38 protein-coding genes and 1 pseudogene are annotated in these 42,872 nt (G+C 52.8%); 22 read left to right on the top strand and 17 right to left on the bottom strand.

Going from position 1 to position 42,872, the window contains the following annotated elements:
* Positions 1-186 precede the first annotated feature (186 nt).
* From citC to yldA, 10 genes are all read left to right on the top strand, one after another.
* Positions 187-1,245, top strand: coding sequence for a [citrate (pro-3S)-lyase] ligase (gene citC / locus QZF50_RS07470; RefSeq protein ID WP_000467687.1), 1,059 nt, complete (start codon positions 187-189; stop codon positions 1,243-1,245).
* Between the two features lie 14 nt (positions 1,246-1,259).
* Positions 1,260-1,556 carry a citrate lyase acyl carrier protein gene (gene citD, locus QZF50_RS07475; RefSeq protein ID WP_000700703.1) on the top strand — a complete coding sequence of 99 codons (297 nt, stop codon included), beginning with the start codon at positions 1,260-1,262 and terminating at the stop codon, positions 1,554-1,556.
* Positions 1,553-2,461 carry a citrate (pro-3S)-lyase subunit beta gene (citE, locus tag QZF50_RS07480; protein WP_000622357.1) on the top strand — a complete coding sequence of 303 codons (909 nt, stop codon included), beginning with the start codon at positions 1,553-1,555 and terminating at the stop codon, positions 2,459-2,461. Before citD ends, citE begins: the two co-directional genes overlap by 4 nt.
* A gap of 10 nt (positions 2,462-2,471) precedes the next feature.
* A complete protein-coding gene (citF, locus tag QZF50_RS07485) occupies positions 2,472-4,004 on the top strand; it encodes a citrate lyase subunit alpha (RefSeq protein ID WP_000192245.1) in 1,533 nt (510 codons plus the stop codon).
* Between the two features lie 3 nt (positions 4,005-4,007).
* Entirely contained in the window at positions 4,008-4,559 is a 552-nt protein-coding gene (gene citX / locus QZF50_RS07490; protein WP_000550424.1) for a citrate lyase holo-[acyl-carrier protein] synthase, read from the top strand.
* Positions 4,534-5,412, top strand: a complete 879-nt coding sequence (citG, locus tag QZF50_RS07495) for a triphosphoribosyl-dephospho-CoA synthase CitG (RefSeq protein WP_000062457.1) — start codon at positions 4,534-4,536, stop codon at positions 5,410-5,412. The genes citX and citG overlap by 26 nt, the downstream gene beginning before the upstream one ends.
* 50 nt (positions 5,413-5,462) lie before the next feature.
* Complete coding sequence (gene citT, locus QZF50_RS07500) at positions 5,463-6,926, top strand: citrate/succinate antiporter CitT (protein ID WP_000050323.1); 1,464 nt, start codon at positions 5,463-5,465, stop codon at positions 6,924-6,926.
* A gap of 113 nt (positions 6,927-7,039) precedes the next feature.
* On the top strand, positions 7,040-7,846 hold the full coding sequence (gene rna, locus QZF50_RS07505) for a ribonuclease I (RefSeq protein ID WP_001331449.1): 807 nt from the start codon (positions 7,040-7,042) through the stop codon (positions 7,844-7,846).
* A gap of 229 nt (positions 7,847-8,075) precedes the next feature.
* A complete protein-coding gene (gene rnk / locus QZF50_RS07510; protein WP_000089731.1) occupies positions 8,076-8,486 on the top strand; it encodes a nucleoside diphosphate kinase regulator in 411 nt (136 codons plus the stop codon).
* 137 nt (positions 8,487-8,623) lie between these two features.
* A complete protein-coding gene (gene yldA, locus QZF50_RS07515; RefSeq protein WP_000796528.1) occupies positions 8,624-8,713 on the top strand; it encodes a small membrane protein YldA in 90 nt (29 codons plus the stop codon).
* 3 nt (positions 8,714-8,716) lie between these two features.
* Here the strand turns inward: yldA and QZF50_RS07520 are convergent, their stop codons facing one another.
* Positions 8,717-9,955, bottom strand: coding sequence for a zinc-dependent alcohol dehydrogenase (locus QZF50_RS07520; protein WP_000646150.1), 1,239 nt, complete (start codon positions 9,953-9,955; stop codon positions 8,717-8,719).
* A 220-nt stretch (positions 9,956-10,175) separates the two neighbouring features.
* Here QZF50_RS07520 and uspG point away from each other — a divergent pair.
* Positions 10,176-10,517: pseudogene (gene uspG, locus QZF50_RS07525) on the top strand (universal stress protein UspG); the annotation flags it as partial.
* Between the two features lie 99 nt (positions 10,518-10,616).
* Here uspG and ahpF read toward each other — a convergent pair.
* Both ahpF and ahpC read right to left on the bottom strand, forming a co-directional pair.
* Positions 10,617-12,182: an alkyl hydroperoxide reductase subunit F gene (gene ahpF / locus QZF50_RS07530; RefSeq protein ID WP_061892180.1), complete on the bottom strand. Its 1,566-nt coding sequence runs from the start codon at positions 12,180-12,182 to the stop codon at positions 10,617-10,619.
* 170 nt (positions 12,183-12,352) lie between these two features.
* A complete protein-coding gene (gene ahpC, locus QZF50_RS07535; protein ID WP_000052796.1) occupies positions 12,353-12,916 on the bottom strand; it encodes an alkyl hydroperoxide reductase subunit C in 564 nt (187 codons plus the stop codon).
* Between the two features lie 371 nt (positions 12,917-13,287).
* On the opposite strand from ahpC, the gene dsbG reads away from it, so the two are divergent.
* From dsbG to QZF50_RS07555, 4 genes are all read left to right on the top strand, one after another.
* Complete coding sequence (gene dsbG, locus QZF50_RS07540) at positions 13,288-14,034, top strand: thiol:disulfide interchange protein DsbG (RefSeq protein ID WP_001342038.1); 747 nt, start codon at positions 13,288-13,290, stop codon at positions 14,032-14,034.
* Positions 14,035-14,242: 208 nt separating this feature from the next.
* A complete protein-coding gene (locus tag QZF50_RS07545) occupies positions 14,243-15,145 on the top strand; it encodes a LysR family transcriptional regulator (RefSeq protein ID WP_000002452.1) in 903 nt (300 codons plus the stop codon).
* Positions 15,146-15,291: 146 nt separating this feature from the next.
* Positions 15,292-16,512: a phosphoadenosine phosphosulfate reductase gene (locus tag QZF50_RS07550; protein ID WP_061892179.1), complete on the top strand. Its 1,221-nt coding sequence runs from the start codon at positions 15,292-15,294 to the stop codon at positions 16,510-16,512.
* Positions 16,485-17,114 carry a ParB/RepB/Spo0J family partition protein gene (locus tag QZF50_RS07555; protein WP_000502941.1) on the top strand — a complete coding sequence of 210 codons (630 nt, stop codon included), beginning with the start codon at positions 16,485-16,487 and terminating at the stop codon, positions 17,112-17,114. Before QZF50_RS07550 ends, QZF50_RS07555 begins: the two co-directional genes overlap by 28 nt.
* Here QZF50_RS07555 and ybdL read toward each other — a convergent pair whose 3' ends face one another.
* Complete coding sequence (ybdL, locus tag QZF50_RS07560; protein ID WP_001748422.1) at positions 17,115-18,275, bottom strand: methionine-oxo-acid transaminase; 1,161 nt, start codon at positions 18,273-18,275, stop codon at positions 17,115-17,117.
* 108 nt (positions 18,276-18,383) lie between these two features.
* Between ybdL and hcxA the strand changes: the two genes are divergently transcribed.
* Positions 18,384-19,472: a hydroxycarboxylate dehydrogenase HcxA gene (gene hcxA, locus QZF50_RS07565; RefSeq protein WP_290388843.1), complete on the top strand. Its 1,089-nt coding sequence runs from the start codon at positions 18,384-18,386 to the stop codon at positions 19,470-19,472.
* Positions 19,473-19,481: 9 nt separating this feature from the next.
* Here the strand turns inward: hcxA and QZF50_RS07570 are convergent, their stop codons facing one another.
* The 7 genes from QZF50_RS07570 to entC form a co-directional block, all read right to left on the bottom strand.
* Positions 19,482-19,679: a YbdD/YjiX family protein gene (locus QZF50_RS07570; protein ID WP_000460431.1), complete on the bottom strand. Its 198-nt coding sequence runs from the start codon at positions 19,677-19,679 to the stop codon at positions 19,482-19,484.
* A gap of 181 nt (positions 19,680-19,860) precedes the next feature.
* A complete protein-coding gene (gene cstA, locus QZF50_RS07575) occupies positions 19,861-21,966 on the bottom strand; it encodes a pyruvate/proton symporter CstA (protein ID WP_001043157.1) in 2,106 nt (701 codons plus the stop codon).
* Between the two features lie 180 nt (positions 21,967-22,146).
* Positions 22,147-22,560 carry a proofreading thioesterase EntH gene (entH, locus tag QZF50_RS07580; RefSeq protein WP_000637953.1) on the bottom strand — a complete coding sequence of 138 codons (414 nt, stop codon included), beginning with the start codon at positions 22,558-22,560 and terminating at the stop codon, positions 22,147-22,149.
* 2 nt (positions 22,561-22,562) lie between these two features.
* The gene (gene entA, locus QZF50_RS07585; protein WP_000347652.1) at positions 22,563-23,309 is read right to left on the bottom strand and encodes a 2,3-dihydro-2,3-dihydroxybenzoate dehydrogenase EntA; all 747 of its coding nucleotides are present in this window, start codon (positions 23,307-23,309) and stop codon (positions 22,563-22,565) included.
* Positions 23,309-24,166, bottom strand: a complete 858-nt coding sequence (gene entB / locus QZF50_RS07590) for an enterobactin biosynthesis bifunctional isochorismatase/aryl carrier protein EntB (protein WP_001007122.1) — start codon at positions 24,164-24,166, stop codon at positions 23,309-23,311. Before entB ends, entA begins: the two co-directional genes overlap by 1 nt.
* Before the next feature lie 13 nt (positions 24,167-24,179).
* The gene (entE, locus tag QZF50_RS07595; RefSeq protein WP_000026809.1) at positions 24,180-25,790 is read right to left on the bottom strand and encodes a (2,3-dihydroxybenzoyl)adenylate synthase EntE; all 1,611 of its coding nucleotides are present in this window, start codon (positions 25,788-25,790) and stop codon (positions 24,180-24,182) included.
* Between the two features lie 9 nt (positions 25,791-25,799).
* Positions 25,800-26,975 carry an isochorismate synthase EntC gene (gene entC / locus QZF50_RS07600; protein WP_290388844.1) on the bottom strand — a complete coding sequence of 392 codons (1,176 nt, stop codon included), beginning with the start codon at positions 26,973-26,975 and terminating at the stop codon, positions 25,800-25,802.
* A gap of 188 nt (positions 26,976-27,163) precedes the next feature.
* On the opposite strand from entC, the gene fepB reads away from it, so the two are divergent.
* Positions 27,164-28,120 (top strand): Fe2+-enterobactin ABC transporter substrate-binding protein, encoded by a 957-nt coding sequence (gene fepB, locus QZF50_RS07605; protein WP_001234312.1) that lies wholly within the window; start codon positions 27,164-27,166, stop codon positions 28,118-28,120.
* A gap of 3 nt (positions 28,121-28,123) precedes the next feature.
* Here the strand turns inward: fepB and entS are convergent, their stop codons facing one another.
* Positions 28,124-29,374, bottom strand: coding sequence for an enterobactin transporter EntS (gene entS / locus QZF50_RS07610; protein WP_001041789.1), 1,251 nt, complete (start codon positions 29,372-29,374; stop codon positions 28,124-28,126).
* A 110-nt stretch (positions 29,375-29,484) separates the two neighbouring features.
* Here entS and fepD point away from each other — a divergent pair, with 110 nt between their 5' ends.
* Genes fepD through fepC form a run of 3 tightly spaced genes read left to right on the top strand, consistent with a single transcriptional unit; the run spans position 29,485 to position 32,290 of the window.
* On the top strand, positions 29,485-30,489 hold the full coding sequence (fepD, locus tag QZF50_RS07615; RefSeq protein WP_001295314.1) for a Fe(3+)-siderophore ABC transporter permease: 1,005 nt from the start codon (positions 29,485-29,487) through the stop codon (positions 30,487-30,489).
* A complete protein-coding gene (gene fepG / locus QZF50_RS07620) occupies positions 30,486-31,478 on the top strand; it encodes an iron-enterobactin ABC transporter permease (protein WP_000640978.1) in 993 nt (330 codons plus the stop codon). The genes fepD and fepG overlap by 4 nt, the downstream gene beginning before the upstream one ends.
* Entirely contained in the window at positions 31,475-32,290 is an 816-nt protein-coding gene (fepC, locus tag QZF50_RS07625) for an iron-enterobactin ABC transporter ATP-binding protein (RefSeq protein WP_000140647.1), read from the top strand. The genes fepG and fepC overlap by 4 nt, the downstream gene beginning before the upstream one ends.
* Here fepC and wzz(fepE) read toward each other — a convergent pair.
* The 4 genes from wzz(fepE) to fes all read right to left on the bottom strand — a co-directional run bounded on the left by wzz(fepE) (position 32,287) and on the right by fes (position 38,938).
* Complete coding sequence (gene wzz(fepE) / locus QZF50_RS07630; RefSeq protein ID WP_000096738.1) at positions 32,287-33,420, bottom strand: LPS O-antigen length regulator Wzz(fepE); 1,134 nt, start codon at positions 33,418-33,420, stop codon at positions 32,287-32,289. The two genes, fepC and wzz(fepE), sit on opposite strands and share 4 nt — an antisense overlap.
* 216 nt (positions 33,421-33,636) lie before the next feature.
* The gene (entF, locus tag QZF50_RS07635) at positions 33,637-37,518 is read right to left on the bottom strand and encodes an enterobactin non-ribosomal peptide synthetase EntF (protein ID WP_001471195.1); all 3,882 of its coding nucleotides are present in this window, start codon (positions 37,516-37,518) and stop codon (positions 33,637-33,639) included.
* Positions 37,515-37,733, bottom strand: a complete 219-nt coding sequence (gene ybdZ, locus QZF50_RS07640; protein WP_000885781.1) for an enterobactin biosynthesis protein YbdZ — start codon at positions 37,731-37,733, stop codon at positions 37,515-37,517. The genes entF and ybdZ overlap by 4 nt, the downstream gene beginning before the upstream one ends.
* A gap of 2 nt (positions 37,734-37,735) precedes the next feature.
* Positions 37,736-38,938, bottom strand: coding sequence for an enterochelin esterase (gene fes, locus QZF50_RS07645; protein WP_000125839.1), 1,203 nt, complete (start codon positions 38,936-38,938; stop codon positions 37,736-37,738).
* A 242-nt stretch (positions 38,939-39,180) separates the two neighbouring features.
* On the opposite strand from fes, the gene fepA reads away from it, so the two are divergent.
* Both fepA and entD read left to right on the top strand, forming a co-directional pair.
* Positions 39,181-41,421, top strand: a complete 2,241-nt coding sequence (gene fepA, locus QZF50_RS07650) for a siderophore enterobactin receptor FepA (RefSeq protein WP_061892178.1) — start codon at positions 39,181-39,183, stop codon at positions 41,419-41,421.
* A 174-nt stretch (positions 41,422-41,595) separates the two neighbouring features.
* The gene (gene entD / locus QZF50_RS07655) at positions 41,596-42,216 is read left to right on the top strand and encodes an enterobactin synthase subunit EntD (RefSeq protein ID WP_077249546.1); all 621 of its coding nucleotides are present in this window, start codon (positions 41,596-41,598) and stop codon (positions 42,214-42,216) included.
* Between the two features lie 121 nt (positions 42,217-42,337).
* Here the strand turns inward: entD and hokE are convergent, their stop codons facing one another.
* A complete protein-coding gene (hokE, locus tag QZF50_RS07660) occupies positions 42,338-42,490 on the bottom strand; it encodes a type I toxin-antitoxin system toxin HokE (protein WP_000956465.1) in 153 nt (50 codons plus the stop codon).
* Positions 42,491-42,872 lie beyond the last annotated feature (382 nt).

Here is a 42,872-nt window from a genome sequence, read left to right on the forward strand (position 1 = left end):
CTCTATGTGAAATAAATCAAAATTTCACGCCGAAATACTCCTTAGGATGTATAGCGAAAGGAGAAAAAGATATACCTCGATCACCCCCCTTTCTCCCAAGTGAAAATAAAAGGTTATCAGTTTGCAACATTGAACAACATTCGTTGCAAATCGATAACAACATGCACCTTCAGGATACTATTTATTATGTTCGGCAATGATATTTTCACCCGCGTAAAACGTTCAGAAAATAAAAAAATGGCGGAAATCGCCCAATTCCTGCATGAAAATGATTTGAGCGTTGACACCACAGTCGAAGTATTTATTACCGTAACCCGCGATGAAAAGCTTATCGCGTGCGGTGGAATTGCCGGAAATATTATTAAATGCGTTGCTATCAGTGAATCCGTTCGCGGTGAAGGACTGGCGCTGACATTAGCCACTGAACTGATAAACCTCGCCTATGAGCGGCACAGCACGCATCTGTTTATTTATACCAAAACCGAATACGAGGCGCTGTTCCGCCAGTGCGGTTTTTCCACGCTGACCTGCGTACCCGGCGTGATGGTGCTGATGGAAAACAGCGCCACGCGACTGAAACGCTATGCCGAATCGCTGAAAAAATTTCGTCATCCAGGGAACAAGATTGGCTGCATTGTGATGAACGCCAATCCCTTCACGAATGGTCACCGTTATCTGATTCAACAAGCTGCGGCACAGTGCGACTGGTTGCATCTGTTTTTAGTCAAAGAAGATTCTTCACGCTTCCCCTATGAAGACCGGTTGGATCTGGTGTTAAAAGGCACCGCCGATATTCCACGCCTGACTGTGCATCGCGGCTCCGAATACATCATCTCCCGCGCTACGTTCCCTTGCTACTTCATTAAAGAACAGAGCGTCATTAACCATTGTTACACCGAAATTGATCTGAAGATTTTCCGTCAGTACCTCGCTCCCGCGCTGGGTGTAACTCACCGCTTTGTCGGTACTGAACCCTTTTGTCGCGTTACCGCCCAGTACAACCAGGATATGCGCTACTGGCTGGAAACGCCGACTATCTCCGCACCGCCCATCGAACTGGTTGAAATTGAGCGGCTGCGTTACCAGGAGATGCCGATATCCGCTTCCCGGGTACGTCAACTGCTGGCGAAAAACGATCTCACGGCTATCGCGCCGCTGGTCCCTGCAGTCACGCTGCATTATTTGCAGAACCTGCTTGAGCACTCCCGCCAGGACGCGGCAGCTCGTCAAAAGACCCCCGCATGAGAAACAGGTGAAAAATGAAAATAAACCAGCCCGCCGTTGCAGGCACCCTTGAGTCTGGGGATGTGATGATACGCATCGCCCCACTCGATACGCAGGATATCGACCTGCAAATCAATAGCAGCGTTGAGAAACAGTTTGGCGATGCAATTCGCACCACCATTCTGGACGTTCTCGCCCGCTACAACGTGCGCGGCGTACAGCTGAATGTCGATGACAAAGGCGCACTGGACTGCATTTTACGTGCACGACTGGAAGCCCTGCTGGCACGCGCCAGCGGTATCCCGGCTCTGCCATGGGAGGATTGCCAATGATTTCCGCTTCGCTGCAACAACGTAAAACTCGCACCCGCCGCAGCATGTTGTTTGTGCCTGGTGCCAATGCCGCGATGGTCAGCAACTCCTTCATCTACCCGGCTGATGCCCTGATGTTTGACCTCGAAGACTCCGTAGCATTGCGTGAAAAAGACACCGCCCGCCGCATGGTTTACCACGCGCTGCAACATCCGCTGTATCGCGATATTGAAACCATTGTGCGTGTCAACGCGCTGGATTCCGAATGGGGTGTCAACGACCTGGAAGCCGTCGTTCGCGGTGGTGCGGACGTTGTGCGTCTGCCGAAAACCGATACCGCTCAGGATGTTCTGGATATCGAAAAAGAGATCCTGCGTATCGAAAAAGCCTGTGGTCGTGAACCCGGCAGCACCGGCCTGCTGGCGGCGATTGAATCTCCGCTGGGCATTACCCGCGCAGTGGAAATCGCTCACGCTTCCGAGCGTTTGATCGGTATCGCCCTCGGTGCAGAAGACTATGTGCGCAACCTGCGTACAGAACGCTCCCCGGAAGGAACTGAACTGCTGTTCGCACGCTGTTCCATTTTGCAGGCCGCGCGCTCTGCGGGTATTCAGGCGTTCGATACCGTCTATTCCGACGCTAACAACGAAGCCGGATTCCTGCAAGAAGCCGCCCACATCAAACAGCTGGGCTTTGACGGCAAATCGCTGATCAACCCGCGTCAGATTGATCTGTTGCACAACCTCTACGCACCAACCCAGAAAGAAGTGGATCACGCCCGCCGCGTCGTAGAAGCCGCTGAAGCCGCCGCTCGCGAAGGCCTCGGCGTGGTTTCCCTGAACGGCAAGATGGTGGACGGTCCGGTTATCGATCGCGCCCGTCTGGTGCTCTCTCGTGCAGAACTTTCCGGCATCCGCGAAGAATAAGGCAATCAAAATGACGCAGAAAATTGAACAATCTCAACGACAAGAACGGGTAGCGGCCTGGAATCGTCGCGCTGAATGCGATCTTGCCGCTTTCCAGAACTCGCCAAAGCAAACCTACCAGGCTGAAAAAGCGCGCGATCGCAAACTGTGCGCCAACCTGGAAGAAGCGATTCGTCGCTCTGGTTTACAGGACGGCATGACGGTTTCCTTCCATCACGCTTTCCGTGGCGGTGACCTGACCGTCAATATGGTGATGGACGTCATCGCGAAGATGGGCTTTAAAAACCTGACCCTGGCGTCCAGCTCCCTGAGTGATTGCCATGCGCCGTTGGTAGAACACATTCGCCAGGGCGTGGTTACCCGCATTTATACCTCCGGCCTGCGCGGTCCACTGGCGGAAGAGATCTCCCGTGGTCTGCTGGCAGAACCGGTGCAAATCCACTCTCACGGCGGTCGCGTGCATCTGGTACAGAGCGGCGAACTGAATATCGACGTGGCTTTCCTCGGCGTCCCGTCCTGTGATGAATTCGGTAATGCCAACGGCTACACCGGTAAAGCCTGCTGCGGCTCCCTCGGCTATGCAATGGTTGATGCCGACAACGCAAAACAGGTTGTGATGCTTACCGAAGAACTGCTGCCTTATCCGCATAATCCGGCAAGCATTGAGCAAGATCAGGTTGATTTAATCGTCAAAGTTGATCGCGTTGGCGATGCTGCAAAAATCGGCGCTGGTGCTACCCGTATGACCACTAACCCGCGCGAACTGCTTATTGCCCGTAGCGCTGCGGATGTGATTGTCAACTCAGGCTACTTCAAAGAAGGTTTCTCCATGCAAACCGGCACCGGCGGCGCATCGCTGGCGGTAACCCGTTTCCTGGAAGACAAAATGCGTAGCCGCGATATTCGCGCCGACTTCGCCCTCGGTGGTATTACCGCGACGATGGTTGATCTGCACGAAAAAGGTCTGATCCGCAAACTGCTGGATGTACAGAGCTTTGACAGCCATGCTGCGCAATCGCTGGCCCGTAACCCCAATCACATCGAAATCAGCGCCAACCAGTACGCTAACTGGGGTTCGAAAGGCGCATCGGTTGATCGTCTCGACGTGGTGGTACTGAGCGCGCTGGAAATTGACACCCAGTTCAACGTTAACGTGCTGACCGGCTCTGACGGCGTACTGCGTGGTGCTTCCGGTGGTCACTGCGATACCGCGATTGCCTCTGCGCTTTCCATCATCGTCGCGCCGCTGGTACGCGGTCGTATTCCGACTCTGGTGGATAACGTGCTGACCTGCATCACCCCGGGCTCCAGTGTCGATATTCTGGTCACAGACCACGGTATCGCAGTTAACCCGGCACGTCCGGAACTGGCAGAACGTCTGCAGGAAGCGGGCATTAAAGTGGTTTCCATTGAGTGGCTGCGCGAACGTGCGCGTCTGCTGACCGGTGAACCACAGCCGATTGAATTCACCGACCGCGTCGTTGCCGTTGTGCGTTACCGCGATGGCTCGGTGATCGATGTTGTGCATCAGGTGAAGGAATAAGCCATGCACCTGCTTCCTGAACTCGCCAGCCACCATGCGGTGTCAATTCCCGAGCTGCTCGTCAGCCGGGATGAAAGGCAAGCACGGCAACACGTCTGGCTCAAGCGCCATCCTGTTCCACTGGTCTCCTTTACCGTGGTTGCGCCTGGGCCGATTAAAGACAGTGAGGTCACACGCCGAATTTTTAATCATGGCGTGACAGCCTTGCGTGCCTTAGCCGCAAAACAGGGCTGGCAAATTCAGGAGCAGGCTGCACTGGTTTCCGCCAGCGGGCCGGAGGGTATGTTGAGCATTGCCGCCCCGGCTCGCGACCTCAAGCTCGCCACCATTGAGCTTGAACATAGTCATCCTCTCGGGCGGTTATGGGATATCGATGTCCTGACGCCCGAAGGCGAAATTCTCTCCCGCCGCGACTATTCACTGCCGCCTCGCAGCTGCCTGTTGTGCGAGCAAAGCGCAGCCGTCTGCGCGCGTGGAAAAACCCATCAACTGACCGATTTACTCAACCGCATGGAGGCACTGCTGAACGATGTCGATGCCTGCAACGTCAACTAAAACCACAAAGCTTGCGACGTCATTAATCGATGAGTACGCCCTGCTGGGCTGGCGCGCCATGCTGACTGAAGTCAATCTGTCACCGAAACCAGGCCTCGTGGATCGCATTAACTGCGGTGCGCACAAAGATATGGCGCTGGAAGATTTCCACCGCAGCGCGCTGGCGATTCAGGGCTGGTTACCCCGTTTCATTGAATTTGGTGCCTGTAGTGCAGAAATGGCACCGGAAGCGGTACTTCACGGATTACGCCCAATTGGTATGGCTTGCGAAGGTGATATGTTCCGCGCCACTGCGGGCGTAAACACGCATAAAGGCAGCATTTTTTCTTTAGGGCTGCTATGTGCGGCAATTGGCCGTTTGCTTCAGCTCAACCAGCCGGTAACGCCAACAACCGTTTGTTCTACGGCGGCAAGTTTCTGCCGTGGTCTGACCGATCGCGAACTGCGTACCAATAATTCACAACTGACGGCAGGTCAACGGTTGTACCAGCAGCTTGGCCTTACCGGCGCACGCGGTGAAGCCGAAGCGGGTTATCCACTGGTGATCAACCACGCCTTGCCGCATTACCTCACTCTGCTGGATCAGGGGTTAGATCCTGAACTGGCATTGCTCGATACCTTGCTCCTACTGATGGCGATCAACGGCGATACCAACGTTGCTTCGCGCGGTGGCGAGGGGGGCCTGCGCTGGCTACAGCGCGAGGCGCAAACATTATTGCAAAAAGGGGGCATTCGAACCCCCGCCGATCTCGATTATCTCCGGCAGTTCGACAGGGAGTGTATCGAACGAAATCTCAGTCCAGGCGGCAGTGCCGACCTGCTGATCCTTACCTGGTTTTTAGCACAGATTTAATTATTTAAGCACTTGATAAATTTGAAAATATTAATTTTCGGAGAACCCGTATGTCTTTAGCAAAAGATAATATATGGAAACTATTGGCCCCACTGGTGGTGATGGGTGTCATGTTTCTTATCCCTGTCCCCGACGGTATGCCACCACAGGCATGGCATTACTTCGCTGTGTTTGTGGCAATGATTGTCGGCATGATCCTCGAGCCAATTCCGGCAACAGCGATCAGTTTTATTGCGGTTACTATTTGCGTTATTGGCAGTAATTACCTGCTCTTTGATGCCAAAGAATTAGCTGACCCAGCGTTTAATGCGCAAAAACAGGCGCTGAAATGGGGTCTGGCTGGTTTTTCCAGCACCACGGTATGGCTGGTATTTGGCGCATTTATTTTTGCATTAGGGTATGAAGTTTCCGGGTTAGGTCGTCGCATTGCCCTTTTCCTGGTGAAATTCATGGGCAAACGCACGCTGACGTTGGGTTATGCGATTGTCATTATCGACATTCTGCTGGCACCGTTTACACCGTCCAACACCGCGCGTACCGGGGGTACGGTTTTTCCGGTCATTAAAAACCTGCCGCCGTTGTTTAAATCATTCCCCAACGATCCGTCCGCGCGTCGTATTGGCGGCTATTTGATGTGGATGATGGTCATTAGTACCAGTCTGAGTTCGTCCATGTTTGTCACCGGTGCGGCACCAAACGTGCTGGGTCTGGAGTTCGTCAGCAAAATTGCCGGTATCCAGATTAGCTGGTTGCAGTGGTTCCTCTGCTTCCTGCCGGTTGGGGTTATCTTGCTTATCATTGCGCCGTGGCTTTCCTACGTGCTGTACAAACCGGAAATCACACACAGTGAAGAAGTGGCAACCTGGGCGGGTGATGAACTGAAAACCATGGGTGCGCTGACACGCAGAGAGTGGACACTGATTGGCCTTGTATTGCTCAGCTTAGGTTTGTGGGTTTTTGGCAGTGAAGTCATTAATGCTACTGCAGTTGGTCTGCTGGCAGTTTCGCTAATGCTGGCCCTGCACGTTGTGCCTTGGAAAGATATTACCCGCTATAACAGCGCATGGAACACGCTGGTCAACCTGGCAACTCTGGTTGTGATGGCTAACGGCCTGACTCGTTCTGGCTTTATTGACTGGTTCGCCGGTACCATGAGTACGCACCTGGAAGGATTCTCACCAAACGCAACGGTGATTGTACTGGTTCTGGTGTTCTACTTTGCACACTACCTGTTTGCCAGCCTGTCTGCGCACACCGCAACCATGCTGCCGGTTATTCTGGCCGTCGGTAAAGGTATTCCGGGCGTACCAATGGAACAACTGTGTATCCTGCTGGTGCTGTCTATCGGTATCATGGGCTGTCTGACGCCGTATGCAACCGGTCCTGGGGTGATTATTTACGGCTGTGGCTATGTGAAATCAAAAGATTACTGGCGTCTTGGCGCAATCTTCGGGGTGATTTACATCTCTATGTTGCTGTTGGTTGGCTGGCCGATTCTCGCCATGTGGAACTAATACGTTCGCCAAACGCTGAATAAATCATCACGCCCGCCAGGTTAGCCCACCTGGCGGGCTTTTTTATGATTTAATAGATAGTATTCAGTGTATGTATGAGTTCCACACCCATTATGAAAGCATTCTGGCGTAACGCCGCGTTGCTCGCGGTTTCTCTGCTTCCCTTCTCTTCTGCCAACGCCGTAGCGTTGCAGGCAAAACAGTATGGCGATTTTGATCGCTATGTCCTGGCCCTCTCCTGGCAAACCGGATTTTGCCAGAGTCAACACGATCGAAATCGTAACGAACGAGATGAATGTCGCCTGCAAACCGAAACGACCAACAAAGCTGATTTTCTGACCGTACATGGTCTGTGGCCAGGATTGCCTAAATCGGTTGCTGCCCGTGGTGTTGATGAACGCCGCTGGATGCGCTTCGGTTGCGCTACTCGCCCAATCCCGAATCTACCAGAAGCACGCGCCAGCCGAATGTGTTCATCGCCGGAAACCGGGTTATCACTGGAAACGGCCGCTAAACTAAGTGAAGTCATGCCAGGAGCTGGCGGACGTTCCTGCCTGGAACGCTACGAATATGCCAAACACGGTGCCTGCTTTGGTTTTGATCCGGACGCATACTTCGGTACGATGGTACGCCTGAATCAAGAAATTAAAGAGAGCGAAGCCGGAAAATTCCTTGCGGATAATTACGGTAAAACAGTGAGCCGCCGTGACTTTGACGCCGCCTTTGCCAAAAGCTGGGGAAAAGAGAACGTGAAAGCAGTTAAGCTAACGTGCCAGGGTAACCCTGCGTATTTGACTGAAATTCAGATCTCGATCAAAGCTGACGCCATCAACGCTCCGCTTTCTGCAAACTCATTCTTGCCACAACCACACCCAGGCAACTGTGGCAAAACCTTTGTGATTGATAAAGTGGGTTATTAATCATCTGATTTACAAAACACGCTAATTCGTCTTCCATAAACCGTGACGATTAAGAATTATACATAATGCGCTGCATTGAGGAATTCCCTGAATGTGACGCAAATCACTTCAAAGAGTGAGCAACAGTCAGTATCATCATGTGAGTTAAACCCTCGCCGCCTGACGGTGAGGGTTTTCTTTTGGGTATGTTTATCTGCGACACTCGCAGTACCGACGACATGGAGTAAAAATGTCCAGACCAACTATCATCATTAACGACCTGGATGCCGAACGCATCGATATTCTGCTGGAGCAACCCGCCTATGCTGGTTTGCCAATCGCCGACGCGTTAAACGCAGAGTTGGATCGCGCCCAAATGTGTTCGCCAGAAGAGATGCCACACGACGTGGTGACAATGAACAGCCGGGTTAAATTCCGCAATCTTAGCGATGGCGAAGTGCGTGTGCGCACGCTGGTGTATCCGGCAAAAATGACCGATAGCAATACTCAGCTTTCCGTTATGGCTCCGGTAGGTGCCGCACTGCTGGGGCTGCGCGTTGGCGATTCCATTCACTGGGAACTTCCGGGCGGCGTTGCAACCCACCTTGAAGTGCTGGAACTCGAATACCAGCCAGAAGCTGCTGGCGACTACCTGCTTTAATCCCATCTGCACAAGCGATAACTCGCTTTGCCCAGAGGATGCACGCGCATCCTCTTTACGCAAAATCAGCAATTTTTCCTGGTTCTCACTGTTCACTTTTGCTGCAAAATTATTCCGTTTCGTTTGTGGGAATAACCATGGCAGAAGCATTTTACATCCTGATAGGATTTCTGATTATGGCGGCGATTATCGTCATGGCTGTCCTTTACCTCGAAAACCACTCCTGACGATCATATTGTTCCCCCCGGCATCGCATTCACCAGACCTGAAACCGCCTTCTGCGCCGCCTCTGCGCTTTGTGCACCGGGTACCAGAATCACCTTACGGCACTCCTCTTCACGTTTTTCGAAAATCTCATATCCCCGGGCGGCCTCTTCAAACGGCATATAGTGGGTAACAATTTCTTCTGGTTTCAGTAATCCTTTCTCAATTAACGGTAATAATTCTCCCAGCCATGCGTGAACGTGGGTCTGTCCCATTTTAAACGTCAACCCTTTATCAAAGGCGTCGCCAAACAGGAAACCGTGAATAAATCCAGCGTAGACGCCCGGTACGCTAACAATGCCGCCACGCCTGACCGCCGCAATACACTGGCGCAACGCTTTACCGCTGCTGCCCTCCAGTTTCAGGTTAGTCAGCACCGTTTCCGTGGTGCTGCCTTTCGCTTCAAAACCGACGGCGTCTATTACTGCATCCACGCCCCGGTGACCTGCCGTTTGTTCAATAATTGACTGTGCCGGATCGCTATCTTCATCGAAATTAATCGGGATCGCGCCGTAGCGGTCAGCGGCGAAACGCAAGCGGTAGGGATGATGATCAACAACAAAAATCTGTTCCGCACCGAGCAACCGTGCACAGGCGATTGTCAACAATCCCACTGGACCGGCACCATAGACTGCAACGCTTGAACCTTGTTGGATCTGCGCATTTTTTGCTGCCTGCCATGCCGTTGGCAGAATATCAGAAAGGAAAAGGGCTTTATCATCTGAAAGCAAAGGCGGTACTTTAAACGGCCCCACATTCCCTTTAGGGACGCGGACATATTCCGCCTGTCCACCAGGAACGCCACCATACAGGTGACTATAACCAAACAATGCCGCGGGAGCTGGTATCTGTTTTTTATTGAGCGCAGCGCCTTTACCCGCATTGGTATTTTCGCAGGCGGCATATTGCTGCATTCGACAGAAAAAACAGTCGCCACAAGCAATGACAAACGGAATTACCACCCGGTCGCCTTTTTGCAAATTTTTTACGTCCTTTCCGGTTTCAACGACTTCCCCCATAAATTCATGACCAAAAATATCGCCATGTTTAACCTGGGGTATTTTGCCTCGATAAAGATGGAGGTCAGAGCCACAGATCGCCGTTGCCGTAATACGCAGAATAATATCATCTGCCTGTTCAATGCCCGGATCGGGAACATTTTCTACCTGAACGTGATGTGGGCCGTGATAAGTCAATGCTTTCATGCAACCTCCAGAGACAGTTCAAAAAAGAGTCAGTCTTTAAGGGTAGCTATCACAGCGGGAAAACGGGCGGTACCGCAGGTTTTGGGAGAATTCCTGGTGTTCAGTGAGAATATATTAATCACAGAAACCGTTCGTAAGGAAAAAGAACCAGACAAATATCAGGGATAAATATTATAATCATGGCGAATGATTTGTTCATGATTAACAGGGAGAAAGGGTTATGTATAAGACAATCATTATGCCAGTTGATGTATTTGAAATGGAATTGAGCGACAAAGCTGTTCGCCACGCTGAATTCCTCGCCCAGGATGACGGAGTTATTCATCTACTTCACGTACTACCCGGGTCAGCCAGCCTGAGCCTGCACCGTTTTGCCGCTGATGTGCGTCGTTTTGAAGAGCATCTGCAACATGAAGCAGAAGAACGTCTGCAAACGATGGTCAGCCACTTCACCATCGATCCTTCCCGCATTAAACAACATGTCCGTTTTGGTAGCGTGCGGGATGAAGTCAATGAGTTGGCAGAAGAACTGGGGGCTGATGTTGTAGTTATTGGTTCTCGCCCTGCCCGGAGCCATCCCGGCAGGGCTTTTTAATGCCATAAAAAAGCCGCCAGGTTTGACCCCGGCGGCTAAGCAATTGCAGGTGAATCTTACTTCTTCTTATGCAGTTTTGGTGCGAATCAGGTAGTCAAAAGCACTCAGAGAGGCTTTGGCACCTTCGCCAGTGGCGATGATGATCTGCTTGTACGGAACCGTCGTACAGTCACCCGCTGCGAATACGCCTTTGACGTTGGTTTCGCATTTCGCATCAATGATAATCTCACCCATGCGGTTACGTTCGACTGCGCCTTCCAGCCAGTTGGTGTTCGGCAGCAGACCAATCTGGACGAAAATACCGGCCAGTTCGATGTTGTGAATATCGCCGCTGACACGATCTCGATATTCCAGACCAACGACTTTGCTGCCGTCGCCTTTCACTTCCGTGGTTTGCGCATTCAGAATAATGTCGACGTTTTTCAGGCTGCGCAGTTTGTCCTGCAGCACCTGGTCGGCTTTCATTTCTGGCGCAAATTCCAGCAGAGTTACGTGCTCAACGATACCCGCCAGGTCGATTGCCGCTTCCACGCCGGAGTTACCGCCGCCGATAACCGCTACGCGTTTGCCTTTAAACAGCGGGCCGTCGCAGTGCGGGCAGTAGGTCACGCCTTTGGTGCGATACTGATCTTCGCCCGGAACGTTCATGTTGCGCCATTTTGCACCGGTCGCCACGATAATGCTGCGTGCTTTCAGTACCGCGCCAGAAGCTGTTTCAATCTGGTGTAGACCACCTTCAACCGCTGCCGGGATCAGTTTGCTGGCGCTCTGGCTGTCGATCACATCAACGTCGTATTCATCAACGTGAACTTTCAGTGCGCCTGCCAGCTTCTGCCCTTCAGTCTTCGGTACAGAAATGTAGTTTTCGATATCAACGGTATCGAGGATCTGACCACCAAAACGTTCGCCCATCAGACCGGTACGGATGCCTTTACGTGCGGAGTAAATTGCTGCCGCTGCACCCGCCGGGCCGGAACCGACGATTAATACGTCATAAGCATCACGCTTGTTCAGCTCTTCTGCCGCACGTTTTTCCGCGCCAGTATCAATTTTGGCAACGATTTCAGTCAACGTCATGCGGCCCTGACCAAACTCTTTCCCGTTTACGAACACTGCCGGAACGCCCATCACGTTGCGATCGGTGATTTCGTTCTGGAAGGTGCCGCCGTCAATTGCAGTGTGCTTGATGCGCGGGTTCAGTACGCTCATCAGGTTCAGCGCCTGCACCACGTCCGGGCAGTTGTGGCAAGAGAGCGAGTAATAGGTTTCGAATTCAAAATCACCGTCAATATGGCGAATCTGCTCCAGCAGAGACTGCGCTTCTTTCGACGGATGACCACCGGTCCACAGCAACGCCAGTACCAGCGAGGTGAACTCGTGGCCCAGCGGGGAGCCTGCAAAACGTGGCCCCTGGTTGGAACCTGGGTTGGTGATCAGGAAAGACGGCTTACGCACCGGCAAGCTGTTATCTTTTTTAAAGGTGACTTTGTCTGACAGTTCTGCGATTTCAGCCAACAGTTCCTTGATTTCTGCCGATTTAGCGCTGTCATCCAGCGTGGCAATTAACTCAACAGGCTTGGTCAATTTCTCAAGGTAAGCCTTGAGTTGAGTTTTCATATTTGTGTCGAGCATGTTTATCTCCTGGGCTTTAAACATCATCATGCAAGCGGCCTCTGCGGCTACCTGGATGCAGCTTGCATCATGGTGCGGGGAAGAAAATCGGGTGCCGCAGCACCCGAAGAATTAGGTGAATTTCCGAAGTATTTCGCGCCGGAGTTGGTAGCGCGAAAGACGAAGGAAATTTAGATTTTACCAACCAGGTCCAGAGACGGAGCCAGAGTTGCTTCACCTTCTTTCCATTTAGCCGGGCAAACTTCACCTGGGTGAGAAGCTACGTACTGTGCTGCTTTGATTTTACGCAGCAGGTCAGACGCGTCACGGCCAATGCCTTCAGCGGTAACTTCGATTGCCTGGATGATACCCTGCGGGTCAACAACGAAGGTCGCACGGTCAGCCAGACCTTCATCTTCACGCATGTTGTCGAAGTTACGGGTCAGGGCGCCAGTCGGGTCGCCGATCATCGCATATTTGATTTTAGCGATGGTTTCAGAGCTGCTGTGCCATGCTTTGTGGGTGAAGTGAGTATCGGTAGATACTGCGTATACGTCTACGCCCAGTTTCTGCAGTTCTTCGTAGTGGTCAGCAACGTCACCCAGTTCGGTCGGGCATACGAAAGTAAAGTCAGCCGGGTAGAAGAAGAAGACGCTCCAGCGGCCTTCGGTATCTTTTTCGGTGATTTCGATGAATTCGCCGTTTTTGAATGCCTGGTTTTTAAAAGGTTTAATTTTGGTGTTAATCAAGGACATCTATACTTCCTCCGTGTTTTCGATGAGATGTAAGGTAACCAATTTTTGCCGATTCGGCTAATGCGTTTCCATTATCAAATCGATAAGTTTTACCTTACAACCTTCGTAAGACAACTTTGTGAACTTTGCACCGCCAGCGGCGATAAAAAGTAAAATGGCCCCCTTTCCAGGTGACCGTGTAATCTGAACTACCCTTTGGTATCTTCAGTGCCTGCCTGCAGGCTGAGGTGTTGCCCTTACAAATGCAACAACGACATGGATTACAACACCCTCATAAACAAAGGGCAATCACCTGATCTAAGCTCTTACCTATGACAGTGATAGGTTATGCCTTTTACTCGACTTTTGCACTGACTGAAAAGGACAAATTAATGTTAAAAAAGATACTTTTACTGGCTCTGCTTCCTGCAATCGCCTTCGCAGAGGAACTTCCTGCTCCAGTAAAAGCGATTGAAAAACAGGGCATTACAATCATCAAAACATTCGATGCCCCCGGAGGAATGAAAGGTTATCTCGGAAAGTATCAGGATATGGGCGTCACCATCTACCTGACTCCAGATGGTAAGCACGCTATCTCTGGTTACATGTACAACGAGAAAGGTGAAAACCTGAGTAACACACTTATCGAAAAAGAAATTTACGCACCAGCCGGACGCGAAATGTGGCAACGGATGGAACAATCCCACTGGCTCCTCGACGGTAAAAAAGATGCGCCGGTCATTGTCTACGTGTTCGCCGATCCGTTCTGCCCATATTGTAAACAGTTCTGGCAGCAGGCGCGCCCGTGGGTAGATTCTGGCAAAGTGCAATTAAGAACATTGTTGGTTGGGGTTATCAAGCCAGAAAGCCCGGCGACAGCAGCGGCAATTCTTGCCTCCAAAGATCCCGCAAAAACCTGGCAAGAATATGAATCCTCTGGTGGCAAGCTTAAGCTAAACGTGCCTGCAAACGTAAGTACAGAACAAATGAAAGTGTTAAGCGCCAACGAGAAACTCATGGACGATCTGGGGGCAAATGTCACACCAGCGATCTATTACATGAGTAAGGAAAATACGCTGCAACAGGCCGTGGGGTTGCCCGATCAGAAAACGCTTAATATCATTATGGGGAATAAATAAAAGATAATTCATGGATGGTTGAAATACATCCCTGCTTTTCAACCATCCTAAAAAAGCATGAATTGCTCGCTCTGCCCTAAGTGGCTATGCTATTTTAGAAAAACTTAATCCTGAGTTAAGCAAAAAAATATAATCAATAAAAATATATACGCAAAAAACATTGATTAAGTGAATATACCATGGAAGAAAAATATAACCGGAGTAGTGTATGGCCAATCTCTACGACTTGAAAAAGTTCGACTTAAACCTTCTTGTCATATTTGAGTGTATTTACCAGCATTTAAGCATTAGCAAAGCTGCTGAATCACTATATATCACCCCATCAGCCGTGAGCCAGTCGTTACAACGCTTACGTGCGCAATTTAATGACCCTTTATTCATTCGCTCAGGAAAAGGTATCGCGCCGACGACAACAGGGTTGAATCTGCATCACCATCTTGAGAAAAACCTCAAAGGCCTTGAACAAACAATTAATATAGTCAATAAGTCCGAACTAAAGAAAAACTTTATTATTTACGGCCCTCAGCTCATTTCTTGCTCTAATAATAGTATGCTGATCCGCTGCCTACGGCAAGATGCCTCTGTCGAGATTGAGTGCCATGATATCCTCATGTCAGCAGAGAATGCTGAAGAACTGTTGGTTCACCGCAAAGCCGATCTGGTGATCACCCAAATGCCAGTGATCAGCCGTTCCGTCATTTGCATGCCATTGCATACGATTCGCAATACTCTAATTTGTAGTAATAGGCATCCACGAATTACTGACAATAGCACTTATGAACAAATTATGGCAGAAGAGTTCACCCAATTAATATCTAAATCAGCAGGGGTTGATGATATTCAAATGGAAATAGACGAGAGATTTATGAATCGCAAAATCTCATTTCGTGGTTCCTCTTTGCTGACAATCATTAATAGCATTGCAGTTACAGATTTACTGGGAATAGTCCCCTATGAACTTTATAATTCCTACCGTGACTTTCTTAATTTAAAAGAGATAAAACTAGAACATCCGTTACCTTCAATAAAGCTTTACATTTCCTATAATAAATCTTCTTTAAATAATTTGGTGTTCTCCCGATTTATTGACCGTCTAAATGAGAGTTTTTGATATATAACTACAGACAGCTACTATAACTTTCATCTATTTATTCACAGCGCGAATGAAAAATAAAACACTCTGCTTTACAGTGTTTACTTTATAATTAACAGACTTATCTCACTGATCACCCTGTAACGTTCAGAGAGCGTCTTCAGATGTCTATTTATAAAATTCCTCTTCCGCTCAATATTCTGGAAGCTGCACGAGAGCGTATTACCTGGACACTCAACACCCTACCCCGCGTTTGTGTCTCATTTTCTGGCGGCAAAGACTCTGGTTTAATGCTGCATCTGACAGCCGAACTTGCCCGACAAATGGGCAAAAAAATCTGCGTTTTGTTTATCGACTGGGAGGCGCAATTCTCTTGCACCATTAACTATGTTCAGTCCCTGCGCGAGTTGTACACCGATGTCATCGAAGAGTTTTACTGGGTTGCGCTCCCGCTTACGACGCAAAATTCCCTTTCACAATACCAACCCGAATGGCAGTGCTGGGAACCTGATGTCGAATGGGTACGTCAACCTCCCCAAGATGCGATAACCGACCCTGACTTTTTCTCCTTTTACCAGCCAGGCATGACCTTCGAACAATTTGTACGTGAGTTTGCCGAATGGTTTTCACAAAAACGTCCGGCGGCGATGATGATCGGCATCCGTGCGGATGAGTCCTACAACCGTTTTGTCGCCATCGCCAGTTTAAATAAACAACGTTTTGCCGACGATAAACCCTGGACTACGGCCGCACCAGGCGGTCATAGCTGGTACATTTACCCCATTTACGACTGGAAAGTGGCTGATATCTGGACCTGGTATGCAAATCATCAAAGTCTCTGCAACCCACTGTATAACCTAATGTATCAGGCAGGCGTTCCTCTGCGTCATATGCGAATTTGCGAACCTTTTGGCCCGGAGCAACGACAAGGATTATGGCTCTATCACGTTATCGAACCGGATCGCTGGGCTGCTATGTGCGCACGAGTCAGCGGGGTAAAAAGTGGCGGCATTTACGCCGGACATGATAATCATTTCTATGGGCATCGGAAAATCCTCAAGCCAGAACATTTAGACTGGCAAAAATATGCATTATTGCTGCTCAATAGCATGCCGGAAAAAACAGCTGAGCATTACCGCAATAAAATCGCCATTTATTTGCACTGGTATCAGAAAAAAGGCATCGAGGTTCCACAAACCCAGCAAGGGGACATTGGCGCGAAAGATATCCCCTCCTGGCGGCGGATATGCAAAGTTTTACTCAATAACGATTACTGGTGTCGGGCATTATCATTTAGTCCTACGAAAGCGAAGAACTATCAGCGTTATAACGAACGGATAAAAGGAAAACGTCAGGAATGGGGGATACTATGCAACAACGATTAACGCAGGATTTAACGCAATTTCTCGCCAGCTTGCCGGAAGATGATCGCATCAAAGCGATTAATGAAATCCGCATGGCGATCCATCAGGTTAGCCCCTTTCGTGAAGAGCCAGTGGATTGCGTTCTGTGGGTTAAAAACAGCCAACTTATGCCTAATGATTACAACCCAAACAACGTGGCACCACCCGAAAAAAAACTGCTGAAAAAATCCATTGAAATAGATGGTTTTACCCAACCCATTGTGGTCACGCATACGGATAAAAATGCCCTGGAAATCGTGGATGGTTTTCACCGCCATGAAATTGGTAAAGGCTCATCATCATTAAAATTACGCTTAAAAGGTTATTTGCCGGTGACCTGTCTGGAAGGTACGCGTAATCAACGCATCGCCGCGACTATTCGTCATAATCGCGCTCGTGGACGCCATCAAATCACCGCCATGTCGGAAATCGTCCGTGAACTTAGCCAGTTGGGATGGGACGATAATAAAATTGGCAAAGAGCTAGGAATGGACAGCGACGAAGTGCTGCGCCTGAAGCAAATTAACGGCCTGCAAGAGCTGTTTGCCGACCGTCAATATTCCCGCGCCTGGACGGTTAAATAACTAAAGCTGGCGCAGGCGTTCAGCTGCTGCCAGCAACGTCGATTCCTTCTTGGCAAAACAGAGACGAATCAGTTTATGTGGGAAGGGATCGGCGCAAAACACCGACAGCGGAATCGCCGCTACGCCGTGCTCCTGCGTCAGCCACTGGCAAAACTCAACATCATCCAGGGTAGAAACCTCGCTGTAATCCACCAGCAAAAAGTATGTACCTTCACACGGTAAAATCTCCAGCCGGCTTTCATTTAAAGCATTCACCAGAATATCGCACTTCTGGCGATAAAAGTCCGGTAACGCAAGATAATGCTCAGGTTCTGCACGTAGCATATCAGCAAGCGCCAGCTGTGCCGGGGTATTCACCGAAAAGGTCAGATACTGATGTACCTTGCGAATTTCGGCGCTGATGGGCGCTGGCGCAACACAATAACCCACTTTCCAGCCGGTCATATGATAGGTCTTGCCAAATGAAGAAACCGCCACTGCCCGCTCACGCAGCTGCGGATGCGCCAGCACACTGGCATGGCCCTGTTGTGAAAAGTTGATGTGCTCGTAGACTTCATCGCTAATGACAAAAATCTCGTGCCCGGCGATCGCCTGCCACAAAGCGGCGAAATCAGCCTGCTGCCAGACAGTTGCACTGGGGTTATGCGGAGTGTTGAGGATCACCAGTCTGGTGCGCTCGCTTAATAATGCGGCAAATTCCTGCCAGTCAACGCGAAAATGCGGTGGTTGCAGTGCCATACGCTTCACTATTCCCCCAGAAAGCGCGATGGCGGGGGAGTAACTGTCATAGCTGGGATCAAAACAAATCACTTCATCGCCATTGCGCACCAGTGCGGTAATCGCCGCGTATAACGCTTCCGTCGCCCCTGCCGTTACGGTGATATCGCTATCGGCATCTGGTTGATAGCCATACAAACGTTCCGTTTTCTGAGCAATCGCCTCGCGCAAGGCCTGCACGCCGGTCATGGGCGCGTATTGGTTTGCCCCCTGGGCAACGTGGTACGCCAGCCGCTCCTGTAAATAGCGCGGACCATCAAAATCAGGAAAGCCTTGCGACAGGTTAATCGCCTGGTGTTGCTGCGCCAGCGCGCTCATCTGGGTGAAAATAGTGGTGCCAAGTTGTGGAAGTTTGCTTTGTGGAATCAGAGGGTTATTTGTCATTTTTATTGTACCTGACGAAGTTGCGTGTTGAAGGCACTATAACACGATGCTAGTATTTGGCAATCAAGACGTTTAGATGTCTAAATAAAACAATAAGGACAACACAACATGCCTCACAATCCTATCCGCGTGGTCGTCGGCCCGGCTAACTACTTTTCACATCCAGGAAGTTTCAATCACCTGCACGATTTTTTCACTGATGAACAACTTTCTCGCGCGGTGTGGATCTACGGCAAACGCGCCATTGCTGCGGCGCAAACCAAACTTCCGCCAGCGTTTGGACTTCCAGGGGCAAAGCATATTTTGTTTCGTGGTCATTGCAGCGAAAGCGATGTACAGCAACTGGCGGCTGAGTCCGGTGACGATCGCAGCGTGGTGATTGGCGTCGGCGGCGGCGCACTGCTCGACACCGCGAAAGCCCTCGCCCGCCGTCTCGGTCTGCCATTTGTTGCCGCTCCGACGATCGCCGCCACCTGCGCAGCCTGGACACCGCTCTCCGTCTGGTATAACGATGCCGGACAGGCGCTGCATTATGAGATTTTCGACGACGCCAATTTTATGGTGCTGGTGGAACCGGAGATTATCCTCAATGCACCGCAACAATATCTGCTGGCGGGGATCGGTGACACGCTGGCGAAATGGTATGAAGCGGTGGTGCTGGCTCCGCAACCAGAAACGTTGCCGCTAACCGTGCGACTGGGGATCAATAATGCGCAGGCCATTCGCGACGTATTGTTAAACAGTAGCGAACAGGCACTTGCCGATCAGCAAAATCAGCAGTTAACGCAATCATTTTGCGATGTGGTGGATGCGATTATCGCCGGGGGTGGAATGGTCGGTGGTCTGGGCGATCGTTTTACGCGTGTGGCTGCGGCCCATGCCGTGCATAACGGTCTGCCTGTCCTGCCGCAAACCGAGAAATTTCTCCACGGCACCAAAGTCGCTTACGGAATTCTGGTGCAAAGCGCCTTGCTGGGTCAGGATGATGTGCTGGCGCAATTAACCGGGGCGTATCAGCGTTTTCATCTGCCGACTACGCTGGCGGAGCTGGAAGTGGATATCAATAATCAGGCGGAGATCGACAAAGTGATTGCCCACACCTTGCGCCCGGTGGAGTCCATTCATTACCTGCCAGTCACGCTGACACCAGATACGTTGCGTGCAGCGTTCGAAAAAGTGGAATCGTTTAAAGCCTGACGTGCAAATTTAGCAGCAGCGCGCGCCGCCTTTTCCACCGTAGCGCGCGTCCTGCCGCTCACGGAAAAACTCCTCGTAGGTCATCGGCGTTTGATCGGGATGGTTAACCCGCATATGTTCGACATAGTTGTCGTAATCAGGCATACCAATCATCAGCTTCGCCGCCTGACCTAAATATTTTCCGGCTTTTGCCAGTGAATCAAACATCTTGGCCTCCGCTAACCATGTTGCTGAAAGAGTGCCGGATGCGGCGTGAACGCTTTATCCGGCCTACAAATGCTATCAACGCACTCGGTCAGTCCCCTCGCCCCATCGGGGAGAGGGTTAGGGTGAGGGGGAACCCTCGGCACTATGCCAACATTCGCCAACATCCCCCCTCACTCTGACTTTAGTGCGCACCTTTCGCCTGCGCTACGATCTCCTCAACATTTTCCGGCATTGGCTCATACGGCGTTTCTTTCGCCGTTGGCTTCGGCTCTTTCAATGCCGCAAGTGCCGTCTTAATCGAGAACAGTGCCAGAACCACCACGACCACCATAAAGAAGATGGTTAACCCGGCATCCAGACGGTTGTTGAACACCAGTTGCGCCAGCTGTGACTCAGTATACTGCGACGGAATATTGCCGCTGTCGATCATTGCCTGGAACTTGTTAGCAATGGCCAGGAAGCCGACTTTCGCATCCGGGCTAAACGCTTTCTGCCAGCCTGCGGTCAGGGTACAAATCAGTAGCCAGGCCGTTGGTACCAGCGCCACCCAGGCGTAACGTTGACGTTTCATCTTGAACAACACCACGGCACAGAGCATCAGCGCCATCCCTGCCAGCATCTGGTTGGCAATACCAAACAGCGGCCACAGAGTGTTAATACCGCCCAGCGGATCGACCACGCCCTGATGGAGGAAGTAGCCCCACGCCAGTACGCACAGCGCCGTTGCCAGCAGGTTAGCAGGCAGTGAATCGGTCCGCTTCAGGCCAGGAGACACCACGCCCAGCAGATCCTGCAACATAAAGCGCGCAGCACGCGTACCCGCATCTACCGCCGTCAGAATAAACAGAGCTTCAAACAGAATGGCGAAGTGATACCAGAACGCCACATCCATCATACCACCCAGCGCACCGTGCAGGATGTAAGCCATCCCCACCGCCAACGTCGGCGCACCGCCCGCACGGGAAATGATCGACTGTTCACCCACTTCGCTGGCAATCTGGTTGAGCGTATCTGGTGTAATGCTAAAGCCCCAGCTACTCACCACCTGCGCGGCAGAAGCGACCACATCCGCCGTCCCTGCCGGAGCCAGCACCGCCATTGGGCTGTTCATGGCAAAGTAAACGCCCGGATCGATGATACAGGCGGAAACCAGCGCCATAATCGCCACGAAGGATTCCATCAACATTCCACCGTAGCCGATAAAACAAGCCTGCCCTTCGTTCGCCAGCATCTTCGGCGTGGTGCCGGAAGAGATCAGCGCATGGAAGCCAGACACCGCGCCACAGGCGATGGTGATAAACAGGAACGGGAACAGGTTACCGGTCCATACCGGGCCAGTGCCATCGACAAATTTGGTCAGCGCAGGCATGGTCAGCGTCGGGCGCATAATCAAAATGCCTACCGCCAGACCGACGATCGTCCCGATTTTCAGGAAGGTAGAGAGGTAGTCACGCGGGGCCAGCAGCAACCACACCGGCAGCACCGCCGCCACAAAACCGTAACCCACCAGCATCCAGGTCAGCTGCACGCCGGTAAAGTCAAAGTACGGTGCCCAGGTCGGACTTTCTGCCACCCAGCCGCCAGAGATAATGGCGAAAATCAGGAATACCAGACCGATGACCGACACTTCACCAATACGCCCCGGACGCAGATAGCGCAGGTAGATCCCCATAAACAGCGCCAGCGGAATGGTGAACGCAACGGTATACGTTCCCCACGGGCTATGAGTCAGGGCTTTCACCACGATCATCGCCAGTACTGCAAGGATAATGACCATGATCATAAAGCAGGCCACCAGCGCTATCACCCCGGCGGTTGGCCCCATCTCTTCTTTGACCAGCTCACCCAGCGATCGACCGTCACGGCGCGTAGAAACAAACAGCACCATGAAATCCTGCACCGCACCGGCGAGAACCACCCCGGCGAGCAGCCAGATCATCCCTGGCAGGTAACCCATTTGCGCCGCCAGTACCGGCCCAACCAACGGACCTGCTCCGGCAATGGCCGCAAAATGGTGACCGAACAGCACTTTCTTGTCCGTCGGCACATAGTCCAGCCCGTCGTTATGGCGCACCGCTGGCGTCATACGCGTCGGGTCAACCGCCAGCACATTTTTGGCGATATACAGCCCATAAAAACGGTAAGCGATCAGATAGATACAGACCGACGCCACCACAATCCACAGCGCGTTGATCTGTTCCCCACGATTTAAAGCAATGTATCCCAGAGCAAATGCTCCCATTACAGAGAGCACTGTCCAGACGAGGTATTTCCCTGATTTGTTCATAGTTGTTATCCGTGTGCGTGTCCATAGATATGTTACATTTTGTTTCTATAACATCTTTGTACGATTTAACAACACGGTAACCATGTAAATCGGAGTTGAAACCAATATTTAACTTAACAATGTTAACTCGATCACTCCGTTAACCGAGTTTTCCTGCAATCTCATTTAATTCTGTCGGGCTCATCCCAAAACTGCCGTACCCAGCCGACAAGTGCAGCAACGCCGCCCCTGTTCATCGAAAACGACGATTTCCCAGCTCTGATTTTGCCGCCCAAGATGCAGCGGCTGGCAGACGCCGCGTACCTTGCCTTCAGACACCGGGCGATGATGGGTGGCGTTAAGTTCCGTACCCACCACACACTGCCCGTCACGGGTCATCATAAATCCGGCCATCGATCCCAGCGTTTCAGCCAGCGCCGCTGACGCGCCGCCATGCAGCAGGCCAAACGGCTGATGAGTACGGGTATCAACCGGCATTTCGGCTTCCAGCACATCATCTCCCAGACGGGTATACACAATTCCCAGATGCGCCACCATTGTGTTATCGCTGGTGGCGTTCAGTTCGTCGAGCGTTAAATGGCGTTTCCAGATCATGCTTATGCCCCCAGCGTTGAGCCGCCATCGACCACAATATCCTGTAGGGTGATATGGCTGGCGAGGTCAGAGGCGAGGAACAAAATCGTGTTGGCGATCTCTTGTGGACGGGCGATTTTCCCCAGCGGAATGCCGAGTTTAAACTGCTCGCCAAAGCCGCGAATACGCTGTTCTTCGGCGTCATCGCTCACCCACAGCGTGCGTTGCATATCGGTGTCGGTGGAGCCAGGCGAAACCACATTACAGCGCACGCCGCTAACCGCCAGTTCCAGCCCGACGCTCAACGCCAGGCTTTTCAGCGCCGCTTTCGATGCGCCATAAGCACTCATACCAATACGCGGCGTGTGTGCGGCGTCGGACGCCACAGTGACAATCGCCCCGCCCCGCTGACGGCGAAACTGGTTCATGGTTTGCTGAAACAGGTTAAACGCACCGCCGACGTTAACCGCAAAAGTCTGCTGCCAGTCCTCTTTGCTCAGTTGGTCTGTCGCGCCCATGCGTAAAATTCCCGCCGCATTGACCAGCGCGTCCAGTCGCTCCGTTTCAGCTAACAGTCGCTGACACACTTGCGCCACCTGCGCAGCGTCGGCAACATCCATCACTTCGGTCGCAAAGGGATATTGCTCCTGAGTGAACGCTTGATCAAAACCTGTAACTTTCGCTCCCGCCTCAACAAACGCCAGCGCCGTGGCGTAGCCGATACCTTTACCTGCGCCGGTTACCCAGACATTTTTACCGCTGAAATCCATTATTTCACCTCGCGGGAGAGTAGCTTCCACCAGGCGTCGATGGTCGGGTTTTTCGCCAGCATGACAAAATCGATATCACCATGCACTTTGCGCCAGCGCGCCGCCAGCGCCATCATGCGCACCGAATCCAGACCGTAGTCGATCAGGTTGTCGTCATCGAACGGTTCATCGGACTCGTCCAGCAACGGCAGGATCACCTCACGCAGCGCCGCTTTGCTGGCGGGGACAGGTGCTGGCAGCAATTCTTCGGTCATCACCACCCGGCCAGAACGTCCGGCCACATATTTCAGCGACATCAAATGCTCGTCACGGCTGAAATCGGCCAGCGCATCCGCCACCATAAACGGTTTAATATCGCGCATAAATGCGTCGGTTGCGGTAGTCATACAGCCAATGTGGGCATATACCCCGGTAATAATCAGCTGGTTACGTCCACTCTCTTTGAGCATTTGCTCCAGCGGAGAACGATGAAACGCGCTGTAGCGCCACTTCACCAGCACCGTGTCGTCGGCATCTGGCGTCAGGCGATCCACCACCTTTTGCTGTTCCGGCGAACGGGTCAGGCCCGGCCCCCACATATCATTCAACAGCGCCCGATCTTCATCGCTCTGCTCTTTCGGCTGGGCGGTGTAATAAACCGGAATATTGTGCTGTTTGCAGTAGTCGCGCAGCGCAGCAATATTCGCGATCACCTGCTCCATCATCGGGCAGTTCTCGCCCCAGAAGCTGACAAAATAGTCCTGCATATCATGGATTAACAACGCGGCACGTTGCGGTTCAAAGGCCCAGTCAACTTTATTCTTAGGGATATCGTGAGACTCCGGCAGTGCGTAAGCCTGTAATTTTGGAATAGCCATCGTGTTCTCTCCTTCAGGCTGATGCGCGTGACGCCAGCCACTGACGTAATTGTTTTTTATCGACTTTCCCGACCGCCGTCAGCGGAAGTGAATCTACACACTCCACGCGATCCGGTAATTTAAATTCGGCAATACCCTGTTCACGCAGGAAACGACGCACCTGCACCGCGCGCAGCGGCTCTTTTACCACCAGATAAGCGCAGCTTTTTTCGCCCATCAGCTCATCTTCCATGCTCACCAGTGCGGCGTAGATCACCGCCGGGTGGCGCAGCAGCAGGTTTTCGATCTCTTCGGCAGCGATCTTCTCACCGCCACGGTTGATCTGATCTTTCTCGCGCCCCTGCACGGTGATGTACCCCTCTGGATCAATAGAGATCAGATCGCCGGAACAGTAAAAACCGTTGGCATCAAAGGCGCTGGCATTGTGCTGCGGGCTTTTGTAATAGCCACGGAAGGTGTATGGACCGCGGGTCATCAGGCGTCCAACTTCCCCTTGCGGCAGTGGATTTCCTTCAGCATCAGCAACCCATACTTCATCGTCCGGACACATTGGGTAACCCTGGGTATGGATAATTTTCTCCGCGCTATCATCAAGACGGGTGTAGTTCACCAGCCCTTCCGCCATGCCAAACACCTGCTGCAACTGGCAGCCAATCTCAGCGGGAATACGCGCCGCAAGGGTGGCAGAAAGACGTGCGCCGCCGACCTGTAACAGTTTCAGCGAGGCAAGCTGCGCCCGGCTTTCACCTTCGGTCAGCGCCTGCAACCACAGGCTGACTGCCGGTGGCACCAGCGCGGTGACGTTCACCTGATGTTTTTCAATCAATGGGAAGCAAAGCGTGGCGCTGGGATCGGCCGCCAGAACAACCGTTCCTCCGGCAAGAAAGACGCCCAGCGATCCCGGCGAACTCATGGCGTAGTTATGAGCCGCCGGGATCGCGCACAGGTAGCGTGTCTGTCGTGTGAACTGACAAATCTCGACGCTACGACGCACGCTGTAGTAGTAGTCGTTATGAGTGCGCGGGATCAGTTTCGGTGTGCCGGTGGTGCCGCCGGAAAGCTGGAAATAGGCCACTTCATCAGCAGGTGATGGCGTGGCAGTAAAATCCTCAGCCGGATGGTTAATCGCATCCTGCAAGTTATGCTCACCGCTGTCGTTGTGCAGTTGCACCACGCGAATGGAGGAATGTTCTGTGACGAAAGTATTGAGGAAATCATCCCCGCTAAACAGCGCATGTTGGCGATCGGCAATCAGCAATGCGGGTTCAATCTGGCTGGCATAGGCGTTCAGTTCACTACGCTGATGGCTGAACAGCGCCAGCACCGGCGCAACGCCCAGTTTCAGCAGCGCGAAAAAGGTAATATACAATTCAGCGACGTTACCCAGTTGTACCAGCGCGGTTTCACCAGGTTTAATGCCCTGACGGCGTAAACTACACGCGAGGTTATCCGCCGCCTGATTCAGCTCCCGGTAACTCAACTGTCGCTCGCCGTCGATAACCGCGATGCTGTCACTCGCAGCGTGGCGAGTCAGAATGTCGGTCAGCGGCAAATCCTGCCAGTAGCCTTTTTCCCGATAGCGACGGGCAAACTCTTCCGGCCAGCGGGTGAATGGAATGCTCATCCTCGCTCCTTAATGCAATCCAAAAACGTTCAACATGGTAGAAAGTTTGACGCCTGTTTCGCGCCACTCACCCAACGGTGACGACGCAGGCACAATCCCCGCTCCGGCAAACAGACGCACCTGATTTTCCCGCAGCTTCGCGCAGCGGATGGTCACCACCCATTCGCCGTTACCTTCGCTGTCACACCAACCCACAATGCCGCCAAACAGTTCGCGGTCGAATGGCTCCAGTTCAGCAATAACCTGGGTCGCGGCCTGATGCGGGAAACCGCTCAGCGCGGGGGTTGGATGCAGCAGACAGGCCAGAGTCAGTGCGTTTTCTTGCGAATTCGCTTTACCTTCAAAGGGAGTTGCGAGATGCCACAGCGTCGGCGTGGTAATCAATTGTGGAGAGGAGGGAACGTGTAACTCACTACTGCGTTCGCGCAGTACCTCTTTCATCGCCTGAGTCACCAGTTCATGTTCATGGCGATCTTTTTCTGACGCCAGCAGACGATTACCCGCTTCGCGATCGAGCACTTCATCCGGCTGACGACGCGCGGAACCGGCTAACGGAATGGAGCTAAAACGCTCGCCGTCTTTACGTAGCAGCAGTTCCGGGCTGGCCCCCAGCAGGACGCCGCCATCAGCCAGCGGGACATGGAAGTTGTAACTAACCGGGTTTTGCGCAATCAACCGTTCCAGCAATACGCCACTATCAATGGCGGCGTCAGTGGTGATATCAATCAACCGTGACAACACCACTTTGTCGACCTGCGGCGTGGCGGTAAGTGCGGCAGCGCGAGCAACCATCTGTTCAAACGTGGTTTGTTGCGGAATTGCCTGGCGTTCTACCACGTTCAGCGACTCGCTGCGGGTGAAACGGCGGGCGGAAGCTTGTTTTTCCTGACGGGAGAACGACTGCCAGGATTCGGGAATATACAGCGACGAAGGCTGACGTGGATCGAAGGGAATCGCCCCGACCATCACCGGATTTTTGATGCCCTGCGCTTTGGCATCGGCAAACAGCGCGGCGAGTTTTTGCTGGAAGGGACTGTCGGGCGAATCCCCGTTCACAGCCGGTTCATCGAAACGGGCGAAACATCCTGACGTCGTAAAACTGCGGTACGGCGACATAAAGAAAAAGCGATTGGGCGCAAGTGTTGCCATGGTCTGCTGTACTTCCTCAGCCAGTGACGTATCCATATCATCCTCCACAAAATGATAAAGGCTTTAATAATGATTATCATTTATATTTTCGGTCGCTAACCTAAAAGCAAACGCGCACTATGTCAACTCTTGAGGTAACGCAATCTGCAACTCGGGGTTGCATCTGGTTGTGGTTACAATGAAAATGAGAAGCATTAACTTCATTAATAACAGGAAGCTGATTTGTGAGACTCGCCCCGCTCTACCGCAACGCCCTTCTATTAACAGGACTTTTACTTTCAGGAATAGCCGCAGTTCAGGCCGCTGACTGGCCGCGTCAGATTACTGACAGCCGTGGCACACATACACTGGAAAGCCAGCCGCAGCGTATTGTTTCCACCAGCGTCACCCTGACCGGCTCACTGCTGGCGATTGATGCTCCGGTGATCGCCAGCGGCGCGACCACGCCGAATAACCGCGTCGCGGATGACCAGGGCTTTTTACGCCAGTGGAGCAAGGTGGCGAAAGAACGCAAACTGCAACGGCTCTATATCGGCGAACCGAGCGCCGAAGCCGTTGCCGCGCAAATGCCGGATCTGATTTTAATTAGCGCAACCGGCGGGGATTCGGCGCTGGCACTGTATGATCAGCTTTCCACCATCGCCCCGACATTAATCATCAATTACGACGACAAAAGCTGGCAGTCGCTGTTAACGCAGCTTGGCGAAATTACCGGGCATGAGAAACAAGCGGCAGAGCGGATTGCACAGTTTGATAAGCAACTGGCAGCGGCGAAAGAGCAAATCAAATTACCGCCGCAGCCGGTCACTGCCATTGTCTATACCGCCGCTGCACACAGTGCCAATCTCTGGACGCCGGAATCAGCACAAGGGCAGATGCTGGAACAACTCGGCTTTACGCTGGCGAAGTTGCCCGCAGGGTTAAACGCCAGCCAAAGCCAGGGCAAACGCCATGACATCATTCAGCTTGGTGGGGAAAATCTGGCTGCTGGGTTAAATGGCGAGTCACTATTCCTGTTCGCCGGTGATCAGAAAGATGCCGATGCGATTTATGCCAATCCACTGCTCGCGCACCTGCCCGCAGTACAAAACAAGCAGGTTTATGCGCTGGGAACCGAGACGTTCCGCCTGGATTACTACAGCGCCATGCAAGTGCTGGAACGACTTAAGGCGCTGTTTTAAGCATTAACTGTCAGACGCTGTCACCTGCGGCGGCGTCTGGCGAAAACGTCGCAACTCCACCAGCACCAGCAATAACAACACGCCGATAATCAACAAACCAAAACCGCTCGCGCTTGCGGAAGCAACCGGTGTCATCATCGCGCCCAAACCACCCAGCAGCGCCGCGCCTATGGCATCGCCCGTCACGTTCTGCGCCGTCCACAAACCGTTAATCCGCCCTAACATCGCTTCCGGGGTTTGCGTTTGCAGCATTGTATATTGCAGCAACGAACTAACCGCGCTCAGCCAGCCGAACAGCGCCAGACAAACCACGCCTAAAATCCACATCGGCATCAGGCCAAACAGACCAATGGCGAGGAACGATCCCAGCGTGGAGAGCAGCATCAATAACCCTGGTCGCGCACTATGTGCCAGCTTCCCGCTGGTTAACGCACCAATAGCCGCGCCGAGCGGGATCGCCGCGTAGAGAAAACCAATCTGTGCCGCTGACATCTGCCAGTTGTCAGCCAGCGCCGGATACAGTACCCGCACCGCGCTCGCCATCGTCAATAAACCACCCAGCAGCGCAATCCCGCCCACCAGCGGGCTGGCAAGCAGAAAACGAAATCCTGCCAGTAATGATTTCAACGGATGCTCACGCGGCTGCGGTGGCGGTGGCAACGCCGGAAGGCTTAACAACGGTAGCAAGGTAATAAACGTGCCCGCCGCCGCCAGCCCGTAGTTCCAGGCTACGCCACCGGTCGCTAGCAATAAACCGCCAATCATGGGCGAAATCACCGACCCCAGACGCACGGTCAACATGGTGATCGCCCCGGCCTGCATTAAGTTTTCACGCCCTACCAGTGCTGGTGTCGCCGCCAATAGCGCCGTAACGCCAAGCGATGCGAAAAAACCATCCCATAAACCAAGTAAATAGATTGCCAGCAATGACGGCTCCGGCAGCAGTGCATTAAGGCACAGTCCAATGAAGCCAATGCCACAGGTGCCGCGCGCCAGCAAAATCACTTTTTTGCGCTCATAGCGATCCGCCAGCACACCGCCAACCATCAGGCCAACAAACATCGCGCCGCCGGTCAGCGTCACCGAAAGCCCCACCTGCCAGGTAGAATGCGTCATCATCTGGATCTGCACCGGCACCGCGACGCCGAGCAAACCCAGAGACACAATTGAGATAAAACGAGCGAGGAATACTGCGCGAAACGCCGGGTGCGTTTTCAACAGGCTGAGGTTAAGCAGCCAGGATTGTTTATTCATTACAATGCCTTGCCATCAAATATTTTAAATACCTATTCTTAGGCTGCACATGCTAACATATCCAAATAAGATCGATAACGATAATTAATTTCATTATCATGGAAGTTCGTATGTCTGGTTCTGTTGCCGTGACACGCGCCATTGCCGTGCCCGGATTGCTGTTATTACTGATTATCGCGACGGCATTAAGCCTGCTCATTGGGGCAAAATCACTCCCCGCTTCCGTAGTGCTGGAGGCCCTCTCCGGCACCTGCCAGAGCGCCGACTGCACCATCGTGCTCGACGCGCGACTGCCGCGCACCCTTGCCGGTTTACTTGCAGGCGGCGCGCTTGGCCTTGCCGGGGCGTTGATGCAAACCCTCACCCGAAATCCACTTGCCGACCCCGGCTTGCTTGGCGTGAATGCCGGAGCCAGCTTTGCCATTGTGCTGGGTGCGGCGCTGTTTGGTTACTCATCCGCGCAGGAACAACTGGCGATGGCCTTCGCCGGGGCGCTGGTGGCCTCATTGATTGTTGCCTTTACCGGCAGTCAGGGCGGCGGGCAGTTAAGTCCGGTGCGTTTAACCCTGGCGGGCGTGGCGCTGGCGGCGGTGCTGGAAGGACTGACCAGCGGCATCGCCCTGCTTAATCCTGACGTCTACGATCAACTGCGTTTCTGGCAAGCCGGTTCGCTGGATATTCGCAATCTACATACCTTAAAAGTGGTGCTGATCCCGGTGCTGATCGCCGGAGCAACTGCGCTATTACTGAGTCGCGCGCTGAACAGTTTGAGCCTCGGCAGTGACACCGCGACGGCGCTGGGCAGTCGCGTGGCGCGCACACAGTTAATTGGTCTGCTGGCGATTACCGTGCTTTGTGGTAGTGCGACAGCGGTAGTTGGCCCGATTGCCTTTATTGGCCTGATGATGCCGCATATGGCGCGTTGGCTGGTGGGTGCCGATCATCGCTGGTCGCTGCCCGTCACGCTACTCGCCACCCCTGCCCTGCTGCTGTTTGCCGATATCATCGGGCGGGTGATTGTGCCCGGCGAGTTGCGCGTTTCTGTGGTCAGTGCGTTTATTGGTGCACCGGTGCTGATCTTCCTCGTGCGACGTAAAACGCGAGGTGGTGCATGATTTACGTCTCTCGCCGATTACTCATCACCTGTTTGCTGCTTATTTCCGCCTGTGTGGTTGCAGGTATCTGGGGATTACGCAGCGGTGCCGTCACGCTGGAAACCTCGCAGGTATTCGCCGCGCTGATGGGCGATGCGCCGCGCAGTATGACGATGGTGGTCACCGAATGGCGTTTACCACGCGTGCTGATGGCGCTGTTGATTGGCGCGGCACTGGGCGTCAGCGGTGCGATTTTTCAGTCGCTGATGCGTAACCCGCTCGGCAGCCCTGACGTAATGGGCTTTAACACCGGGGCGTGGAGCGGCGTGCTGGTGGCGATGGTGCTGTTTGGTCAGGACCTGACGGCTATCGCGCTGTCAGCAATGGTGGGCGGCATTGTCACTTCGCTTCTGGTCTGGCTGCTCGCCTGGCGTAACGGCATCGACACCTTTCGGTTGATTATTATCGGTATCGGTGTTCGCGCCATGCTGGTGGCCTTTAATACCTGGCTGTTGCTGAAAGCGTCTTTAGAAACGGCGCTAACAGCGGGTTTGTGGAATGCCGGATCGCTCAACGGCCTGACGTGGGCAAAAACCTCGCCTTCCACACCCATCATTATATTGATGCTCATTGCCGCCACCTTGCTGGTGCGGCGAATGCGCTTGCTGGAGATGGGCGATGATACCGCCTGCGCGCTGGGCGTCAGCGTCGAACGTTCGCGTCTGTTAATGATGCTGGTTGCAGTGGTGCTTACCGCTGCGGCAACGGCGCTTGCCGGGCCGATTTCCTTTATTGCTTTAGTCGCGCCGCACATTGCCCGACGCATTAGCGGCACCGCTCGCTGGGGGCTAACCCAGGCGGCGCTGTGCGGGGCGCTGTTACTGCTGGCGGCCGATCTCTGCGCCCAACAACTGTTTATGCCGTATCAACTTCCGGTTGGCGTCGTTACCGTCAGCCTCGGCGGTATTTACCTTATCGTCTTGTTAATTCAGGAGTCTCGCAAAAAATGACCGAATCAGTAGCCCGTTTGCGCGGCGAACAGTTAACCCTGGGATATGGCAAATATACCGTTGCGGAAAATCTGACTGTAGAAATTCCTGATGGTCACTTCACGGCAATTATCGGACCAAATGGCTGTGGTAAATCCACGTTACTGCGTACCTTAAGCCGCCTGATGACGCCTGCTCACGGGCATGTCTGGCTGGATGGCGAGCACATTCAACATTACGCCAGTAAAGAAGTTGCACGCCGGATTGGTCTGTTGGCGCAAAATGCTACCACGCCGGGCGATATCACCGTGCAGGAGCTGGTGGCGCGTGGACGTTATCCGCATCAACCGCTGTTTACCCGCTGGCGCAAAGAGGATGAAGAAGCGGTAACGAAAGCGATGCAGGCCACGGGAATAACTCATCTGGCAGATCAAAGCGTGGATACCCTTTCTGGCGGACAACGCCAGCGAGCGTGGATCGCGATGGTGCTGGCCCAGGAAACGGCAATTATGCTGCTCGACGAACCCACGACCTGGCTGGATATCAGTCATCAGATTGATCTACTGGAACTGTTAAGCGAACTGAACCGCGAGAAAGGCTATACCCTGGCGGCGGTGCTGCACGATCTTAATCAGGCCTGTCGTTACGCCAGCCATTTGATTGCATTGCGGGAAGGGAAAATTGTTGCTCAGGGAGCGCCGAAGGAGATTGTCACTGCTGAACTGATTGAGCGCATTTATGGTCTGCGATGCATGATCATTGACGATCCGGTAGCCGGAACGCCGCTTGTGGTGCCGCTCGGACGAACGGCACCTTCAACCGCAAATAGTTAAACTAAGTGGTCTGCCATCATGGCATCCTGTTTTCTGGATGCCATCGCATAGCGCAATAACACGCTACCACAAGCCACCATCCCGCCGATCAGCGCGGAAAGGATCACAATAATCGCCTTACCCGGACCGTCTTTTTTCACTGGCAATGACGGGCTTAACTGATATTTAAACGGCGTAAAATTCACATCGTTGATATTTGCTTTTGTTAACTGCTCAACAAGATACTGACGATTACGTAATTCACCGTTCAGTTCCGCAACGTCAGTGACCGCTTTTTCAATTTCCAGTTTGCGTTCAATACCGTCTGCGCCGAGAGAAATAGAGAAATCGGGGTCATCTTTAACGGCCTGACCATTACTGTATACGGGCTTTTTAATTCCCGCCGCGTTGGCAATGTCGAGTGAATAATTGAGGCGCTGAATGTTTGCATCAAGTTGATTTTTCGTTTTAATGCGATCCTGAGCCAGTTTTTCTTTTTCAAACTGGGTTTTGATCTCCAGTTTATTACGGACGTTTTCTATCGACTCTTTCACCACCAACGCAGAGATATAATCGATATACCCGCTCAAAACGGTCTGCGCCTCTTTACTGGTTGGCGCGGTAAAACTTAGCGTCCAGGAGGTATACAGTGACGGTTCATCTTTTTTCTTACTGGCATTGTCATCAACCGCTTTCATTTTTTCGCTCAATGCAACAATAGCGCGATGCAAATCCAGTTCATCGATTTTCGCCTCTTTTAATTGGTCCATCACATAAGGTGATGAACGCAGGTACTCTTCCAGCAAGCTAACCGACTGAAACTTCTTGATAAACAGGTTAAATGCTTCTGTACGATCAATTTTGATATCCAGATCCAGCACTCGAAGCTTAGTGAATGTTTTCTCCAGCTCTTGCCACTGAACAGGTTCTGGAGGCGTGACAACCGCCGCGCTGGTCCATTTTTGCGGCAGGATGAAAGAGATCAGCAAGCCTGCGCAGGCAAACGCAAAAATGACCGCCATGACCGTTTTTTTGGCCCGCCATAAAACTGCGATTAGATTAAGTAAATCAATTTCATTATTACTGGGCGACGCCAGAGGATACTCAGAAAAATGAGCGTCACTTCCCTGTTTAATATTCAATGATGACATGGGGTATAACCTGAAAATGAGTCCAATAGGGGAAAATCTCCACGGCGCTCACTTTACCAGTTGGTGAGAATTATCCGAAGCTGAAGTTTGTAAATTCCTTCCACTGAATGCAACATTCACTCTATTTAAGAGAAATATTCATCAAACCTATAAATCAAACAAATAAAAAAACCCATAATTATTTTCTGTAATTATGGGTTTATAGATATTATTAATTTACCTGTTTAGCGTTGCGCGAATAATCGGCCCAATTTTTACAAACGCCCCTGGAGAGATAATATCCACATGCGCACAATCCTGACGATAGATATCCAGCTCCGCAATCCACGGCGACCAGGCGCGTTCGGGGCTCATACCTTCCTGAAGCGTGCGTTCAGCAACAAACAGCGTCGCTTTACCATCAAACGGTACGCTATGAGCAGTCGTCAGCAGGCGCACAGCATCAGCGTAGTTGCCTTCAATGGTGGTAAACAACTCCGTTGAAGTACTTCCCTGCTGTGCCGCCAGGAAGGCCTCGCGTTCGCGGTTAATCTCCGCCAGCACTTCCGGGTCCAGACCATTAGCCTCTTTTTCCTGCCAGTTTTGCGTCTCTGGCGGCCAGGTATCCAGCAAACCAAGAAATGCCACCTGTTCGCCACGGGCACGCAGCCGCGCCGCAATGCCCTGCGCCAGCGTACCGCCAAGGGAATACCCCAGCAGGTAATAAGGGCCGTGCGGTTGTTGCTCAAGTAACGTTGCCAGATGCGCTTCGCAGACTTCATCCAGGTTTGTCGCTGTCTGCATGGGTCCATGAGGGCGCGGCGACTGAATGCCAATAATCGACCATTGTGGATCGAGATAACGCGAGAGCACGCTAAACTGCCAGGCAAAACCGGACGCCGGATGGAAACAAAACAGCGTCGGGCCATTACCTTCACGCAACGGCAGAATGGTTTCGAATCCCATGCGCCGGGAGCTGTCCTCTTCACCATCAATAATCGTTGCCAGTTTGGCGACGGTTGACGCGACCATCACCTGCCCCGGCGTCACCTGACGAGCAAACTGTCGACTTAACTGCGCTGCCAGTTTCATTGCCAGTAGCGAATGACCGCCCAGCGCAAAGAAATCAGCATCGGCATCCTGCACGTCACAACCCAGCAACGACGCGAATGCCGCGGCGATAATCTTTTCACTGCCCGCTTTCGGTGCACGTCCCGACGCTTGTGTCTTCAGTTCAGGCAACGGTAAGGCTTTGCGATCCAGCTTGCCGTTGGCGCTAAGAGGTAACTGTGGAAGTTGCAGCAGAACCACCGGCACCATATGCGGCGGCAATGTTTCGCGAAGCTGTGCCTGTAATGCGCTGGTATCCAACGGCAGACCTGATTGCGACACCAGATAGCCCACCAACTGACGCGCATCACCACCGGTGGCTGCCGCCAGGTTAATCACACAGGCGTGGGTAACGGCTTGTTTGACATCCGGCAGCGCCTGCATCACGCGATCGATTTCGCCCAGTTCGATACGCTGCCCGCGAATTTTTAGCTGATCGTCACTGCGCCCGAGGTACTCCACCGCGCCGTTATCCAGCCAGCGGGCGACGTCTCCGGTACGATACATCCGTTCACCTGGGGCAAAAGGATCGGCAATAAAACGGCTGGCGGTCAGATCGGGTCGTCCAAGATACCCCTGCGCCAGTTGGATGCCGGTGAGATAGAGATCACCCGCCACACCCGGCGGCACCGGATGCATCATCGCATCAAGAATACGCAGACCCGTATTCCATACCGGATAACCAATCGGCACACTGCTGCCGCGCACCTGTGCCAGTTCCTCGCCAAAAGCCGGATACCAGCTGACATCTACCGCCGCTTCCGTCGGGCCATATAGATTATGCAACGGCGCGCCAGTTAACTGTTGCCATTCGCGGCATAAATCAGCCGGTAAGGCCTCACCACTACAGAAAACCTGTTTCAACGTCGCGCAACTCTGGCGAGCGGTTTGCGGCGTCAGCGAGGCAACAAATGCCGCCAGCATCGACGGCACAAAGTGCGTGGTCGTTACGCCATATTCGGCAAAGAATTGCTGCATAGCGAGCGGGTCGCGGTGCGCTTCCGGTTCAGCCATCACCAGTTTCGCCCCGGCAATAAACGGCCAGAAAAACTCCCACACCGAGACATCAAAACTGCACGGCGTTTTTTGGGCAACGACATCTTCGCCTGTAAGCGGGTAGTGATTTTGCATCCATAACAGGCGGTTAACGATAGCCGTCTGCCCGACCATTACCCCTTTCGGCCTGCCGGTGGAGCCAGAGGTAAAGATGATATAAGCCGTGTGGTGCGGTTGTGAAAGTTGCAGCGGCGCACTGCCCTGGGGGGTAAGCGGGGCGTTATAGCAAAGGCTTGTTAAATTGGGAACATCGCTAAAGCGCGGCAGTTGATCGTCGGTGGTAATTAACAGCGACGGACGCGCATCTTCCAGCATCATTTTCAGGCGATCGTCCGGATAGCCGGTATCCAGCGGTAGCCAGGCCGCGCCAGCTTCAACTATTGCATGGAGTGCCAGGGTCAAAAAGACCGAGCGCGGTAGTGCCACCGCCACGCTGTCCCCTGGTTTAACGCCGCGCTCACGCAGCAGATTCGCCAGCGCCACCACCTGCTCGCGCATTTCCCGATAGCTGAACAGGTAACGCGCATCTGCCAGCGCCGGAGCATCCGGTGTTTTTGCCGCTTGTTCTGCCACCAGCGCGCTCAGCGTGGTTTCTGGAATCTCAACCTGAGTGGCGTTGATCTGCGCCAGCTGCGCATACTCACCTGGCAGCATAATATCGACATCGCCGCACAACAGCGCCGGATCCGCGGCGAACTGGGCAATCAGCATTTTCAGGCGTTCAGCATGCTGGATTAACGTTGGCTCATCGTAACGCTGTTTATTGGCGAGGATCTCAATACTCAAATCACCGTGTTCATCCGGGAACAGGGCCAGTTCAAGGTCATTAACCGGACCGGTTGCCAGGGTATGGGTTTGCGTCTGAACACCAGGAATATCCAGTTGGTAATCAAATACCTTGATATTGAGTACCGGACCGAACAGCGGTTCCTCTCCTGCCGCTCGCCCGCTGTCACGGACAATTTGTTCGGCATCGTAACGTTGATGACGACGCATTTTTTTCAGTTGTGCTGCCAGTCGGGTTGCCAGTTCCGGCAGCGTTTCTTGCGCCGCAATGTGAATACCCAACGGTAAAACGTTGAGCACGGGTCCGCTAGCCGTCAGCGCCGCCGAGCCCAGTCGACGCATAAAGATAAATCCGGCGGCATAGTCCATGCGATTGCACAATCGCCCCAGCCACAAGGCTGCCAGCGCAAGGGCTAAATCGGTACGCTGCACACCTGAAAGTTGCGTAGCCAGCTGGCGGAATTCCCCGTCGGTAAATTCCAGTTTCAGGCGCAGAATATCTGCCGAAGCGCTGCGCCCCGCTAAAGGTGCCGGAGAAAGTGACGCGGGCGGCGGCAGTTGACGACGCTGTTCTGCCCAGAATGCCGCATCACGCTGCCAGGCTTCGCTTTCGCGGTATTGCTGGTACTCTTCCACTACATCAGCGAAAGGCGTAAACGGCGAAGCAGGCGTTGGTTCGCCACGCAGCCATGTGCAGTAAATATTGGCGATCTGGCGAGTAATGGCCGGGAAACTGAAGCCATCGACCAGCAAATGGTGATAACGCTGATACCAGTACCAGCGGTTATCCGCAACATGTATCAGCTGATGAAAGACCAGTGGTTTACCGCTATCGACGCGCAAATCTTGTTGCAAATCCGCCAGCATTAATGCCTGCGCAGTACCGTGCGGATCAATATTGGTTCGCAGGTCGATAATTTCTGGCAGTTCGAATATCAGCGCATCATCGACCCACTGCCAGACTTCGCCGTTATCTTCCGTAAAACGCATCCGCAACGTATCTGCTTGCGCTAGTCCGACAACCACCGCGCGGGCCAGTAATGGCGCATCAACATCTCCAGTTAACTCAACGTAATGCGCCACGCTCCAGGCGGAGGGTAAATCCGACAGTTTTTCTGCCATCCAGATGCCGGGCTGTGCGGCGACCAAAGGTAAATGCTGGCTCATTGTGCCTCCTGCAACTGGGTGAAATTGGCCGGTGTCAGAGTACGCCAGTGGACTTCCAGCCACTGCTGGCAGGACGCCTGTGACTGCGGCTGACACACAATGTCCCAGCCTGCCGGTAAGGCGCATTGTTGCGGCCACAGACTGAATTGCCCCTGCGCATTGCGCAAAATGTAAAACGCTCCCTGTGGATCATCGAAGGGATTACTGAATGCCATATTCAACTCCTGTCATGGAAAAGTGGTTGCCAGAGGTCGATTAGCCCCTGCATCAAGCCACCGCGCCAACAAAGCGCATCATGTCCGCCGTCAACCTGACGCCAGAAAATGGATTCTTTTATGGGGTGTAATTGCGCATACAGCGCCTGATTGGCCCGCATAATCATCGGCTCGCGAATACCCGCTTCCAGCACAATGCGCAGACCTTCGGCGCTAACTTCACCAGCTTTAAGCTTTTCAAGTAACACGCCCTCTTGCTGCCCGCCCCGATGCGGCCACCAGTACGATCCTGACTGGCTTAATACACAGCCAAAGCGTTCAGGCCAGTGCAGTCCGGCATACAGCGCGGAAAGTCCACCAAAACTCTGCCCGGCGACCACGGTGCGATCGGCGCGATCGCTAAAAGGGGCAATAGCTTTCACCAGGGGTAATAACTCTTGCTGTACTGCCAGCCAGAAATCCGCATTACACGGCAGTTCGTGAGCGCGGTGCGTAGTGTCGATAGCGTCGATCAACACATACACGGCGGGAGGAAGTTGCTGACGATGGGTCAACGAAGTCAGCACAGGCCAGACAGGCATACTCTGCGCCCAAAATTCGCCATCGAGCAAAACTGCCAGCGGGCGTTCTCCTGCTGTTGCATCGCCAGTGGTAAAAATCCATACACGGCGTGAATTTTTCAACCGTTCACTTTTCCAGATAATTTCTTTGGCAGGCGTTTCTGGCGCTTGCGGACAATCCCATCCCGGTTGCAGAGGCGCTTGCGGCATTTCGAGTGCAGAAACAGCGTGCCCTCGCCCGCCTTTCCAGCTTTGTGGATTCAGCGGATCGGCTATTGCCTGGGGTAATAGTTTTCGCCAGCCTTCACGTAATTCGAGGCGATCGGGGGATGGTGCAGAAAAAATGTCATCGCGTTCGGTGGGAATAAAACAGTAGCTGCCGCGCCAGTTGGCATTGAGTTGTGTCGTCCACTGCCAGACGTTGGTGCCTGCAATTCGCTGCATCGACTGGGGCTGGCTGTTCTGATGGTGATCGGTCACACCAGTGATGTAGACCCATACGCGCTTTATCGTCGAGTATTCTTCAGAACCTTGGGGATCACGCCACCAGAAAGTGACCTCAAACATTTCGTCATTCAGACGCTGCCATTCCGGGCCATGTTTCGACTGCCACCAGCTCTCACTTCCTACTTTTAACGCCGTCACACCATAACCCCATGTTTACTGTGCAATTTTTCATTGATTGCAGAAATATATTGATAATATTATTGATAACTATTTGCATTTGCAATAGCGTAATGGCGCGCCGTGGGAAGCGCGGACATTAATTAACCAACTGCACTGCGTGTCTTTCAGGATCAAAGGTTTTCGCGGTAGCGGGATGCGTCGTGTTGATGACGACCATGCCCGACAGTTGCAATTCGTGGCAAAAATGCAGGAATAAAACAATGAACAAGAAGATTCATTCCCTGGCCTTGTTGGTCAATCTGGGGATTTATGGGGTAGCGCAGGCACAAGAGCCGACCGATACTCCTGTTTCACATGACGATACTATTGTCGTTACCGCCGCCGAGCAGAACTTGCAGGCACCTGGCGTTTCGACCATCACCGCAGATGAAATCCGCAAAAACCCAGTTGCCCGCGATGTGTCGGAGATCATCCGTACCATGCCAGGCGTTAACCTGACCGGTAACTCCACCAGTGGTCAGCGTGGTAATAACCGCCAGATTGATATTCGCGGCATGGGTCCGGAAAACACGCTGATTTTGATTGACGGCAAGCCAGTAAGCAGCCGTAATTCGGTGCGTCAGGGCTGGCGTGGTGAGCGCGATACCCGTGGTGATACCTCCTGGGTGCCACCTGAAATGATTGAACGTATTGAAGTTCTGCGTGGTCCGGCAGCTGCGCGTTATGGCAACGGCGCGGCGGGCGGCGTGGTTAACATCATTACCAAAAAAGGCAGTGGTGAGTGGCACGGCTCCTGGGATGCTTATTTCAATGCGCCAGAACATAAAGAGGAAGGTGCCACCAAACGTACCAACTTCAGCCTGACCGGTCCGCTGGGCGACGAATTCAGCTTCCGCTTGTATGGCAACCTCGACAAAACCCAGGCTGACGCGTGGGATATCAACCAGGGCCATCAGTCCGCGCGTGCCGGAACGTATGCCACGACGTTACCAGCCGGGCGCGAAGGGGTGATCAACAAAGATATTAATGGCGTGGTGCGCTGGGACTTCGCGCCTCTGCAATCACTCGAACTGGAAGCGGGTTACAGCCGCCAGGGTAACCTGTATGCGGGCGATACCCAGAACACCAACTCTGACGCTTACACTCGCTCGAAATATGGCGATGAAACCAACCGCCTGTATCGCCAGAACTACTCGCTGACCTGGAACGGTGGCTGGGATAACGGCGTGACCACCAGCAACTGGGTGCAGTACGAACACACCCGTAACTCGCGTATTCCGGAAGGTCTGGCGGGCGGTACCGAAGGGAAATTTAACGAAAAAGCGACACAGGATTTCGTCGATATCGATCTTGATGACGTGATGCTGCACAGCGAAGTTAACCTGCCGATTGATTTCCTCGTTAACCAGACGCTGACGCTGGGTACGGAGTGGAATCAGCAACGGATGAAGGACTTGAGTTCCAATACCCAGGCGCTGACCGGGGCGAACACCGGCGGCGCTATTGATGGTGTGAGTGCCACCGACCGTAGCCCGTATTCAAAAGCAGAAATTTTCTCGCTGTTTGCCGAAAACAACATGGAGCTGACTGACAGCACCATCGTAACGCCGGGGCTGCGTTTCGATCATCACAGTATTGTCGGCAATAACTGGAGCCCGGCGCTGAACATATCGCAAGGTTTAGGCGATGACTTCACGCTCAAAATGGGCATTGCCCGTGCTTATAAAGCACCGAGCCTGTACCAGACTAACCCGAACTACATTCTCTACAGTAAAGGTCAGGGTTGCTATGCCAGCGCGGGCGGCTGCTATCTGCAAGGTAACGATGACCTGAAAGCAGAAACCAGCATCAACAAAGAGATTGGTCTGGAGTTCAAACGCGACGGCTGGCTGGCGGGCGTCACCTGGTTCCGTAACGATTATCGCAATAAGATTGAAGCGGGCTATGTGGCTGTAGGGCAAAACGCAGTCGGCACCGATCTCTATCAGTGGGATAACGTGCCGAAAGCGGTGGTTGAAGGTCTGGAAGGATCGTTAAACGTACCGGTTAGCGAAACGGTGATGTGGACCAATAACATCACTTATATGCTGAAGAGTGAAAACAAAACCACGGGCGACCGTTTGTCGATCATCCCGGAGTATACGTTGAACTCAACGCTGAGCTGGCAGGCACGGGAAGATTTGTCGATGCAAACGACCTTCACCTGGTACGGCAAGCAGCAGCCGAAGAAGTACAACTATAAAGGTCAGCCAGCGGTTGGACCGGAAACCAAAGAAATTAGTCCTTACAGCATTGTTGGCCTGAGCGCGACCTGGGATGTGACGAAGAATGCCAGTCTGACCGGCGGCGTGGACAATCTGTTCGACAAACGTTTGTGGCGTGCGGGTAATGCCCAGACCACGGGCGATTTGGCAGGGGCCAACTATATCGCCGGTGCCGGGGCGTATACCTATAACGAGCCGGGACGTACGTGGTATATGAGCGTAAACACCCACTTCTGATGCTAACGTCAGATTGTTGACAAAGTGCGCGTCGTTCATGCCGGATGCGGCGTGAACGCCTTATCCGGCCTACAAAAATCTTGCCAATTCAATATATTGCAGGACCATGTTGGCCTGATAAGCGTAGCGCATCAGGCAGTTTTGCGTTTGTCATCAGTCTCGAATATGGTCGATATGAAAACTACGCATACCTCCCTCCCCTTTGCCGGACATACGCTGCATTTTGTTGAGTTCGATCCGGCGAATTTTTGTGAGCAGGATTTACTCTGGCTGCCGCACTACGCACAACTGCAACACGCTGGACGTAAACGTAAAACAGAGCATTTAGCCGGACGGATCGCTGCTGTTTATGCTTTGCGGGAATATGGCTATAAATGTGTGCCCGCAATCGGCGAGCTACGCCAACCTGTCTGGCCTGCGGAGGTATACGGCAGTATTAGCCACTGTGGGACTACGGCATTGGCCGTGGTTTCCCGTCAACCGATTGGCGTTGATATCGAAGAAATTTTTTCTGCGCAAACAGCGACCGAATTGACAGACAACATTATTACACCAGCAGAACACGAGCGACTCGCAGACTGCGGTTTAGCCTTTTCTCTGGCGCTGACACTGGCATTTTCCGCCAAAGAGAGCGCATTTAAGGCAAGTGAGATCCAAACTGATGCAGGTTTTCTGGACTATCAGATAATTAGCTGGAATAAACAGCAGGTCATCATTCATCGTGAGAATGAGATGTTTGCTGTGCACTGGCAGATAAAAGAAAAAATAGTCATAACTCTGTGCCAACACGATTAATTGACAACATCTGGTACGATTCGCCCGCAGCCATCACTGACCGCGGGCGAAAGTGTAAAGCAGGTGCCTTACCACTCTGACCTGACAACCGGATATGCGGGGATTGCTCCCCGCACAACGGCTACTTCTTCGGTTCGTAAGCGAGAACAGCCTTAAACTCAATATTACGTTCCTTTACGGTGAACTCACACAGCGAGTCTCCGACCAGAAGCGTAAATCCCAGTACCGTCAAACACAGCACTATGACTGCCACAAGGGCATATTTCGTCAGCATGTTTATATTGCCTCCATGCGAAGAAGGGACTACCATCCGAGTTGTTGAGGCTCGGAGTGGCAGCCCCAGGATTGATAGAAATATCTCCTGGGGCTTCATCTTTCCAGACCTCAGAGTTAACCTGAAACCGGAAAGCTTCAGGCACCCGCCGTTATCTTACCCTTCCTCAACAAAATAGCTGTTTATTTATACAGTGAATCCTGTTTCGGACTTCTGTCGGCAAAACTCATCATTGCTCTTAAAACGAAATCGCCCGCAGCCATCACTGACCGCGGGCGAAAGTGTAAAGCAGGTGCCTTACCATCCTGACCTGACAACCGGATATGCGGGGATTGCTCCCCGCACAACGGCTACTTCTTCGGTTCGTAAGCGAGAACAGCCT

The organism is uncultured Escherichia sp. (assembly GCF_948475835.1).
GTDB lineage: Bacteria > Pseudomonadota > Gammaproteobacteria > Enterobacterales > Enterobacteriaceae > ECMA0423.

What these genes read in the sequence shown, in the direction of transcription:
- citC (WP_000467687.1), top strand. Translation starts at nt 187, where the DNA reads ATGTTCGGCAATGATATTTTCACCCGCGTAAAACGTTCAGAAAATAAA.
- citD (WP_000700703.1), top strand. Translation starts at nt 1,260, where the DNA reads ATGAAAATAAACCAGCCCGCCGTTGCAGGCACCCTTGAGTCTGGGGAT.
- citE (WP_000622357.1), top strand. Translation starts at nt 1,553, where the DNA reads ATGATTTCCGCTTCGCTGCAACAACGTAAAACTCGCACCCGCCGCAGC.
- citF (WP_000192245.1), top strand. Translation starts at nt 2,472, where the DNA reads ATGACGCAGAAAATTGAACAATCTCAACGACAAGAACGGGTAGCGGCC.
- citX (WP_000550424.1), top strand. Translation starts at nt 4,008, where the DNA reads ATGCACCTGCTTCCTGAACTCGCCAGCCACCATGCGGTGTCAATTCCC.
- citG (WP_000062457.1), top strand. Translation starts at nt 4,534, where the DNA reads ATGTCGATGCCTGCAACGTCAACTAAAACCACAAAGCTTGCGACGTCA.
- citT (WP_000050323.1), top strand. Translation starts at nt 5,463, where the DNA reads ATGTCTTTAGCAAAAGATAATATATGGAAACTATTGGCCCCACTGGTG.
- rna (WP_001331449.1), top strand. Translation starts at nt 7,040, where the DNA reads ATGAAAGCATTCTGGCGTAACGCCGCGTTGCTCGCGGTTTCTCTGCTT.
- rnk (WP_000089731.1), top strand. Translation starts at nt 8,076, where the DNA reads ATGTCCAGACCAACTATCATCATTAACGACCTGGATGCCGAACGCATC.
- yldA (WP_000796528.1), top strand. Translation starts at nt 8,624, where the DNA reads ATGGCAGAAGCATTTTACATCCTGATAGGATTTCTGATTATGGCGGCG.
- QZF50_RS07520 (WP_000646150.1), bottom strand. Translation starts at nt 9,955, where the DNA reads ATGAAAGCATTGACTTATCACGGCCCACATCACGTTCAGGTAGAAAAT.
- ahpF (WP_061892180.1), bottom strand. Translation starts at nt 12,182, where the DNA reads ATGCTCGACACAAATATGAAAACTCAACTCAAGGCTTACCTTGAGAAA.
- ahpC (WP_000052796.1), bottom strand. Translation starts at nt 12,916, where the DNA reads ATGTCCTTGATTAACACCAAAATTAAACCTTTTAAAAACCAGGCATTC.
- dsbG (WP_001342038.1), top strand. Translation starts at nt 13,288, where the DNA reads ATGTTAAAAAAGATACTTTTACTGGCTCTGCTTCCTGCAATCGCCTTC.
- QZF50_RS07545 (WP_000002452.1), top strand. Translation starts at nt 14,243, where the DNA reads ATGGCCAATCTCTACGACTTGAAAAAGTTCGACTTAAACCTTCTTGTC.
- QZF50_RS07550 (WP_061892179.1), top strand. Translation starts at nt 15,292, where the DNA reads ATGTCTATTTATAAAATTCCTCTTCCGCTCAATATTCTGGAAGCTGCA.
- QZF50_RS07555 (WP_000502941.1), top strand. Translation starts at nt 16,485, where the DNA reads ATGGGGGATACTATGCAACAACGATTAACGCAGGATTTAACGCAATTT.
- ybdL (WP_001748422.1), bottom strand. Translation starts at nt 18,275, where the DNA reads ATGACAAATAACCCTCTGATTCCACAAAGCAAACTTCCACAACTTGGC.
- hcxA (WP_290388843.1), top strand. Translation starts at nt 18,384, where the DNA reads ATGCCTCACAATCCTATCCGCGTGGTCGTCGGCCCGGCTAACTACTTT.
- QZF50_RS07570 (WP_000460431.1), bottom strand. Translation starts at nt 19,679, where the DNA reads ATGTTTGATTCACTGGCAAAAGCCGGAAAATATTTAGGTCAGGCGGCG.
- cstA (WP_001043157.1), bottom strand. Translation starts at nt 21,966, where the DNA reads ATGAACAAATCAGGGAAATACCTCGTCTGGACAGTGCTCTCTGTAATG.
- entH (WP_000637953.1), bottom strand. Translation starts at nt 22,560, where the DNA reads ATGATCTGGAAACGCCATTTAACGCTCGACGAACTGAACGCCACCAGC.
- entA (WP_000347652.1), bottom strand. Translation starts at nt 23,309, where the DNA reads ATGGATTTCAGCGGTAAAAATGTCTGGGTAACCGGCGCAGGTAAAGGT.
- entB (WP_001007122.1), bottom strand. Translation starts at nt 24,166, where the DNA reads ATGGCTATTCCAAAATTACAGGCTTACGCACTGCCGGAGTCTCACGAT.
- entE (WP_000026809.1), bottom strand. Translation starts at nt 25,790, where the DNA reads ATGAGCATTCCATTCACCCGCTGGCCGGAAGAGTTTGCCCGTCGCTAT.
- entC (WP_290388844.1), bottom strand. Translation starts at nt 26,975, where the DNA reads ATGGATACGTCACTGGCTGAGGAAGTACAGCAGACCATGGCAACACTT.
- entS (WP_001041789.1), bottom strand. Translation starts at nt 29,374, where the DNA reads ATGAATAAACAATCCTGGCTGCTTAACCTCAGCCTGTTGAAAACGCAC.
- fepD (WP_001295314.1), top strand. Translation starts at nt 29,485, where the DNA reads ATGTCTGGTTCTGTTGCCGTGACACGCGCCATTGCCGTGCCCGGATTG.
- fepG (WP_000640978.1), top strand. Translation starts at nt 30,486, where the DNA reads ATGATTTACGTCTCTCGCCGATTACTCATCACCTGTTTGCTGCTTATT.
- fepC (WP_000140647.1), top strand. Translation starts at nt 31,475, where the DNA reads ATGACCGAATCAGTAGCCCGTTTGCGCGGCGAACAGTTAACCCTGGGA.
- entF (WP_001471195.1), bottom strand. Translation starts at nt 37,518, where the DNA reads ATGAGCCAGCATTTACCTTTGGTCGCCGCACAGCCCGGCATCTGGATG.
- ybdZ (WP_000885781.1), bottom strand. Translation starts at nt 37,733, where the DNA reads ATGGCATTCAGTAATCCCTTCGATGATCCACAGGGAGCGTTTTACATT.
- fepA (WP_061892178.1), top strand. Translation starts at nt 39,181, where the DNA reads ATGAACAAGAAGATTCATTCCCTGGCCTTGTTGGTCAATCTGGGGATT.
- entD (WP_077249546.1), top strand. Translation starts at nt 41,596, where the DNA reads ATGAAAACTACGCATACCTCCCTCCCCTTTGCCGGACATACGCTGCAT.
- hokE (WP_000956465.1), bottom strand. Translation starts at nt 42,490, where the DNA reads ATGCTGACGAAATATGCCCTTGTGGCAGTCATAGTGCTGTGTTTGACG.